The organism is Anabaena cylindrica UHCC 0172 (assembly GCF_034931625.1).
GTDB classification, from domain to species: domain Bacteria; phylum Cyanobacteriota; class Cyanobacteriia; order Cyanobacteriales; family Nostocaceae; genus Anabaena; species Anabaena cylindrica_A.
The window spans coordinates 1-56684 of sequence record NZ_JAYGGY010000016.1; the positions used below are offsets into that span (position 1 = coordinate 1).

Sequence of the window (56684 nt, forward strand, 5' to 3'; positions counted from 1 at the left end):
AAAATATTATTTTATATTCTTATAGCATAATTTAATTGTTTTTCGGAGATGTCTAATAAGCCTTCAACCTTCAAGGAATGACCGTGATAACCGAGGGTCAAAGGCAGATGGGGCATTCTATCCACCATGCCAAGGCTACTGTCAATAATTTTGTAGGCAAATCTTTGAGCGTCAAACATTCTTTTCTTGTTCCTTTGTAGCCAGAAGATTCATCAAAATATTGGCAGCCTCAGAGCAATTGTAGGGCGACCAGACTGGATACTCTTGATTTGCAACAAAGAAGTTTGCATCTTCTTCTTTGACTAGTTCTGTTGCCAGAAACTGCATGAGCCGAAGCTTGTCAATTTTTGGAAGTTCCTGGATTTGTGACATGAGTTCAGCTAATGGCATTTGAGAATCTCCTCGTCTGAGGGTTAGTGAAAAGATGGAGTCGCCCTCTCATTTTAACCTAGCAATCGCCAAAGGTATCGCAGTTAATCACAGTTAAAGAATCACAAGACAATGGATTTTGAGCGATTCCTACGGAGCGCTTCGCTATCGCATTTCCCCAATATTAGCGAACTGACAAGTCAGCGCTTACGCTATCGCAGTTAATCACAGTTAAAGAATCACAAGACAATGGATTTTGAGCGATTCCTACGGAGCGCTTCGCTATCGCACTAACCCAACATTAGCGAACTAACAAGTCACCGCTTGCGCTATCGCATTGCTGGTTAAAGCTTACCAATGAGCTTGTCATATTCTGCGTGAGTTCCGATCCAAAACCAAGAAATACCGCTTTCTACCTCAACTCCTAAAGCCCGATAGTCTAATCCTGCTCGAACTGACCAGTATTTTTTACCAATCTTCTTGAAGTGTAATGATGGATGAGATGGATCAGCTTTCAAAAGTTCGTAACACTGATCTGCTGTTTCCTGAACTTGAGGGGGCAAATCGTCATAGCATTTCCAAAATCTTCGCGTTGTGTAGTGCATCAGAGTTCTCGGCAATGTCCCGCTTTAAACTCAGCGATCGCTTCTTCTGCTAAAGCCTCCAGTTTGCCGTCTGCGATGTCTTGTTCTAGCTGCTCATCCCAATGTTGGTAGTCTACGTCTAATATCCATTGCCGAAGTCGCTGAAATTGTTCTGGTGGAAGCGTTAGAATAGCTGCTTCAATTTGTTCAATGGTTGACATATTGAATTATAGTTTTTTGACTTCCATCACATTATAGCTTTGTAGAAAGGATCAATTCTAATTTCTACCCTGCCACTGAATATAAAACACACTCTGCACACATCTTCGTATTGATTTATTTGGATATTGAGCGATTCCTAGGTCGCGCTATCTCTTCGAGACGCTACCGCGAACGCTATCGCATTAACTCAATATTAGCGAACTGACAAGTCAGCGCTTACGCTATCGCACTATCACAGTGAAGGAAGCACAAGACAATCGACCTAGTAATCGCCGATCTTGTTAGGCGATGCACCGTATCTGAATCAGCTATTATAAAATATAAACTTTGATTTTTAAGCCCATGCGAGTAATTAGTCGGAGGAGTTTACGAGAATTTTGGGAAAAACACTCAACAGCTAAAAATAGCTTATTATTATGGTATGACAGAATAACTAAATCTGACCTTGAGAACTTTGCTCAATTACGTCAACTATTTTCTTCTGCTGATTTAGTTGGTAACTTTGCCGTTTTTAATATTAGTGGTAATAATTATCGGTTAATTACTTACATTGACTATCAGGCACAAATCATTTTTATTCGTGATGTTTTAATCCACGCAGACTATGATAAGGAGAATTGGAAAAATGATGACTGGTTTAACAATCCCTAGCCCTTATTACCTCAGTTTAATTACAGAATTTGCACCTCGTCCTATTACAAATGATCTTGAATTAAGTATCACTCAACAAAGAATTAATACAATATTAGATCAAAAAAATCTTAGCCAAGATGATCGAGATTATATAAATGTATTAGGAATGTTAGTTTATGACTATGAAGAGAAAAATGAACAATTCCCTAAATTAACTGATGGAGAATTATTACAAACATTAATGGAAGACTATAATTTGGAAATACGAGATTTTTTAGGGATTTTTGAGCAAGAACAAACAATATTAGACATATTAGACGGCAAACGTCAACTCAATTCTCAAGAAACATTCAAATTGCGATCGCTGATATTATAAAGTAGAAATATTGCGAACTGCTTGCAGCATCGCTTCGCTATCGCCAAGCGCGACCTAGTAATAGCTTTTCTCAAAGATGAAAACGTAATAAGATCAACATTTTTTAGGAGTGCTGTTTCTGAATAATTTACCGGATGATTTAGCCATTGCCGAAATTCATCAAGCAATTGGTAATCTTGTCATTCGATTTCCATTACTTCATTGCCAAGAATGTGCCAAGACACTCAAACAGTGGCTAAAACAACGTAAAATTCCTGGTAAACTTTGGCGACTTTCGACCATATACGACAATGAAGACTTTATTTTGAGCGAACGCTTAGAAAAACAAGGTTGCTTTGAAACTATTACGGAAAATGGCGTTCATTATGGTGTTGAAGTTTTTGGCAAAATTTTCGACAATCTTTCCCGACAAGGACTATACCCAGATGACTAGATTCAAGATTTTACTTCTCTATCTAATGAGTTTAAAATAGAAGTAATAGAAGAATTTTGAAAATTTTTAATGGAGTTAAACTCAATGAGTGCATTATTTAATTTACTCGAAAAAATTAAAACCAAACCAGGCTTATATTTGGGAACAGCATCTATCAGTAATTTACGGATGTTTATCTTGGGATATCGCTTTTCTCGCTCTGAATTAGGTATTACTAATACTGAAACTGAAAGTGATTTTTATAAAAACTTTCAACCTTGGTTACAAAACCGCTTATCTATCCATACCGTTAACGCTTGGGATAAAATTATTTTACTAACCTGTATTGATGAAAAAGCTGCATTTGATTACTTTTTTCAATTACTAGATGAATTTATCCAAAGAGACAAAAGCCAGGATATTGAACCAATTCTCGCTGAACCATCCTCTAAAAATTCTCAAAAAGCTGCCTGAAGAATAACACTGAATCTTAGTGTGCTGGTTGTTTCTCTTGCAGTTAATCCCAGTTAAGGAAGCACAAGATAATTGATTTTGAGCGATCGCACCACAAGATCAGCGATCGCAATTAATCATAGTTAAGGAAGCGTAAGAGCGATCGCATTAACTCAATATTAGCGAACTGACAAGTCAGCGCTTACGCTATCGCAATTAATCACAGTTAAGGAAGCACAAGACAATGGATTTTGAGCGATCGCTTACCCATGAGATCGCAGTTAATCGCAGTTAAGGAAGCACAAGACAATGGATTTTAAGCGATAGCGTTCGCAAAGCGTCCCGGAGGGAACTAGCGCGACCTAGAAATCGCTTACTCATACAATCGCAGCTATACTAAAAACGGGTTAAAAGTGTCATTCTGTAGCTTGCTTCCCGTAGGGTACGAAGTGAAGAATCTCCGAGATACTAGAGCCTACGGCACGCTACGCGAACGCTGCACTACGTTACGTATGGCTACGCCACGCTACGCGAACAGTATGACATAAGTCCAAATTTCACCCGTTGGCAGTATAATCACAGTTAAGGAAACACAAAACAATAGCGACGTGCGATCTAGGAATCGTACTATAACTTATCAATCGTTACCAAACCACCTTCCGTAAACTGGATCACAAGCTCATGTTCATCCAGCAAAGCAGTTCCAACCAAAGGTCGCCGTCCTGTTGCTAACACGCGAGTTTCTCGCTCTTCGCCATTCCAAAGAATGATGGCTTTATGAACTGGTAGCATGACTCGACTATTGTCTGCCAAGTTGGCAGGCATATCATACTTGAATGGGAGATTCAGCAGTGCAACTGCCTCTGGTGGTAGACAAAGCTCATCTGTAAATCCTGTGTCTACTACAAACTCAATCGGGAAGTCAGCACGATTTGGAATCCGAAACGGTATAGTAATAATTGCGTGTCCATCAGCTACAATACCTGAAATCACTTAATGACACGCTCCATAACACTACCGCCAAAGGATGCAGCAACGTTGTACCCAATTTTCAATCCAACAAGTCGAGCATTTGGGTGCTTATCGCTCAAGTAGTCAGCAGCACGCAAGCCATTCTCATCAACCTGATAGTCGCCCGTCTCAATGTCAATGAGAACCATCTTGCCAATGTTTTCTTCAATTTCCACTTCTTGGCGAATTCTGCCCTCGTACAGTTGCTTTGCACGACGCGCAACTTCTTCACGGCTTAAAAGGATCGCTTGCATATTTTGAGTCCCGATCATTACGCTACTCTGTGAACTTCTTTATAATATCTTAGAAACTCAGTATTAGTAGCCTTTCAATTATAACTAAAGTTCCCCTTCTTGTTCTATTGGGTGCAACCAGATAGCGAACTTCGCTATCGCTTACCCATGAGATCGCAGTTAATCCCAGTTAAGGAAGCACAAGATAATGGATTTTGAGCGATCGCAGTTAAGGAAGTACAAGATAATGGAAATTGAGCGATCGCATTAACTCAATATTAGCGATCGCAGTTAACCACAGTTAAAGAAGCACAAGATAATAGATTTTGAGCGATTCCTACGGAGCGCTTCGCTATCGCATTAACTCAATATTAGCGATCGCAGTTAACCACAGTTAAAGAAGCACAAGATAATAGATTTTGAGCGATTCCTACGGAGCGCTTCGCTATCGCATTAACTCAATATTAGCGATCGCAGTTAATCCAGTTAAAGAAGTACAATACAATGGATTTTGAGCGATTCCTACGGAGCGCTTCGCTATCGCACTATCACAGTTAAAGAATCACAAGACATTCTCAAAGATGTTTAACGGACTCGTTAGACTTTACCTCACAGATGACTTATGATCAATGTATTATTGCCTGTATGGAAGTTTAAACTATGTCACTCACTGAGTTAATTCCTCTGGTCAACAATCTGAGTCAGTCAGACAAATTATCACTCTTCAAACTCCTAGCCACACAAATCCCAGACGCTGAACTACAAGTCATCTTTTCTGCATCAGAGTACCCGATTTGGTCGCCATATCACGCAACGGAAGCTGCAAACATTCTAATGCAGATGATTCAGGATAACAAAGAGACATCAACTCATGCCTAGTACAGTTGAGTTTCCCTTTTCTGACGATGAAGCATTACCCACAATTCCTGTCATTCTGAGTTATGCAGACTCTTCTGTTTCTGCAAATGCACTGTTGGATACTGGGTCTACTGTCAATGTCTTACCTTATGATATTGGGTTACAATTAGGTGCAATTTGGGATAATCAAACTGTCCGCTTACCATTGGCTGGAAATCTTGCAAAGGTTGAAGCACGGGGGTTATTTGTGCAAGTTCAAATTGGAAATATTGAACCCGTTCGTCTAGCATTTGCTTGGGTACAATCCTCTCATGTACCCTTAATTCTTGGGCAAACGAACTTTTTTCGAGAATTTGATGTCTGTTTTGAACGATCGCAATGCACGATCAAAATTGTCCGAATTGATTAACGATCGCAGTTAACCACAGTTAAGGAAGCACAAGACAATGGATTTTCAGCGATCGCATTTCCCCAATATTAGCGATCGCAATTAATCACAGTTAATGAAGCACGAGAAAATGGATTTTGAGTGATCGCAAAGCGCGACATAGAAATCGCTTTTCCCAAAGATGTTTAACAGTGAAATTATTGAGATTCCATTAACGCACCCTATAAGCTCGCCGATCACACTAGGGTTGTTATGTCGCTGTCGTCAACTAAAAACTAAGATGTTCAAGATGTTGATCAAGTGCAACAAAACGATTGCAAGCGTCCTTCAATTCTTGAGAAGCATGATTCCAAAAAAATAGTTCGACTTTGTAACCATCCTGGCGGAGAATTTGAATAGCTGGTACAAAATCACCATCACCTGCGACCAAAGTAATTACATCTTCATCACTATTCATTTTCTTGTAGGCATCACGCATCATTTCTGACACAATCCCTGTATCAACTTTCTTCTCTTTATTCGCAGCATTTCGATTAGGAGTAACGACTTCAAAACCAGCTTTTTCAGCAATTACCCATAATGTATCATTTTCAGGAGGACGAGAGCCAAACAAAACTGCTCTTTTTATCTTGCTAGGATCGCTACCTGCGGTAAAGCTATGAAGCTTACCAAAATCAAGGCGATATGAGTTATCAATAATGTTTCGGTTCATTGCCTCATAAATATTTTGCACTATTCCTTTACGAACAGCACTTACACGTTTTCCTTCAATAAAGGCATTAGAGTTATCTACGTATACAAAATTAGACATACTGATAAACTTTATTATTTAGTCAAATGAACACAAAGGTTCTTGATATCGTCAATATCTCGTATTATACAGAAAATTTCCGGATAAATACCATCTTTGATAGGTTTTTGTATGTTCATCAACAGTATGACCTAAATTGTTTGCTGCGGCTTTAATCGGTATTCCCTGAAGATGCGCTCTAATTGCACAAGCATGACGCAAACCGTATGGTTGAAACTCTACTTAAGAGCGATCGCAGTTAATCACAGTTAAGGAAGCACAAGAAAGATCGCTTTTCTCAAAGATGTTTAACGGTGAAGTTATAAGGTGCTTTACATTCCATTAACGCACTCTACAAAATCGGCGATCGCACTGACATATTGTCCTCTCTGAGAAGTTCCCTATTGATCAAGCTAGATGTTGTTGTCTTCTTCAGAAGCCTGTGATTCTTGACACTTCTTTATGTATTGCTGGTAAGCCTGTGAGCCGCCGTATGTCTCAAAGTATAGTCTAACTCGCTCCAAAGAAACATAGAGATTGCCCCTACATAAAGCACATGGAAGTTGTCTTGCTTGACGACTCCCTAACTCTTGGTACAGTTGCTCTTTTGGACTTTGCCCTGCGTCACACTCTGGGCAAGGAAATTGATTTTGGTTCATATGGACTTTAAGTGAGAAAATTAGCCTAACTAGTTATTATACAGGAATCTTCTATCCAACCGATAATTTCAACTTTTCTACCTCCAACCTTAACCTTTCATTCTCCATCCGTAGCGCCAATATTTCATTCTTCTGCAACTCAATTAATGACTTTTGACTAATTACCTCACCAAAGGCTTTTTTCCTGTTTTCAATTCCAAACCATCTTTGATAAGTCTTTGTATGTTCATCAACAGTATGACCTAAATTGTCTGCTGCGGCTTTAATCGGTATTCCTTGAAGATGCGCTCTAATTGCACAACCATGCCGCAAATCATAAGGTTGAAACTCAATTCCCACCTTTCTAAACCATCTGGATATATCTCTCCGCATCCAATTAATATTTTGTACAGATGCAATTTTTGCCACCTTTTGTTCTAAAATCTTTAATGGTTTGGGATTATGTAAATCAAATAATTCTATCCATTCAGGGACAAAAGGAATAACTTCTCGATATCCAGTTTTGGTATTTTTATTCACTTTCCAAGTATGATCTATATTTTGGGGAGACATCCACCAATTAATATCTGGTTGGACAAATAATTCCCTTGGTCTTAACCCATAAGTCGCCAACATTCCATATACCCAACGCCACATTTCCCAGGTGTCTATTTCATCACTAATATTTGTATTTTTGCGGTTGAGGGCGAATTTTTCAAAGAGGTCAAAAGCAGATATTATTTTTTCATCTTCAGGAATTTCTCGATAAGCAGGTGTGACATGATCTCGTTTGACATCGAGTTGAAATCCTAAATTAAAGGTTTTAATCAAAACAGAACTTACTGCTATTAATTCATTTTTTTTATTACCCTGAAATGAATTAATAACTTCCTCAAAATTTTCTTTTGTGGCTAAATGGGAGAGAGTCAAGTTTCTTTTAATTACAGATATATAGTTAGCAAAAGTATTTTGACTAGTTATAGTTTTCTGACGGGTTTGATAATATTTTTCATCAAATGTATCTAATAATTCCCCAATTGTTTTGATTTCTTGCTTCTCTCTCGATTTAATTCCTAAATACTTCTCATTCCACTCGAAAGTATGACGAGCAATTAATTTACCCAACTCATAACTTTCTTCAATTGCAGTTTTTAATCCTTCTAAATTTGCGGGTATTCCTAGAGATAAATCATACTGCTTTTTTGTTTTACCTAAACTGTAATCTCCTGGTTTTAAAGGTAAGGTAGCTCGTAATTGGAGAGAATTGCCAGTTTGTTTAATACTAACTCTTATTCTCTCCCTTTTTAAATTAGTATTAGCTTCGACTAACTTCTGTTCAAAAACTGCTTGATACTGTAATTCCGTTGCTTTTATTTTCGCCATTGTTCCCCTATAGCTGCCGTCTGTGGTGTTCTGCGGTTCAAAGTCTGCGAACATATCTGCGAACCAGTCGCTTGAGTCTGCATTTGCATATTCCTGTGTAGATGTGGAATATGTACCCTCGCAATTACCCTGATTTTGTCGGCTCATTCCCTAAATATTCCCTTATTTATAAACTGAAATGGTGAAAATAAAATGTTCTGACTGAGCAAAATTAGCTGAAAAATAAGTTACTCAGGAACATTTACAGCATATCACCTGTTGTCATAGCAGTTATATGGTGCCTGGTGGTGTGATGTGCGCCCCCACTTTAACGGATATTACCCGCGCTTGGGCAATTCTGGAATATTTCCGCACTAATTGGTTAGAACCAGTTTGGTTAGGATGTTCTTTAGAAAGATATGAAGAAATTCAATCTTATGAGGATTTTATTAAATGGTTGAATCAAGATGTTAAACATCGAGAATCTGACTTGGGTTTATATTGGCGCATGGGTTTAGATATCGGTTTAGATCGATTTGGTGCTGGTGTGGGTAAATATGTAACTTGGGGTTATATTCCCCATGAAGATAAATATAATTACCCCACCATTGAGGGACGTAACACCGCCGTAATTATGAAAAACGGTGTTTATGATAGTTTCACTGATACTCATTCGTTGATTAATGAATCTTTTATCCGTGAAAATACAACCCGTTCTTGGTATGATGAGGGAACGGAAGACGTTCATCCGAGCGATCGCACCACTGCACCAACAACCCACAACCAAAAAGATTTTAATGGTGCATATTCTTGGTCTAGCGCCGTCCTCCACCAAGATTTAGGACGTTTAGAAGCCGGACCCTTAGCCCGTCAACTAGTTGCAGGTGGTAAACATGGTGAATCTTGGCAACATTACGACCCCTTTATCCTTGATGTTTTCAAAAAAATGGGTGGTGCAAATGTTCACGTCCGCCAACTGGCACGAGTTCACGAATTAGTAAAATTATATCGTCAAGCCGAACGCTGTCTCCGGGAATTCAAGTTAAACGACCCTTGGTATATCAAACCCCAAGAAAAAGACGGTAAAGGTTGGGGTGCAACAGAAGCAGCTAGAGGTGCATTATGTCACTGGGTAGAAATCGAAAAAGGCAAAATTAAACAATACCAAGTTATCGCCCCTGGAACTTGGAATATCGGACCCCGTGACGGTGCAGGACAACGTGGACCCATTGAGGAAGCCTTAGTAGGAACTCCTATTAAAGACCCGACAGATCCTGTAGAAGTAGGTCACGTAGCCCGTTCTTTTGATTCTTGTTTGGTGTGTACTGTTCACGCCCATGATGCAAAAACTGGGGAAGAATTGGCACGTTTTAGAACAGCTTAATTTATGGTTTCACACCAACATTTGTAGAGTGGGCAATACCCACTTTACTTAATTTTGATACTGGCTGATTTGTTGGTGAATAGCCGCTTGAATTTTGGCTTCAAAATCAGGATCATCAACTTTAGCAATAATTGGACGTTCCACTTGATTACGTCTTTCTAAATATGCTGATAATGCTGCTTTATCATGTTTATTTTTAATAAACAATTGCTTTAATTCTTGGTCAGACATAGCAGCGTAGTTTATTTGATTCATTACATTACCTCGCCGTTAGAATTTATTTCAAACTCTAGTTCTTCATGATATCCAGCCAAAATATATAAATTTTGAGTTCGCTCATCAATGCAAATGAGGTGTATTGGTTGAAGCATCATGTAGGTTAATTGATAGCTAATTGTATATAAACTTCTCAATTGCGCGTTAGTAGGCATCCTTGCTTCCATCAATTTAACATATTTACTGAGATTAGCATTCAGTATATCAAGATGAAAAATAATCCTGTAAATCCTGATTCAGACAATTAAAAAGGGCATATTTATTCCGCATCTCTGCGTCCGAGTTCATAAATCCCAGCACCCATACAGGTAAGTATGCCGGTGCTGATTCCCCAGCTATTACCTAAACTGATTTCTATACCCCAGTTACATAAAGCACCAAAGACGAAAAAAGGCATAATGCTAAACAGTGAGGCATAAAAGGCATTTTGCGATTCTCTAGCTTTGCGTGTCTTTTCAAATTCCGTTTGACTAGTATAAAGAGAACGTTCGGCAAAGTTAAACCACCTGTTTAATTGCTCTGTCACCCATTCCCTAGTTGATGCCAAAGCCAGATATAGAGCCAAAGACCATAAACAAGCTCCTGCGATCGCAATTTTATCCAACTCAAAACGGAAAGGCAATATATCAAACATGGTGCGGTTCAATGCTGCAATAGTCTATTTTAGCTTTAATTAGCTGCTAAATTGACATATTGGGAAATTTTCTATCTCTAACCTGGCAGAATTTCGTCTGATTGGCCATATTGTAATAACTTAGGCATATACTCAAAAAGTAGTATTTCGTCAACTAAAAGAGAGTTTTTCTTTTGTCTGTTAATGGGGATTGACTAATGAGCAAAGTATTGGATTTAGGTTTATCGGGAAAGGCTCGTATTTGGAATAACGAAAGATTTTATTTTCCTGATTTACGACCTATTTTTCATCCTGTAATAGATGAAAGGATTGAAGTCATAGTTGAGAATGCAAAAATTATTTCATTCTCTAAGAGAAAAGTCATGATTGAGATATTAGCACCTCTAGGAGCTAGGTTTTTATATGGCTGCTTAGGTGCTATGTTTGAGCCAAATGATTCTGGTAAATTAGTTTTGAAAGTAGCTATTTCAACTGAATTGGAATGCGAAGTTAATTCCTCTCTCGCATCATCATTAGATATAGTTAGAGTTGGGATACCAGAAGAATATGCAAATAGTGTTTTTGATGGTTCAAAATTGAAGCTGCAAGAACCTGGAGTTAGCGAAATATTCGGCTCTGGTCAAATTTCTTTTCAATGGGGTACGTTTGGAGAAATCGGCTCTTCTAGAGCATTTTTTCACGATCTTGCATATACAGTTATTGAAGTTATGGTGCGAGATAAAGTAAGGGCTAACTATAATATCAATCCACCATTTAAGAAAGTTCTTGAACAGTCTTTTTAAACTCTTTATCTATTAAAAAAGTCAATAGTCTATACAATCGACATCTCCGGTAATTAAATGTGCGTGGCTTGAAATCCTTGTAAAGACGTTCCGGCGGAACGTCTCTACTTTTTCTATTTACTAACGAGATACAGCTAATTTTTGATCTGTCACCTGAACCTGTGTATATTCTTCTACAATCTGGCGGAATAAATCCCCATCAATTGTTTCCTGTTCCGCTAATAAATCAACTAAACGCTCTAACACTGGGCGGTTTTCTTGTAACAGTTCTTTCGCTTTGATATAGCCACTATTAACAATTTCCCGGACTTGGGTATCAATTTTAGCAGCAATTTCCTCAGAATATTCTGATTTATTCCCCCAGTCACGTCCCAAAAATACTTCCTGACTTGGACTTTCCAAGGACAATGGACCTAAATCAGACATCCCAAATCGTGTTACCATTTGTCGTGCCATACTTGTGACTTGTTGTAAGTCATTTCCTGCACCTGTTGTCACTTCAGCTTTACCAAAAACAATTTCCTCCGCAGCCCGACCGCCTAAAGCAGCTATAATCCGCGATAGGATTTGGGAACGGGAAATTAAACCTTGTTCTTCATTGGGTGTAAACCAAGTTAAACCTAACGCTTGTCCTCTGGGGATGAGAGTAACTTTTTGTACTGGGTCATGGTCTTTAATTAAAGTACCCACCAAAGCGTGTCCAACTTCATGGTAGGCAATTAAACGCTTGTTTTTGCTGTCTACTAAAGCGGCACCTTCCATTCCAGCCACAACTCTATCTACTGCATCATCTATTTCTGAGATAGTAATGGTTTCTTTGCGTCTTCTAGCGGTGAGAATTGCGGCTTCGTTGAGGAGGTTGGCTAAATCTGCACCTGTGAATCCAGGAGTGCGACGTGCGATCGCATCTAAGGATACACTCTTGTCTAATTTCTTGTTCTTAGAGTGGACTTGCAATATCTCCAAACGTCCTTTAATGTCTGGAGCATCAACAGTTATTTGTCTGTCAAAACGACCGGGACGTAATAGCGCAGAATCCAAGACATCAGGACGGTTGGTAGCAGCAATAATAATAATGCCTGTATTCCCTTCAAAACCATCCATTTCGGTTAATAGTTGGTTGAGAGTTTGTTCTCTCTCATCGTTACCACCACCGATACCTGCACCCCGTTGACGACCTACTGCGTCGATTTCATCAATAAAGATGATACAAGGTGCGTTATCTTTGGCTTTCTTGAATAAGTCACGGACACGGGAAGCACCCACACCCACAAACATTTCTACAAACTCAGAACCAGAGATACTAAAGAAAGGAACACCCGCTTCACCTGCGATCGCTTTTGCTAGTAAAGTCTTACCAGTACCAGGAGGTCCAATCAACAATACACCCTTGGGAATCCGAGCGCCAACAGCAGTAAATCTTTCTGGCTGTTTGAGGAAAGTAACCACTTCTTGTAGTTCTTCTTTTGCTTCTTCCACACCAGCCACTTCATCAAATTTTACCCCAGTTTTCGCTTCCATTTGAAAACGAGCGCGGGATTTACCGAAATTCATCGCTTGGTTAGAAGCATTAGAAGAACGACGCAGGAATAACAACATTAAAGCCACCAGTGGCAAAATCCACATCAGATTAATCAACAACCCTACAGCAGCCCTACTATTAGCAGAGGAAACCTCGCCAAAATCAACGTTTTTTTCTTTGAGTCTATTAATTAACTCAGAGTTTTGATCTAAAAGTCGCACTGGTATCGGTGGTGCATCTGGCTTTTGATCTGTCAGATAAACTCTAGCTATTTGCTCAGTTTCATCCAGTTCTACCTTTCTAACTTGCCCTTGCTCGGTTTTTTGCAGCAATTCTCCATAAGTTAAGGAATTACGCTCTGCTTTTTGTGCCAAAACGGGATTTATCCCCAAAATTCCTGGCATCATAATCATAGTAGCTGCTAAAGCCCCAGTCCAAATACTGCGCTTTATCGGTCGCTGTTTCCTCAATGTCTTTTTCCCAAAATTTGTCATAATATTTACCCTTTTATTCTTTGGCATAAGCTGATATCTAGTTTTATGCCTATTCTTCTAGCAGAAATTGCAATAACTGGAAATTACGGTTTTATTATCTAGTTTAACTTCCAAACAAAAACATTCCCAGATTTTTACTACTGATGTTATGTCAATACTGCAAACTTTCAATTTGCTTTGGGTAAAGGTTAAAGGTTTTTTCCTTCCCGCAAAACCCGACTATTGAATTTGCCCCCTATCCTGACATCAGATTCAATTATAGGTTTTTATCTGAAATATTATGCTGTATTCGTTTTGACTTTTAACTTCACGGCGGTACTAGGGATTAACATAAATTTCTCCCGGCAATTAAAATTTGACATATTACGCAATCAATCGCTACTATAATCATAGTCGTAATGACTCCGACTTTTAAGAATTCTGGTTTTAGTGGGTGAACTATGGTAAAAATTGTTGGTATTGGTGGTAGTTTAAGACCCGGATCTTATACCCAGTTAGGCTTACAAGTAGCAGCACAACGAGTAGCCGCTTTAGGTGCAGAAGTAGAAATTCTTGATTTAAAGCAAATGCACTTACCTTTTTGCACAGGTGCCAAAGAATATCCAGACTATCCAGACGTGCAGAAGCTACGCGATACCGTTTTTAATGCTGATGCTTTAATCTTGGCAACACCAGAATATCATGGCAGTGTTAGTGGCGTTATTAAAAATACTTTGGATTTAATGACTTTTGATCAGCTATCTGGTAAGGTAGCTGGTTTGATTAGTATCTTGGGTGGACAAGTAAACAGCAACGCTTTAAACGACCTCAGAATCATCCTCCGCTGGGTTCACTGTCAATCAATTATGGAGCAGATAGCTATTGGTCAAGCCTGGGGTGCATTTAGTCCAGAGGGTAAACTACTAGATGAAAAATTATCTCAACGATTTGATCAATTTGCTCAAAGTTTGGTTGATAATACTCGTAAATTGCGGGGAGTTAATTAAAAACGGAATCGATTAGACATCAACCGAATTTAAATATGCATTTTCTATAATCCTTGTAGAGATGTTCTATTGAATGTCTCTACGGTATTTATCTGGCGCAACTCTACACAAAACTGGTATAAATCGACCTGGAAAAACAAAATCCACCTACACATAAAAGTGTCAGGTGGAATTGCTCTTTTCTTAAAATGGAGCTTATGGGAGTCGAACCCATGTCCAAATTGGGTATTAACCCACCGCTCATTCACAGGTTTAGCCTTTCTGACCCTCAAGGCGGGAATCGTTCATTATCCCGAACGTAGGATGCTCTGATTTAATCTTAGCCTCCAAGCCAACCAGAGAACGCTTGTTGGAGCATCCGTTGGGGGTTAGGTCTTTAATCCTTAACGGAGTCAAATTAAAGACGCTCGAACCTAAAAGAGGTTTCTTAGGCAGCTACTAGAGCTTCCCGACGAGCAAATTTTACGATATTGTTCGCATTTACTTTTTTTTCGAGTCTTTGATTTCCGAGAGGAGACTCGCTCTCGACCTGAATCACAGAGTAGCGTTCGCCAACCTGTCGAAACCGTTAAAGCCCCATGTGCTTTAGACTTTTATTATAGTACAGAATTTTGCAAGTTGGCAAACAAAAATTATGACTAAACCAAAAATTCTCCAAGAAGAACGCGAATATACATTTCGTTCATATTTTGAGATGACCTATCCACCCGAAGAAATTTTAGCAGAATTAGGCTATAAATTAGTTAGATCAAGATTATCACTTCCTAAAACTGAAAAACATCTAGATCACTTACTAGAATTACAGAATCGCATTGAACGCACATTAACACGAGTAACTTTAACTAGTGAAACAGCGAGAAGAGAAACTTTAGTAGCACCCATTTTAATAGAAGTTGCTACATATTATTGTGATTGTCAGTTAAGAATAGAATACCCACTAATTGTTAGTAAATGGTTAAAAGGCAATCTAGATTATTTACTACGCGCAGAACATAATTTATTAGTTATAGAAGCAAAAAATGACGATTTAACTAGAGGATTTACTCAACTTGCTACAGAATTAATTGCTTTTTCTCAAATTGAAGAACAAAATTTTCACTATGGTGCTGTAACAACCGGTGATGTGTGGCGTTTTGGAATATTAGATGTTCAAACAAAGCAAATAACTGAAGATATTACTATTTATTCGCTACCTGATGATTTAGAAGGTTTAATTAGAGTTTTGGTGGGAATTATAGAAAATAATTCAGTCAAATCAAAATTAAATTAGGATTGAATATCAAAGAAAAAACCAGGAGGAATATAAATGACAAATCAATCTGTTGTCAATACCCAAAATCTTTATGATCAAGATTTTTACTTATGGACACAAACAATTGTGCAGCAGTTGAAAGAAAATAATTTGCATCAAATAGATATACCTAATCTGATTGAAGAAATTGAAAGTATGGGTAAAAGTGAAAAACGCGAGTTGAAAAGCCGCTTAATTGTGTTATTAATGCACTTATTAAAATGGCAATATCAACCATATAAACGCAGCGAAACTTAGCGGAGTACTATTACAGAACAGCGTTTTTAGTTTAGAAGAAACTCTGAATAATTATTTTTTAAATAATTGAATTGGATAAAAATAAAAATTTATTTTGAGTATGATTTTTTTGGCAATATTATAAAGAAATGTTTTGTTTTATGGTGAAATTGTCCCAGATAATGATACTAATCAGGTTCATGACCTTGCATAGCATATTCTATATACACTAATTCAAGTTCTGTAACCTATTCTTATAATTCTCAGACTCTTAAGTATTTAATTCATGAAATTAGCCGATATTCTCAAAGATTCAAATTACAAACTCTCTCAATTTACTGCTAAAGAAATTGCACAGCTAGAACAGTCAATTATCCTCAAGTCTACCAAAAGTGGCGAAACACCCTACACCGTTTGTTTAGTTCGCAAAAAGGAGATTAAACTTACACCAGAGGAAGCAATTCGACAACTATATCTGCGGGTGTTAACAGAACGTTTTTACTATCCCCTTAATCGGATTCAAGTAGAGTATGGGGTAAATTTTGGACGCGAGGTGAAACGGGCTGATATTGTCATAATGGACAAAGATTCGGTTAAATACAGTCTATATGCTGGTGGAGGTGAAAAAGCCGAAACTCAAAGACGGTAAAGAACAATTACGATCTTATTGTCACGCTACAGGTGCGCCTATTGCTATTTGGACTAATGGCGATCAAATTTCCTATTATCAGCGAAAAGATCCTAACTATTTTGAAGAAATTCCCGGTTTACCTAATGCTAGTCAAACTCTAGCTGATATTCTGCAAATTAAGTTTACTTTAGAAGATTTAGTTGCTAACGATAAATTAGTAAAACAGAATAAATCTCTCAAAGCCTTAATCGAAGAAATGGAAGATGAGGTACTAGCAAATGCTGGAGTAGATGTCTTTGAGGAACTATTTAAGCTAATTTTTACTAAACTGTATGATGAGTGGTATTCTGGTCAAGGAAATCGCCGTACAACTCGTTTACTGGAGTTTCGCAACACAGGACAAACGGAAGCCGCACTCAAAACTAAAATTCAAGATTTGTTTGATAAAGCTAAGAAAAAATGGGAAGGAGTATTTAGTGAAGATGCGAAAATTAGCCTTTCTCCTTCTCATTTGTCGGTTTGCGTGTCTTCCTTAGAAAATGTGAAGTTATTTAACTCTAATTTGGATGTTGTTGATGAAGCTTTTGAATATTTAATTAATAAAAGCAGCAAGGGAGAAAAAGGACAATTTTTCACACCTCGTTATGTGATTGATATGTGTGTCAAGATGCTTAATCCTCAAGAGGATGAATACATGATTGATACGGCTGCTGGTTCGTCCGGGTTTCCAGTGCATACAATTTTTCATGTGTGGCGGCAAATTTTGGAGGATGAAGGTTTATCAGCAAGTCATTTGTTTTCACTGGAAGAGAAGCCACCACGATGTAGAGAATATGTGCAAGAACAAGTATTTGCAATTGACTTTGATGAAAAAGCGGTAAGGGTAGCGCGGACATTGAATTTAATTGCTGGAGATGGTGAAACAAATGTTTTGCATTTGAACACTTTAGATTATGAAATGTGGGATGAGGTAACAGGACAGGAAGAATGGGATGATATTTATAATGCTGGATTCAAACGTTTAAAACGGCAACGACCAAAAGGTAGTAAGGACTATCGAGAATTTCAGTTTGATGTGTTGATGGCAAATCCACCTTTTGCTGGAGATATTAAAGAAACGCGCATTATTAATCATTATGATTTAGCTAAAAAGGCTAATGGTAAATGGGAAACTAAAGTCGGGCGGGATATTTTATTTATTGAACGCAATCTGGATTTTTTGAAGCCTGGGGGCAGAATGGCAATTGTTTTACCTCAAGGACGTTTTAATAATTCTTCTGATAAAAATATCCGTGATTTTATTGCGGAACGTTGCCGAATTTTGGCAGTAGTTGGGTTACATGGAAATACTTTTAAACCCCATACGGGAACTAAAACTTCGGTATTGTTGGTGCAAAAATGGAATGATGATCCAAAAGTAGGCGCGTTATGTCCTCGCCAGGATGATTACAATATCTTTTTTGCGACAATGCAAAAGTCAGGTAAGGATAATTCTGGTGAAAAAATGTATGTTAAAAAGTCTGATGGTTCGGGTGATTTTTTGTTAGATGATCACGGTCATTTGATTGTTGATCATGATTTATTTAATCATGAAGGAAAGACACAAGATGGTATTGCAGAGGGGTTTATTGAGTTTGCAAAAAAGGAGAATTTCAGTTTTTTTAAGTTAAGCCCATCTGTTGCACCGTTTGATGCTGTGAAGTATGAAAGGTTGATGGATGGGCTAGAAGCAGTTGAAATTAGTTTAAGTGAAATTGCAGTTGAAAATGAAGTTTTTAGATTTGATAATGATTTCTTTCAAAAAAGGTTTATTGAAATTAATCGAAAGTTTAAAAATAATAAATCTTTGAATGAGTTTGCCAAATTAATAATTTGCGGTCCTTTTGGCTCAACTATTTTGGATGAAACATATCAAGAGTTTGGAATTGCAGTAATTAGACCTTTCAATTTAATAAATTTAAAAGTAGAAGATAATAATTTAGTCCACATTTCAGAAAAAGATGTTTTTGCTAAAGGACTAAAAATTTTCAATGAAGGAACTTTGCTTTTTTCCAGAGTTGGTGATATAAAATGTGGTGTTCTTACTTATCCAAAAGTAACTATCAGTCCTAATATTATTGCAGTTGAAATAGATTTAGGTCAATATAGTCCTTATTTTCTTGCTGCTTTTTTTAACTCAAAGTTTGGATTGCTCCAAATTCTCAGAGAGGTTAAAACAGTCGCTCAACCAACTATATCAACTGGTACAGTAAGACGACTGAAACTACCAGAAATTAGTAGACTATTCCAAAATAATTGTGAAGATGTAATATTGCAAGCATTTAAAATGGAATTAGAAAGCAACCAAAAATACCAACAAGCTGAGTATTTACTGCTATCAGAACTCAACTTAAAAGACTGGCAACCCACCAAAGAAACTATTGCTATCAAGAGTTTTAAAGAGTCTTTTTTGTCTTCTAGTCGCCTTGATGCTGAGTATTATCAACCAAAATATGATCAACTGATTGAACGACTAAAGGAGAAAGTTGAATTAACTAGACTCGGTGATTTACTTAACCTTAATCAACGAGGAAAACAACCCATATATATTGAATCTGGAAATGACAATAAATTGGGTTTACCTGTTGTTAATTCTAAGCACGTTCGAGAAGGTGAAGTAATTCTGACAGATAATCGTTATGCTTATTTTCCAGAAATTGATAATCCACTCATAATTCACACTGATGATGTTTTAATCAATGGTACAGGTGTTGGTACAATTGGACGCTGTGCGCCTTATCTTTATCAACAACCAGCTTTACCAGATAATCATGTAACTATTCTCAGAACTGATTTACTTGACTCGGTTTATCTGTCTATTTACCTCAATAGTATTATTGGCAAGCTACAGGTTGAAAAATATTTTAAAGGTTCATCAGGGCAAATTGAATTATACCCTAATGAGATTAGTCAATTTTTAGTTTGGAATGCACCTGAATCAGTACAGAAAAAAATTAGAAATAAAGTTGAAGAGTCACATCAAAAACGTGAACAATCCAAACAACTGCTAGAAATTGCTAAAATAGGAGTAGAAAAAGCGATAGAAACCGATGAAGCAACAGCTACAGATTGGATAAATCAACAATTGGAAAATTTAGGAATTGATATCAAAAGCATCATCAGTTAATTTCCTGTTGTATAATATCTATATATATTTTCCCTGAACAATCTAACAGCTTACTATCACGGCAGATTTTGTCATAATATAAAGATAGGATTGCCATGACTAATTACGCTTTATCAACATTATGAGGAATAAATAATTATGTCTCAATCCGATTTAATCAATAAACCAGAATTAAGTAACACTATCGAAGAAAATCATCTCATAGAAATTTTACGAGAAATTCAAGCAACACCTAAAGAATACTGGCCGAATTTACTACAAATGATGCGAATATTTCGAGAAAGTGTTACTTTTAAACCTGAGATTTTTAACCATTCTCACCTAGAAATAGACGCACAACAACAAATTTTAAATCAACAGCATCAATTACTCAAAGAATTAACCAAAGAGTGGTTAGAAGAAGGAGAACAAGAAGAACAAACGGAAACTTGGGAATATTTGCGGCAAAAACAAGAAATTGATGATAATCCTTTTTAAGATTAAGCTGAATTTATATGAATAAATTGATTTTCCTCGATACAAATATTTTAGGAATGGTAACAAATCCTAAAAGTTCTAATTCTACTTGTCAGGAGTGTAAAGAATGGTTAGATGAATTACCCTTAAAAAGTTATCAAGTAATTTTACCAGAAATTGCTGATTATGAAGTAAGACGAGAACTGTTAAGAGCGGGAAAAACAAAAGGAATTAAACGTTTAGATCAACTCAAACAAGCGATTACTTACTTGCCTATTACTACTGCTACCATGCTTTTAGCAGCACAATTTTGGGCAGAAATTAGAAACACGGGAAAACCAACTGCTGATCCTAAATCTCTTGATGGTGATGTTATTTTAGCAGCACAAGCAAAAATAGAAGAATTAAATGGAAATCAAGTAATTGTTGCTACTACCAATGTTAAACATTTATCCTTATTTGTAGATGCTCGTGAATGGCAAATGATTAATTAAAAAGATTTCTCTCATTTCTGGAAAGTTTTGATTTAAAACAAAAATCCAAACAACTGCTAGAAATTGCTAAAATAGGAGTAGAAAAAGCGATAGAAACCGATGAAGCAACAGCTACAGATTGGATAAATCAACAATTGAAAATATTAGGAATTGATATCAACAATGGAGGAGAAATTAAAAATTAATGCTGATGTCATTTATAATAGAATTATAGCCTAGTAGTAGAGGTGAAACAATGACCATTGAACAAGCAGTTTTAGAAAACCTGCGAGAGTTACCAACCGATAAACAACAGGAAGTTTTAGATTTTATTCAATTTCTCAAACATAAACTGTCACAAATAAAAGAACAAGTACAGGAAAAACCGTTACAGAATAAGGGAGATAGCTTTTGGGAAGGAGTTTTAAGGTTTCGAGAAACAATTGAAAGAGAAGGAATTGAATTTACAGATGAAGATTTTGCAAATCTTAGAGATCGTAGTCCAGGACGCGAGATTGATTTATGACAGTTCGCTTTTTACTAGACTCTAATATTATCTCAGAACCGAGTCGGCCAATTCCCAATACTCAGGTTTTAGATCAATTAAATCGCTATCGTTCAGAAGTAGCAGTAGCAAGTCTTGTTGTTCATGAAATCCTTTATGGCTGTTGGCGTTTACCACTTTCTAAACGCAAGGATTCTTTATGGAAATACATTCAAGATTCTGTGTTAGATTTACCAGTGTTTGATTATGATCTCAATGCTGCAAAATGGCACGCACAGGAAAGAGCTAGATTATCAAAAATTGGTAAAACACCTGCTTTTATTGATGGACAAATTGCGAGTATTGCGTTCTGCAATGACTTGATTTTAGTAACAAATAATGTGGCAGATTTTCAGGATTTTGAGGATCTGGTAATTGAGAATTGGTTTATTATAAGTTAATTGAGTTGAGGTAAATTATGATATTATTAAATAATATTTGCATTCATGAATTGCTCCATAATTATTAAATTTGTTGTTAAAGATAGAGCATAAATTTAAATTTAATAATTATTAATAACTGATAATAATTGATGATTGGCTATGGTTCATTTAACAATTACCCATTACCAATCACCTATTACCACATTAAGTCAAGGCTTCTGCACCACCCACAACTTCCAGAAGTTCTTGGGTAATTGCGGCTTGACGAGCTTTGTTGTAAGACAATGACAAACTTTTGATCAATTCACCGGCGTTTTCGCTGGCGTTACTCATTGCTGTCATCCGTGCTGCTAATTCACTAGCTGCTGATTCTTGGAGCGATCGCAATAACTGATTACTCAGATACAATGGCAATAAAGAATCAAGAATTTGTACAGGGTCTTGCTCGAAAATCATATCACGAGGCAAGGCGCGGACTTGGCTAACCATTTTCTCCCGTTCTACTTGGAATTGACCACCACGGCTAGTTAAGCGGAAGATTTCGTCATCTGCTGCTTCTAAACCTTGGGTGTCAAGAGGGAGTAAGGTTTGTACCACGGGACGAGAGCTAACCAAGGATACAAATTTGGTATAAACTAGCTCAATCCGGTCTACTTTTTCTGAGAGAAACAAAGAAAGTAGTTCGTCAGCAATATTAGCAGCTTCTGCGGCGGTGGGAATTTGTTCTAAACCGCTGTAGTTGGCATCAATAGGCTGATCGCGGCGTTGGAAGTACTGAGTAGCTTTGCGTCCGACGGTGACAAATGTGTAGTCTACACCTTCTGCCTTCAGTTCCTTGGCGCGGTTTTCGGCTCTGCGGATAACGTTACTATTGTAACCACCGCATAAACCCCGGTCGCCAGTAATTACTAACAAACCGACTGATTTAACTTCGCGTTTTTTCAGTAGTGGTAAGTCTACATCTTCAAACCGCAAACGGGTTTGTAAGCCAAATAAGACTTGCGCCAAGCGGTCTGCAAAGGGACGGGTAGCAATTACCTGTTCTTGAGCGCGACGTACTCTTGCCGCAGCCACCAGCCGCATAGCTTCTGTGATTTTTTTGGTGTTTTTGACCGACTGAATGCGATCGCGTATTGCTTTGAGATTAGCCATAATTTATAGTCCTGAGTCCTGAGTTTTGAGTCCTGAGTTTTGAGTCCTGAGTTTTGAGTCCTGAGTTTTGAGTCAAAAACTTTCTTCAACTCAACACTCGCAATTTTTACGCTTCACTCAGCACTCAGCACTCAATACTCAGCACTTTTTTACGCTGCTGCTTGGAAGGTCTTCTTGAACTCGGTTAACGCTGCCTTCAAGGCTGTTTCTTCTTCGTCACCTAGTACTTTCTTACTTTGTACTGCTTGGAAATATGCAGTGTTCACTGTCTTCAAGTAATTGCGTAAATCTTTAGCAAAGACGGTTACTTTATTAACAGCAATGTCATCCAAATAACCATTAATACCAGCGTAAAGAATCGCTACTTGTTCAGCTACTGACAATGGGTCGTTTTGGGGCTGTTTGAGGAGTTCCCGTAAGCGGACACCACGTGCCAATTGGTCTTGAGTGGCTTTATCTAAGTCAGAAGCAAATTGTGCGAAAGCTTGCAAGTCATCAAACTGCGCCAATTCTAACTTAATCTTACCGGCAACCTTTTTCATTGCCTTGGTTTGTGCCGCAGAACCTACGCGGGATACTGAGATACCGGGGTTTACAGCGGGACGAATACCAGAGTTGAAAAAGTCAGAAGACAAGAAAATCTGTCCGTCGGTGATAGAAATCACGTTGGTAGGAATGTATGCAGATACGTCACCTGCTTGGGTTTCGATAATTGGTAAGGCGGTCATGCTACCTTTACCCAATTCATCGCTCAATTTAGCGGCACGTTCCAATAAGCGGGAGTGGATGTAGAATACGTCTCCGGGATATGCTTCCCGTCCTGGTGGACGACGTAGTAGCAAGGACATTTGGCGATAAGCCTGGGCTTGCTTGGAAAGGTCATCGTAAATTACTAAGGTTGCTTTGCCTTTGTACATAAAGTACTCAGCAATTGTTGCGCCTGTGTAGGGAGCTAGGTATTGTAAGGTGGCAGGGTCACTGGCGTTAGCGGCGACAACTACTGTGTAGTCCATTGCGCCTTTTTGTTGTAATGTTTGAACTACGTTAGCAACGGTGGAAGCTTTTTGACCGATAGCAACGTAAACGCAAACTACATCTTCACCTTTTTGGTTGATGATGGTGTCAATAGCGATCGCTGTTTTACCAGTTTGACGGTCGCCAATGATCAATTCCCGTTGACCACGGCCAATGGGAATCATGGAATCAATAGCGGTGATCCCGGTTTGCATTGGTTCGTGTACAGACTTACGGGCAATAATCCCAGGTGCTGGGGATTCAATCAAACGGGTTTCGGTGGTTTTTAAATCACCTTTACCATCAATGGGGCGACCCAAAGCATCGACAACGCGACCAACTAAGGCTTCACCTACAGGTACTTGAGCAATTCTACCAGTAGCAGTTACAGAGCTACCTTCTTGAATTTCTCGGCCTTCACCCATTAATACCGCACCAACGTTATCTTCTTCTAAGTTTTGGGCGATACCAATGGTGCCATCTTCAAATTCTAATAGTTCCCCAGCCATAGCTTTTTCCAAGCCATAGATGCGGGCAATACCGTCACCAACTTGGAGAACAGTACCAACGTTAGCAACTTTAACCTCTTGGTCGTATTGCTCGATTTGTTGTTGGATAATGTTACTGATTTCGTCTGGTCTAATGGAAATGCTCATTTGTCTGTGCTTTTAGTTTTCTTTCGAGACGGAAGAAGTTAATGGTGATTGGTAATTGGTAAAATCTTACCCAGTTCCCAGTCCCCAATTTAGTTACTGTTTAAACTTAGGGAAAGGCGACGTAGTTGACCGCGCAAACTAGCGTCTATTACCTGAGAACCCACTTTGATAATCACACCACCAATCAACTCGTTGTCTATCTTGGTTTCCAGTTCTACCTGGCGAGCATTGGTGATAGCGATTACTTTTTCTGTAATTGCTTGCTGTTGAGCTTCTGTCAAAGCTACCGCAGAAGTAATTTCTGCTAATACAGTTTGATTTAGCTGGCGCAACAGTACCAAATACTGCTGCAAAATTGCTTCCAAGCAAGAAATACGTCGTCTGTCAACTAACAGCAACAAAAAATTACGTAGGTAAGGGCTAACGCCTTCCCCAAGTACTTTTTTGAGCAGATTCTTCTTGTTTTCAGCCTGAGTAAAGGGGTTGCTCAAATAGCTCTCTAGCTCTTTGCTGCCTGCCAATAAGCCGAGGAAAGTACGCGCATCTGTACCAAAATCTTCTGTTAAGTTTTTGGATTGCGCTAGCGACAACAGTGCCTGGGCGTAGGGCTGGGCTATTTCGGCTGTTGCGGCATTACTTTTCATACATTTCCTCCCAATTGTGCGATGCTGCGTTCAATTAAAACTTGTTGAGCATCGTCAGCAATTCCGCTCTTGAGTTGGACTTCGACTTTTTCCAGTGCTTGAGCAACTACTTTTTGACGTAATTGAGCGATCGCTCTATCTAGTTCTGCACTCAAGTCAGCTGCCCCTGCTTCCTGCATACGGTCAATATCTATAGCAGCTTGTGCCAAGATAGCTTCTTTAGCAGCTTGGGCATTTTCTTGGGCTGATTTTTTAATTCTTTCAGCTTCGGCGGTAGCTCGCTCTAGGTTTTGCTGCGCCTCTTTGAATTTTTCGGCTGCATCCTTAGCTCTTTGCTCTGCACTCTTAATTGCTGTTTCAATATTGTCTCGACGAGTTTTGAGGATATTACCTACAACTTTCCGCCCGAAGACAAACAGCACAGTAATAATAATGGCCAGGTTAATCAGGTTAGCGTCTAAAATATTTGTGTTTAGACTAAACCCTCCTTCTGCCAATTCACCTCCGACGGCGCTAGATTCGGCCATCAACAGTAAAAAAGTCCCCATGATTTTCTATCCACAACTGCGCTGCCAAAAATTTTTGTCAGTTGTCAGTTGTCAGTTGTCTTGCTTAACGACTAATGACTAATGACTAATGACCAATAACTATTTTGTGAGTTAGCGCTGGTTAACTAAATCGGCTCCTAAAAGCTTTTCTAGCATTTGGCGACTGAGAGCATCAACTTGTGTTTCCAAGGAAGCTAAAGCTTGTTGTTTTTGCTGCTCAATTTCTCCAGCGGCTTGTTCTCTTTGTGCCTGGGCTTCCTGTTGCGCTGCGGCCATTTTCTGACCAGCGATTTTTTGAGCTTCGGCTTGAGCTTCAGCAACTATTGTTTGTGCTTGCCGTCTAGCTCCTGCTAGATCCTGCTCATATTGCTGTGCCAATTTTTCTGTTTTCGACAAACGTTCTTGGGCTTCTAATTGATTGCTCCGGATGTATTCATTCCGTCCATCAATCGCATTGCCCAAGGGCTTGTAAAGAGTTGCGTTCAATATTAGGGCTAAGATTAGAAACTGGATTGCCATCAAAGGCAGGGTAGCATCTAGATCAAACAAACCCCCTTCTTTGGCAACTTTTTCTACAGCCAATAAGGTGATCCAGTGTGTCATGTTTGCTTATTCCTATCTACTATTTTAGTGCTGAGTCCTGAGTACTGAGTACTAAGTCCTGAGTTACTAGTTTTGAGTTATCTTTGTTAAACTCCCAACTCTTAACTTGTTTTTACTCAGCACTCATTACTCAGTACTCATTACTGAATTATGCGAAGGGGTTAGCAAACAGTAGTACTAGAGCAACTACTAGACCATAGATGGTTAACGCTTCCATGAATGCCAAGCTCAACAGCAATGTGCCGCGAATTTTGCCTTCAGCTTCTGGCTGACGAGCAATACCTTCAACAGCTTGTCCTGCGGCGTTACCTTGACCAATACCAGGGCCGATTGCAGCCAAACCAACAGCAAGAGCAGCAGCTAAAACGGAAGCAGCAGAAACTAATGGATCCATGATATTTTTTCCTTTCTTTACTGAGTCGAATGGGTCTTGTAGTTGTCGTTTGTCAGTTTCGGGTTGACTGTTGACTGTTGACTGTTCACTGTTGACTATTTGCTGTCAACTGTCACTAGTTTTCTGTCTTCTGTCACCTGAACATGACTATTTTCTGAAGGACTTAATGATGTCCTTCATGCTCTTCACCACCATGATGATCTTCCATCGCTTCACCGATGTAAGCAGCAGCTAAGGTGGCAAAAATTAGTGCTTGAATGGCGCTGGTAAACAGTCCCAAGGCCATTACTGGTAAAGGTACGAACAAGGGTACTAGCAGCACTAGCACTCCTACCACCAGTTCATCAGCTAAAATGTTACCGAATAAACGGAAGCTTAGGGACAGGGGTTTGGTGAAATCTTCAATAATTTTGAATGGCAACATAAACGAAACTGGTTGCACGTAGTTGCCAAAATACCCTAAACCCTTTTTGCTGAACCCAGCATAAAAATACGCTAAGGATGTCAACAAAGCTAAGGCAACCGTTGTGTTGATGTCGCTTGTTGGTGCGGTTAGTTCACCTTCTGGCAGATGAATTAGCTTAAAAGGAACTAGCGCCCCTGACCAATTTGACACAAAAATGAACAAAAACAAAGTGCCGACAAATGGCACCCAAGGGCGATATTCTTTTTCGCCAATCTGGTTTTTCGCCAAATCTCGAATGAATTCCAGGGCATACTCCATCAGGTTCTGTAGCCCACTGGGAATTCTTTTGATGTTACTGCTTGCCAAGACGGAAACCAGTACTAGCACACCAATAACAAACCATGAAGTGAGAAACACCTGGCCATGTAGCTTTAAGTTACCTATTTGCCAGTACAGATGTTTTCCCACTTCCAATTCGGCAAGTGGAACAGAGTAGAAATTCAGAAAATTCAGCATTTTCTTTCCAATTCAATCATTTCTCCAATATTACCTGGAGAGGAGGAGCCTTGTTAAGGTTGCCGCAGTTTTGGTAATTCAGCGTGGTCTTGGAGTTTCCCCCAGGAGCTACTGCGAACCCAGAGGGTGATTTAGCGAGGTCTTGGGGGGTTTTCCCCAGGATCTGCTGCCAACCCAGAGGGTGAGTCAGAGATAAACGCCACCCTAACTACGTAGATGATGAGCGTGGCTTTGTAGGTGAGAAATCCCAAAAATATGGGCAGTATTTGCAGTTGATCCAACCGCGAGGCTAGTAGAATCATTCCTACTAATAAAGCTAACCGAGTTTTACTCAGTGATTGTTTCTCTCTGCCCAAACGCTCAACATCTTTTGCCAACATCCTCAAGTAAAGCACACCTGCACACGCTCCTAATAAATAATTAAGGGCGATGTTTAGTGAATAGGCAATCCATACAGAGATGAAAATAACCCCTGTCAGAACAAGTGTGATTACTAACAACTCCTGATAGAGTTGATAGAAGTCTTGCATGGAAGAGTCTACTGGTTCTGTGTTTTCAAAACCAGGTTGAGCATCTTGTTGGGTTGTCGGAGTCGGTGCAATTGATTCTTCTGACAAGCTCACAGGACTTGAAACCAGTAAAGCGGAATATGATGACTGCACATTCAGTCAGCTGAATCATATCACGATCCGGTAACAATACTTTAGGAAAAAACAATTAACTTCTTGGGATTGGTCATTGGCAACAGAATTACTTATGACTGATTTCTTTCATGAAGCGGGAGTTAGTAAGAGCAGTTGTTGTTTGATGAGATGTCTGACTCCGTTTAAGTCTAGCTCGATTTGGGCTAAAATGTCAGCTACTGTGGCATGACTATCACATTTTTGCATAAACTCAAACTCGGCTGATGACAAGTTAACAATTTGGTAATCGTAATTAAATAAACATTGATTAGGAAAACCATCTATGCAAGGGTTAAGTTCAGGAATAGCTGCTAATAATGTGTTATCTGCTGACCAGTCGGTTTTGGGAAGAGGGGGACGACTGAGAAAAAATTCGTAATGGGTGACTTCTGGGTTTAGTAATTCTATGAGACGATAACGTTCTCTTGCGCTCAATTCTGCTGCTCGTTCAATTAACTCTGGTGCTGTAGCTAATAGTCTTTCTAATTGCCAAAATCCAGGATTTGAGAAACCAACAAAGTCTAAACCGGAAGCGTCTATTAATTCAAATAATGTATCAATATTGTAATCAGTTTCCTGGGGATGTACATACATATCAGCGAAACATTCATCTCGCTGATTTTCCATTGCCCAACGTTCTTTTTCGCGTTTGACAATTCTATTATTTTCTGGTAGCGAAGCAAATATTTGTCTTCCAACTTGAACTCCATCGCGGTAGTCGCCTTTTTTGTTACCTTGGAGGAGTGCGATCGCTTTTTGCATGAGTTGAATTTCCCAGCGTCCCAATTCTCCATACACAAAAATGTGCATCAAACCACCAGGTGCGAGTTTTTTCGCTAAAGCTTGGATACCGCGAATCGGATCTGGTAAGTGATGTAATACACCCACACTATTAATTAAATCAAATTCTCCTGGTAACTGTTCCACATCATACAAACTCAGATGATGGAATTCTACACGGTCAGCACCAGAACTTTGACAGCGTTTTTTGGCAACTTCTAAAGTACCAGCACTTAAATCAATTCCCACTACCTGCGCGTGGGGGTTGAGATGTACTAAATATTCCGTTCCCACACCTGAACCACAACCAGCATCTAAAATGCGGATATCTTGCTTTTGTGGTTTTCTTCCCGTGCAGAAATTGTAAGCAGCTAACCAATTCCAACGCCAATTATAACCAGGAGGTGGTTCATCTAGTATCGGTTCTGGGGGGAATGGATAGGTATCGTAGAGTTTCGCAACAGCAGCACTTACGGTTTGGGAGTCGGACATGATCAGGATTAACGCAGTATTTCTGAGTTTAGCGGATTGGGGTAGTTAGAGCAAAGGTTATTACAGCAATTTTCAGGTCAATGAAAGTTATAGATTCATTTGAGCTATTTTACTTCTTGCACTTCTCCTAAGCGAGTAAAGCGGATTTCAATCCGTCGTCTGGTTACATCCTCTTTACGTGCTATTCCTGCAAATTGTCCAGTTGGTAATATTAACTGTGCCGCAGAATAGGCACGAAACGATAGTCCTTGCAGCCTACTTTCTTCTTTTTGTATATCACGCAACACCTTGACAACTGACAAAGCACGCATCAGTCCTAAATCAGCATTAGAACCTGCTTGTAGTTGACCTACTGATAAGCTACCACCAACTACCTTTTCTAAATTTACATCTAAATTACTTGCTAAATTACCATTAGGCTGTCCGTCAGTATGTCCAATTATTTCAACAACATTAATACCATATTGTTTAGTTCTATTTTCTATTTCCGGTACTATTTGTTTCAAAATGTAATTAGACATTTTTTGAGGTATTTCTGCACTACCAGAAGTAAACCTATAATCACCTTCATCTTTTATGATTATGATTGGTGGTGTATCTGTTGAACTTTTAGTAGTTTTATTTTGATTGTTAGTAATTTGTGATAAGACAATATTTAGAAATAAAAATAAAATTAATATCATGAACGCATTAGACATCAGATCAGTAAATGCCTGCCAAACGTTTAAATCTTCATTGTATTCAGCGTAGCGTGAACGACGAGCCATAATTTAAATACCTTTGAGAATATGAATCATCCCTAATCAATCTGAATCTACTCAGCTATTCTACTCCTTCTTTAAGCCTAGTGATAGAATTTTTTGTATCATAAAGATTTTTATTGCATTCCTGAAGATTAATAATGATTTTTTGAAACCCTTTTATATTTATATCTGTTTGTTTATCAACTCCTTTAATAATGGTATTACCCACAGCTTGATACTCCGAAATTAATTGATAATTATTATCTTGTAATAATTTAATTAAATCTGATTGAATCTTAGAAAATTCAAAACCAAACTGCTGGATATAACCTTCAATATTACCAACAAAATTTTGAATTTTTTGATTATTACCATCTATTTGATTAGATACACTGGCAATTGTGAAATTAACTTCTGCTGTATATGCTTTTACGTTTTCCATTAACTGGCTGATAACTGTTATTAATCCATCTAAATTGTTAACTTTATCCCCTATTCTTTTATCTAGATTATCCAGTTTGTTAACCGCTTTTTGGTAACTGTTAGCTCCTTGCTTGAGTTTGGGAATAATTTCACCAAGAATGTTTTGGTTAGATTGATGTAAGTCTAATACTTGAATTGAACTTTGATTAATAATTTTGATATCTTCTGCTAGATTAATTAAGGTATGACTACAATTCTGAACTTCGATTAAAACTGTTTGAATTAATTCCGTTGTTGCAGCTAAACTTGCAGCCGATTCTGAAAATCTTGCCTGTGTGCCAGCTAAATCTGCTGTAGCTGCTGATAATTGCTGAGGAAACTGACTTTGATTAAAAATATCAGCTGATTGTTTAAATATCTGAGATGTTGCATTTAATTCTGACATAGAATTTTCAAAATCATCAGCGGCACCAGATATAGTTCCAGCAGCTTCTGTAAATCTTTCATAAACTTGTCTAGCTAAATCTGTAGTTTCTTTATTTCCATCAGCAATTTGTTTTGCTACCTTTCCCATAGATTTCTCTACAGCTTCGCGCACTGTATCCCCAAATCGAGTTAAAAATTCATCCTGCTGAGATACCATTCTATTGACTATTTTATCAAGACGGTTATCACCCTGAACTTCAGGAAGATAAATATTATCTAGATAATCTTCTAAAGAACTAATTAATTGATATTTGGCAAAACTAGTATTCCATATACCATTGGATATTGTTAATATAGAACTTAAGCAAATTCCTATCAAACTCGTAGTAAAGGCAATACTCATTCCTTCTAGTGGTTTCTTTAATTCAGTTACTAAATTACTAACATCACTAGCATCAGTTTGATTAATTGTTTGACTAAGTGTACCTAAATTAATAGTGATACCTAAAAAAGTACCAAGTAACCCAAAAGCTAACAATAAATTTGGCAGAATCCGACATAAATAATCTATTTGTTCACAGGTAAATCCCTTGATTTTTTCCTGACTATAAACTTGATCAATTAATGCTCCTGTATTTACTTGGTCTAATTTTTTACTAGCTTGCTGAAATCGATCCTTCAATATTTGGACAATTTTTGGCTGTTCTCCCCTTACTCCTGTCTTGATTAATCTTTGGACTTTATTAGTCAACACAATCAGATAGCGGTAAAGAGATATGCGAAGAAAAATAGTAACTATAGATGGTATAAGAACAAGTACAAGAGTTATAACAATTAAGTAAGGTGGTAGGGGTGGCATAAAAATTACCTTTGGTAGGATAGTGCAGGAAGATGGTTAAAATTGGGTAGATGTGAACTACCCAGAAAAAGGCTATATTAGGTGAGATATTTCTCGACTATTTTTTGCATTTGTATCTCATAATATTCTTGAGGAATCAAGTTATTATCAAACAACTCTTTTAAACGTGCTAATTCTGAACGTAATTTATCTTGACTTTGATTATCGTGATTCTCTCTAGAAGAATTAGGAACTATTTCACCAACAATAGCTTTTTGAATTCCTGTATTGTCTCTCGGTAAAAGTGAATTTGTATTTCTAAATTTTGCTTCCATTTTCTTCCAAAAACGATTTATAACCCCCTCTCTAACTGTGGGTTGAGTATTATCTGGTGATACATATACTTTTTGTATATAAGGAAAATTGGAACTATCTTCGGGAATTTTTTTCAGCTTGTCTGGAAATTGACGCAGTTTAGGGAGATATTCATTTTCCCATAATTTTGAATTATTTTCCATTTCGGAAATTGCATCATCCAAAATTTGCTTTAATGTATCAGCCATATTGCGGTTATTTGCCAAATCTTCCAAAGCTTCCATCCAATTTGCACTCACAGCAGCAGTATAATAACTATCTTGAAAAGAGTCATAATGTTTAAACTCTAATTCCTGAGTATCCTGATTTTCTGCTAATAACTCTAATGCTAAACAAGGATAAAAAATATCCTCCAATTCTTCCATTCTTCTAGCATCTGGTGGAATAATATCAGGAAAAGAAGCCTGAAAATCATTATGCAAGAAAGATGTACCAGAATTTTGTTCTCGTAAATATGGGTTTCTCATTCTTTCTAAACTACTAATTAATCTCAATGGAAACCCAGCATACTCATTTACAAATAAAATTTCATCATCAGCTTGCATGGCTTTTAAAACATTGGCTGAAATTCCTAAATCTTGTGTTAACAATTTTTTAAAATCTTTTACTTCTGATTCATCTGTATCTTTATATCCTATTAATTTACTACTTTTACCACCCTCGTCGCGGAAATAAGGGTCACTTAAATTTAAACGCAAAAGTGGTTGAGCTTCCTGCATAATTTGTGTTAAACGAGTTGAACCAGCAGATGAAGAATATTTTTTCATGAAGCGTTTAATCACAGAATTAACAATATTGCTACCACGAAAAGCAAATATTTTCACAACTTTTGGATCAATTTCTTGTTTTAGTTGAGAGTGTGTAGTGCGTTCCATATCCAGAAAAAATGCCAAAGACAATCCTCTACCAGTTGCTTCTGTAAGTGCTGAACTTGCCAATACTAATTGAGGACGAAGATCATTTTCTGGTAACATTGTTTGATAGCAAAGTTCTATATCTTCAGTATCAAAAATTGCCTCACCACTCATTTCATCAAAATTCAACTGTTTTAATTCTCGTTCTTCTTTTTCATAAGCACTTTGTAAGTCTTCTACTAAACTGCTGAAAGCTGCAACTTGTTTTTCTTTTTCTTGAACGTGCTTCTGTAACTGATTAACAATTTTCAAAGTTTCTTGTAATACGGTTAAGTCAAAATTATGCTTGATAATTTTACAAACTTCCTGGACTACTTTTTTACATTCATCTTGAAATTGGTTATTTTTTAAATTAACAAAAGGAATACTTAGTTTATTTTCTAAGTCTTCAATTATCTGTTCAGAATTATTCCACTTTTTTTCTATATCTTCTAATCGCTTCATTCCGCCAAAATCAGTAATTGATTCTTGCAAATCTCGTTGATATTTGTGTAATTCATGTTGGAGAGAATCTAGCCAATTGCGGGCATTTTTAATAGAGAAATTAGCTTCTATTGGTGTGAGTAATTGAATCAGATAATCATCAATATTATTACTAAGTTCTTTGATGATTTTAGGAGCAGCTTGAATTAATTTTGTTAGCCAATAGCCGCGATTACTTTCGGTTTCTCCGGGTTGAATTGTGCGAAATTGCTTATAGAATTCTCCTGATAACTGTTGTCGAATATTATCCCGATCATCTTTATTTTTACATTCAGTAATTAAACGTGATAATTTATTCTGCCAAGTTTTGATACTATTACTAAATGTCTTATTAGATTCTTCTACAGATTCTGCCAGTTTATTAGTTAATCCATCTCGTTTTACTAAGTCATTATGCCAATTATGCTGAATCAAAAATTGCTCAAGTAAGTTTAAAGGATCTGGACTTTGACCTTTACCATTTAACCAGAATTTGACTAATTCTGAACTAACTTTTGTTAAAGCAATTTGGATAATAGTATCACGAGGAAAATAAATTGCTGACAGTCCAAATGTTAAGTATCTTTGGCTATTAGGACGCGGATGTTTATCCGACTGAATTATATGTTGAAGAAAATTATCTCGATTACCTTTAATTACTGAACTAAGTTCTCCAGAAAATTCTAGAGCTATTTTATGAGCAATCACATTACATAGCTTACCTTGGGTGAGTATTTCATATTCACTCCCTGTTTGATGAGATAGTAAATAAGCATAATCAAAGGGTGGACGTTTTTCTTTAATAATTGATAAATTTTCAATATCATAACAAGCTGCAAATTCTGTACCAGGATTACTATAATGATTTAATTCTTTTAATGCAGCATAAGTATTAGCACTCATATTAGGAGTATTTCCGTACAATTCTGGACTAATTACTAAATAGCCAAAAATGCGAGCGCCTTGTTCACCATAAAGATTTCTTAAGCTATAAGCAACATCTAAAAACATCCCGCTTCCTGTTCCACCGCAGAGAGAACCGACAACAAAAATACTTAATCCCGGTTCTATTTTTAAACCTGATTTCAACAATAAAGATTCATGTCCTCTTGTCCGTCTTTCTGCTGTTTCAATTGCGGTTTTGACTTGTTGATAGTTGTGAAAAAAAGCTAATCTACCAACAGGTCTAATACCTTTTGCACCTTCTTCAATTGCTTTAATATTCCGCAATAACTGAGGAGGAAACCATCTGCCAATATGATCATATGGTCCATAACTATTATATTCTGAACGCCGTTCTAGTCCTTCTACAAACATGGTGACATCTTTAGATGACATGGTAGCACTGACTTTCTCAGATTCTTTAAAACTGAGGTCAATACCATGATATGTACTTCCAGTCCTAATACCTGTGACTTGGGTTGCAGCTTTATCTGTATCAATGTGGACAAAACTGACAATTGGTAAATTATTTAAATCTCCATAACGGTCAACAATTAACCGTCGAATTCTCATTAAAACATCTCTGCCAGTCCCACCTAAACCAATACAGATTGTACGATTAATTCCTCTATATTGTGTTTCGTTTGCAGATGGTTGAATCATATTTTCCCCCTGAGTACTATTTTTTTATTTTGATAGAAATCTCGTTTTCACGCTGGCGTTTATCTGGACAATTTAAGGTAAAGTGAGAACTTGATATGAGAGTTCGGGATATAATCTTTTTGTTGTTAAGTTCAATTTTTGAGTTTTGTTTTGGAACTAAATAAAGTTTTTCTCCTTTACGCTCCAAATATGCTCTAATTTCTCCATCTCGAAGGTCAATAGAATGTATACAGCTAGGATCATCTTCACCAATTGCAATTTTTTTATTATTTGGTAATCTACATATTTGTTCTTCATCTTCTCCATTATCTTCTAACTTGATTTGCACGTCCCATTTCTTTTGCAATTTAGTAAATTTGAATATACTCCAAACTCCAGATGTAAATATTAATAATAAAATCAAGCTTGGTAGCCATAATTGTTTCAGCAAATAAGAATTAACTAAACAAGTTTCCTGACTTCCTGGTGCTGGAGTACAAAATTCTTGAACTGTAGCATTAATATCAATTACAGAAAGTTTATAATCTTTATTATCTTGGTTTTTAAGAATGATCGATCGCTCTTTTAAAGGTAAAATCTTAATCCAATTCTGTCTTTCTTTACTTTCCTGTGATTCTGCTATTCTGAAAGGACTATTAGCAGGAGTTTCTATCCAAATTTGAGAAGTAATTCCTGGTTGAGTAAATAAAGGTGCATCAGTAATCCAAACAACTGACTGTGGTTTAATAGGTTGACTTTTTGAAAGTCGATTTTGATTAATTTGTGCTATACCTTGATAAATAGTTAATTCTGCTTTTTGAATATCTGTACCATAGCGGTTAGGGTCATAACTAAAAGGAATTTTGGTTAATAATTTATCAATATTTTCTGTATTTTTTTCACTAAAATATACAGGTGTTCCTAATGGATTTTCCACCGATATAACTTCATCCAAAACTAAATTTTGAGCAAAAGGAACAATGTAAACAGAATCTCCTGGTTTCAGACTGTCTTCAACTATCTGACGTAAGCGAATACGGCCTTGATCATTTAAACCTACACTTTCGGTAATATCAATTGCTAAGACTACATCCCGTCTTCCATAACCCAAAATGGAGACTACATCTAAGCCAAACTTTTGCTTAGGAGTAAGCAGTTGCCCAGGGGTAATTCTTGTCAAAGTCACAAATCTTACGGTTTATTCTGTAAGTTTACCCGGCAATCGCTATTAATCACAACGCATTTCATCAAAAAAATATAAATATTGCTCTTAATGCTTTCTATTTAAGTCTGAATCGGGCTGTTGAGGCATTCCATATAAATAATAATCATTCCATTGTTTCGTCTCTAGAGCAAATATATTTAATCACGCATCAGATTATTTTTACGCGCTGACCAAGCAAAAGCATTAAAAAACATTAAAAATATAATACTTTTGCTACAAAATATGCTGCTCATTATGTAGAGTCATGATACAAAAAATCAACATTCCACAGATCGTCCAGAGTATGTACTTATTCCAACAGACCTGATTTAGATTACAGCTTTGACATACTTCTTAATAAACCAACAGTGTAAACGCAAAACGTTCTAATCTAAAAATTGACTTAGTTAATTTACTGGCAGTTTTGTAGGCAGTACTCTTAACGCATAAATACGCAAAAGCGTCAAGCCTCAAAGCAACCCAGACTTAACACAGAGACTTATTGATAGGAGTTTTAGAAACCAAATGAGTGTTAAGGCAAGTGGTGGAAGCTCTGTTGCGCGTCCGCAACTATATCAAACCTTACCAGTAGCTACCATTTCCCAAGCGGAACAACAAGACCGCTTTTTGGGAAAAGGGGAACTAAGTGAACTGGGAAGCTATTTTGCATCTGGTGCAAAGCGTTTAGAAATTGCCCAGATTCTCACAGAAAATTCTGAGATTATTGTATCTCGTGCTGCTAACCGGATTTTTGTCGGTGGTTCGCCAATGGCTTTTTTAGAAAAGCCCCAAGAGCGAGAAATGGCAATGGCTGGTGGTGGTAGTAGTAATGTCCAAGAGGGCATGATGCTAGGAACTGTCACCTACGTTGAAAGTCGTGGCGGGTTTCTAGAAAACTTGCGCTCAATTTTTAACACATCTGCTGGGGGTCCTGTACCAGCAGGCTTTAGACCAATCAACGTTGCTCGTTACGGCCCTAGCAACATGGGCAAGAGCTTACGGGATTTATCCTGGTTCTTGCGTTATGCTACCTATGCGATTGTTGCTGGCGACCCCAATATCATTTCTGTGAATACCAGAGGATTACGGGAAATTATTGAAAATGCTTGTTCTGGTGAAGCAACCTTAGTAGCTTTGCAGGAAATTAAGGCAGGTTCCCTATCTTACTTCCGCAAAGATTCTGTGGCGACAGAGATTGTGACTCAGTACATGGATGTGTTGTTGACAGAATTCCAGGCTCCAACACCTTCAACAAAAGTCCGTCAACGTCCTTCGGTTGACCAACAAGGTTTACAACTGCCGCAAATTTATTTTAATGCAGCAGAACGTCGTCCTAAATACGCGATGAAGCCCGGATTGTCTTCTAGCGAAAAGACAGAGGTGATCAAAGCAGCATACCGTCAAATTTTTGAGCGCGATATTACCCGTGCTTATAGCTTGTCGATATCTGATTTGGAATCTAAGGTCAAAAATGGCGACATCTCTATGAAGGAGTTTGTTCGTCGTTTAGCCAAATCTCCCCTTTACCAAAAACAGTTTTATCAGCCTTTTATTAACAGCCGGGTGATTGAATTGGCTTTCCGTCACATTTTAGGACGGGGACCCAGTAGCCGGGAAGAAGTACAAAAATACTTTTCAATTGTTTCTAAAGGCGGTCTACCAGCTTTAGTAAATGCTTTGGTAGATTCTAATGAATACAGCGATTACTTTGGTGAAGAAACAGTTCCCTATATCAGGGGTCTTGGTCAAGAAGCCCAAGAGTGTCGTAACTGGGGGCCACAGCAAGACCTGTTTAACTACAGTGCGCCTTTCCGTAAAGTACCTCAATTCATCACTACCTTTGCTGCTTACGAACAGCCGTTACCTGACCAACATCCCTACGGTTCTGGTAATGACCCCTTGGAAATTCAGTTTGGGGCGATTTTCCCGAAAGAAACTCGCAACCCCAGCAGCAGTCCTGCGCCTTTTGCTAAGGATACCCGCCGGATTCTGATTCACCAAGGGCCTGGTATTAATAACCAACTTAGCAATCCTAAAGCACGGGGTTTAGCTCCTAGTTCTTTGGGCGCTAAGGTGTTTAAATTAGACCAACTTCCTGGAACTATTGGCAAAAAAGCTGCTAAGGGTGCAAGTGTTAAGTTCTCAGAAAGTTCTACTCAAGCGGTAATTAAAGCTACTTATCTACAAGTTTTTGGTCGTGATGTTTACGAAGGTCAGCGCCTAAAACTTGCAGAAATTAAGCTGGAAAATGGTGATATTACTGTCCGCGAGTTTGTGCGGATGTTGGCTAAGTCGGATTTATTCCGCAAGATGTACTGGACTTCGCTTTATGTTTGTAAAGCAGTTGAGTATATTCATCGTCGTTTGTTGGGTCGTCCTACCTACGGTCGTCAAGAAAACAATAAGTATTTTGACATCTGCGCCAAGAAAGGTTTCTATGCCTTGGTTGATGCCATTCTTGATACTGTTGAATATAGTGAAGCTTTCGGTGAAGATACAGTTCCTTACGAACGCTATTTAACTCCTGCGGGTGTGTCTTTGCGTCAATTGCGCGTGGGTACAATTCGTGAGGATTTGGCGAATGTTGAGAAGGAAGTAACACCACGCTTTGTGGAATTGGGTGAAGTCACAGAAATGCGGACTGAGCCAGATATTGAGTTCCGCATGAACCAAGGTGTTAGCAAGCAACGTGAGCAAACGAAGGTCTTCAAGCTGACAGCGGTTAAGAATGACAAGGTTGCTGCTGAAACTGTGATTAGCGGTGCTTACCGTCAGATTTTTGAGCGTGATATTGCTCCTTACATTTCTAAGAATGAATTTACGGTTTTAGAAAGTAAGTTGGTAAACGGTGAAATTACCGTTAAGGAATTTATTCAAGGTTTGGGTTATTCTAACCTGTACCTGAAGGAGTTCTACACACCTTACCCCAACACGAAAGTAATTGAGTTGGGTACTAAGCATTTCTTGGGTCGCGCCCCTATTGACCAGGCAGAAATCCGTAAATATAACCAGATTTTAGCTACTCAAGGTATTCGTGCCTTTATTAGCTCTATGGTTGATAGTGCAGAGTACCGTCAGGTGTTTGGTGAGGATACTGTTCCTTACCGTCGCTTCCCAACTTTACCTGCGGCTAACTTCCCCAATACTGAGAAGCTTTACAACCAGCTAACCAAGCAAAATGATGATTTGGTTGTACCTAGCTTTGAAACTGTGAAGCCTCGGATTAAAACTGAGAATACACCGATGTTGGCGAATGCGATCGCAGATTTGGCGGCTCAATCTAAACAAATGGACAAGAGTAAACCCTTGTTTATTGAGTTGGGTCGTTCATTCAATGACGGTCGTGGTCAGTCTGTAGAAGTTGGTGTGGGTACAAGTCGCCGCAAACCAGCCCGCATTTACCGCGCTACCACTGGTACAAATTCCCCAGAAACCAATCAGGTCATTAATGCTATTTACTGCCAGGTTATGGACGTATTTAGCGGTCAAGTTCCTGATTATTTCCGTCGCAGTGAATTAGATAGCAAACTGCGTAACGGTGAAATTACCGTGCGTGAGTTTGTTCTCGAACTTGCTAGTTCAGAAATCTATCGCAAGCGGTTCTACACACCCTATCCCAACACCAAGGTGATTGAATTCCTATTCCGTCACCTATTGGGTCGCGCACCAGCAACTCAAGGCGAAATCCGTCAATACAACAAATTGCTGGCTGATAGCGGTTTAAGGGCTGCTGTAGAGGCAATGGTGAATAGTCCTGAGTATGCACGGTACTTTGGTGAAGATGTTGTACCTTACAACCGCTATCCATCTTTACCAGCAGGTAACTACCTGGGTAGTGTACAGGCAGAAACTGACTTGGTGAAACAATCCTGGTCTAGTCTGTCTCCTGCTGTTTTAACAGGCCGTCCTAGTAACAGGTAGGTAATTGGTAATAGGTGATGGGTAATAGGTAATGGGAAAAATTTAATTTCCACCTCTTGCCCTTTGCTTATTGCCTTTTACCTATTTTCAGATCCTCCGAAAAAGAGCAAATCTGAAAATTAATATTACAAAGTGTTAAGAGCAGTAATAAATGCTCAACATAATGCCGGACAATGTTTTGCGGAAGGTAACTTAGTTTTCCACCTTATTTAATTGCATTCAGTCAATCTGACTAGCAATTTATTAAAGATGCAAAGCTATGTATCGACCAACTGAAGTCATACCTGCTTTTAAGACACACGGTAAATACTCGCTAGAGGTGGAACCTGCCTGAAAGGTAGGTCAAGTCATCGGACTCCCCATCAAGTCAAGAATACCCGTCTCTTTGGAGCCTGGAACTGCCAACAGTTTAATAAATTTTGGTTTCATTAGTTTTGGAGGAATCCATTAATGAGTATCGTCACGAAGTCCATCGTGAATGCTGATGCAGAAGCTCGCTACCTCAGCCCCGGTGAATTAGATCGCATCAAGAGCTTTGTTGCTGGTGGTGCAAGCCGTCTTCGCATCGCTCAAGTATTGACCGAAAACCGCGAACGCATCGTTAAGCAAGCTGGCGACCAACTGTTCCAAAAACGTCCTGATGTTGTTTCCCCCGGTGGTAACGCTTACGGTCAAGAAATGACAGCTACTTGCCTGCGTGACCTTGACTACTACTTGCGTCTTGTTACCTACGGAATCGTTTCTGGTGATGTTACCCCCATCGAAGAAATCGGTATCGTTGGTGTACGTGAAATGTACAAATCTTTGGGTACTCCCATTGATGCTGTTGCTGGTGGCGTTGCCGCTATGAAGAACGTTGCTGCTACTTTGTTGTCTGCTGAAGACTCTAGTGAAGCTGGTTCTTACTTCGACTACGTTGTTGGTGCAATGCAGTAGGTTGAAGCTGTTTACCTGCTGAAACTGAAATATTGCAATTTAGACATAAGGAAATAACAACAATGCAAGACGCAATTACCTCTGTAATTAATTCTTCTGATGTTCAAGGTAAATACCTTGACACCGCTGCTCTAGAAAAGCTAAAAGGCTACTTCGCTACTGGTGAACTGCGCGTTCGTGCAGCTACAACCATCAGCGCTAATGCTGCTGCGATCGTTAAAGAAGCTGTAGCTAAGTCCTTGTTGTACTCTGATATCACCCGTCCCGGTGGTAATATGTACACCACCCGTCGTTACGCAGCTTGTATCCGTGACTTGGATTACTACTTGCGTTACTCCACCTACGCTATGTTGGCTGGCGATCCTTCCATTTTGGATGAGCGCGTATTGAATGGTTTGAAAGAAACCTACAATTCCTTGGGTGTACCCGTAGGCGCTACCGTTCAAGCTATCCAAGCAATGAAGGAAGTAACCGCTAGTTTGGTTGGTCCTGACGCTGGTAAAGAAATGGGCGTTTACTTCGACTATATCTCCTCTGGCTTGAGCTAGGAGTTAGGTTTGCACTTAATAATTTAGGTGCGGCTTTATTAAGGTCTGGAAATCAATTGTGAGTGCTAGAACGTTCTATTGCTTATTAATTGTGAGTATTAACTGTCTGGTATTGACGTTTGATTTCCAGCCTTGGAAAGAATAATTAAGATTTGCACTCCAAATTTTGAGATAAAAAGTTTCTGCAAACGATACAGGAGATTTGAAAAATATGGCACGTTTATTTAAAATTACCGCTTGTGTTCCTAGCCTAACTCGTACTCGCACCCAACGCGAATTACAAAATACTTACTTCACTAAGTTAGTTCCTTTTGAAAACTGGTTCCGCGAACAACAACGCATCATGAAAATGGGTGGCAAAATTGTTAAGGTAGAATTGGCAACTGGCAAGCAAGGTACTAATGCTGGTTTATCTTAATTCCTATAAATCAGATATTATTTTATTTCGATTTTGTCAGGGGTCAGTAATGACCTCTTTTTTTTGATTACATTTATTTTACCTGTCAAGGAAGCGATCGCTCTTAATTTTTCTGAATTTCAAATTAGGCGATCGCATGATGAATGTTACAATCACCTTATAGTTGAATCATTCCCAAATTAACATGATCAACCTAGAGCAACCACAATCTGACGTATTTAGTAACCTTAAAGTCACACTTCTGATAGAACCACTCACATCTGGACAAATTGCGGTATCTATTAAAGAATTTCCCGACTGTCGAGTACAAGCAGAAACAAGAGAATCTGCTATTGCTCAAATTCAAGCCACATTTTTAGAAAGATTAAAAAATATAGAAGCGATTTCATGGCAAGTACCACTTCAGATATCAGAACCAGCTTGGATGAAATTTGCCGGTATCTTTCAAGATGATATAGATTTTACAGCCATTACAGAATCAATTCGTGCAGAACGCACTACAGATGATGACTCAGAAATTGATTCTTCCTATTACCTATAGAAGTGGGAGATGGTTGATTTATATATTCTCGATACAGATTGTGTTTCACTAATTCTTTATAATCATCCCCAACTGATTGCTAACACAGCAAAACATCAGGTAGCGATAACAATTATAACTGTTCAAGAACTATTTAATGGTTGGGTTAACAGGATTAACGATCCTTCCCAAATAAATAATCTTCCTCAACTCTATTCAAAATTGTGGACTACTGTAAAATATCTCCAAACTATGGAAATATTGGACTTTACATCAGAAGCGGATCATTGTCTCAAACAATTATTAAAAGATAATCCACCCCTACGAAAAAATCGTCTCCAAAAAGATATGAGGATTGGGGCGATCGCTTTATCTATTGGTGCTACAGTTGTTACCCGTAATCAAAAAGATTTTACTCAAATTCCAGGACTCAAAATCGAAGATTGGACGCTGTAAAATATAATTTAACTTCCAATTTACATTTAATTAAAATAAATGGGTGTGATTCTGAGGGGTAATTAAGATGCAATTTGCAATGTATTAGCTTCAGGGATAGATTCACCTTCTGCTTCCCAAGCTTCTAGGTACATTTCGATTACTTCTTCCCCATTTTTAATTGCTTCTTCACGAGTTTTACCGTGAGTACAAGGCATGATGACAAGATGGCTAAATTCTGGAATCGTGACTAAGAAAAGCTGATCCTCATCTGACCATTGAACAATCATACTGTATTGACTCATAAATCCTAATCCTCCTTTAATTCTTCCAGTTCAGTTAATAACTTTGCTAATTGCTTTTCTAAGTAGAGTGGAACATCATCCCCATCTTTACCAGGAATAGTGAGTGTTTTTCTAATCAAAGGATGTCTCCATCTCTCATGACTCCCTTTCCCGCGTTTTGGTAGATACACAAACCCTTCTCGTGCTATCTCAGCTTTTAACTCCCGAATTTTTCTGGGCATTGATTTTTTCTACATTTCTATCTGAATAAATGCTAATTCTTCATTTTGTAACTCTTCTACTAATTCATTCAAACTCAGATCAATTGATTCTTTGCTAATCACTGTGTCATCAGTGCTTATGAACTGCCGTCCGACAAGAAACCTCTCCCCAATCAAACTAGGTTTCTCCCCCAGTATAGATAAAGAGCCAACCACCGCTAAACAACAACCAATAATATAATTTCCAATACAGACTGTTACAAAAAAAATACTTGCTGCCTTAGCACCATGCTGATACCCTTCTGGTTCAATTGGAAAGGAAAGAGTTACTGGTTTAGCTTTCCCATGCAGTGCTTGATAAAGTAATTGGAAATGAGTATATCCACTAGAAAAATGTTTGATCAATTCTTCAATATTGATCAGCACTTTATCTTCTGGAATGTCCATTTTTCTGCATATTTCTATAACTATTTCTGCAAGCTCATTAACTATACTCCAGTTCGATAATTGTCCATTAAAAATTCTTATATCGAATAACGATTGAGGCAAGTCTTTTGAACTGAGACTCACAATTTGGTGTGAAGTTGAAATTTCAGATTCTATTTCAACTATAAGAGGATTAGATGAGTTTTCAAGTAGCGTTAGAAATTGAAGAAAGGTTTTTACTTCTTTAAGAGAAGTACCTTCTGCACTAGGATAAACTGAAAATTTTATTCCTGTACCTGATTCAATAATAACTTCAAAAAACCTAGATTCTACTCTAATCTTTCTGCGTTCTTTTGGAATAAATTCACAAAAGGGAGTTATATACAATTTCGCATAAAAAGATATTCCCGGAGAGAATTTATACTCTTTAAATTTCAATTTTGCTTCTATTGGTTTAGTCTGAAGGGATAAAATTCCTTCATCGCTCTCTACATAGGCATCTTTCGACAAAATGCCAAATCTTTTTTGGAAAAGATTGAGGTTATATATATTAATTTCTTTGCGAATTCCTAAAGACAAATCTAAAATATCTCTAATAGGATCATCACTAGTTATAGTGCAAGTAAACTCATATCTACCATCTTCAAATCCCAGAGTTTTTAATAGCTGATTTTTATTCTCAATATACTTTTCCATACCCTCTGGAATATGTTTCTCAATTTCACGCTTCAAACTTTGTCCACTTATATCTGCCAATCGATCAGCATCACCATAAGTTATAGGAAGCTTGTGCTTGTTTAGCTGATCTCCCTTTCCTTCATTTTCTAGCTTTCTAATTCTCTTTAAAGTTTTTTCGATTATTTTTCTGTCAACATGAACTAAATAGATAGCTTGCGGTTCAGATTTTCCATCAAATTCAATAAAGCAATAAAAGGCTGGCATTTTTGCCTTAATAAGTCTATGTAAATTAGATAGAGTGATTGATTCTTTCCTCCTTTGCTCATTCGTTGATTTAACTTGAATTTTACACTCTAAAGGTTCTGGAAGCATATCTTGAGGAGAAAGATTATCCTGCTTCCACGGAAACTCTATAAAGAAATCCCATCCTGTTCTATCCATTTGAGATTGGGATTTATGGACTGTCAACCCTTTAACCTGAAGACACAATCCTTCAAATTTATTTTCTCCTAATGATCCTAAATTTGTATCCTGCATATTGTGAGGTTGCTAAAAAACAGCTTAACACTAATATATAAAGTACATTGTAGCTAGTTAGTTTTAATAATAGCAAATTGCTATTGTTAGCTATACCTGCGCCTATGATAGACTTAAGTGAGGTAAAATAAACTAGTAATTCTGTAAACTATGCTAACTACTAATATTGGTACGCTAGTAACCTGTTCTCCAGATGTGAGTAATGGCCGTCCCATGATTGCAGGGACTAAGACTTCTGTGAGTCGGCTGGTTGTTCTTTATAAACAAGGTGCAAATGCTGAAGAAATTGCCCGTCGGATAAGTCACCTTAACCTTGCCCAAGTTTATGCGGCTTTAGCTTACTACCACGCTAATCGTGATCAGATTGAGACTGAGTTAACTGAAGCAGAGGCTGAATACTGGAGTTTGGCAACTTTACACAGCCAGAAAGATAAAAATATAGATGAATAAGATCCGGCTATATATTGATGAGGATTCTATGGATGAAGACTTTGTTCAAGCTTTGCGTTCCCGCAATGTAGATGTATTAACGGTTGCAGATGTGGGAATGCTCTACAAATCTGATTCAGAACAGCTAACTTGGGTTAGGGAAAATAATCGAGTTATTTTCAGCTTCAATGCTAGAGATTTTTACCAGATTCATACTAATTTGCTGGAACAAGGTTTATCTCATGCAGGAATTATTTTAGCACCACAACAAAGATATGGAATTGGTGAATTAATGCGCGGGGTTTTGCGATTGATTAATACCAAATCAGCAGAAGATATGCATGGACAGGTAGAGTTTTTAAGCAACTGGGTTGATTAATTCAACCCGTTTTTATAATTTTGTCACATAGTTATTTTTAATAACTACAAATTGCCAAAACTGTTACTATAAACTCATGTATTGTGAGAGATCGCCTGGAACTGACTAGGACAACGCGCAATTATGCCCCCTTTTATAGTGGAAGATAATGGATTTGTCCTGCTAATTCTCCCTCTAAACAGCACTCTATCAGCAATAGAATATCTTCTATTACCTGTCCAGTTCGTGCATCTGTACCTACTTCAATAACTCCCGGCATTGCTTCACCTTCTGTAATCCGCTCATAGGCATAGCGTGTAATCGTAGCGACATCATGAGTGAGCAAAACTCGGTTTTCTTTGGCTGCCCATGCGAGGATAGTTGGGTCATCTTCACCTAAAAGACCAACATCTTGGACTCTAACAATATCAATATTAGGGTTACGTCGCAATAATCCCCTAATGATAGTATTATCAAAATTCTCGTCAGCAAACAGTTTTAACATACTTTCCGTTCTGCTTGACGTGCAAGTAATCTATTCCGCAACCCTTGTGAATCAAATCTGTCCTCATTTATGCTCCGAATTTCCTGCGCTTGTTGCTGTCTTTGCTGTAGGTAAACTTCAACCTCTTGTTGATGATTGAGGTAAAAGGTAATAGTAGCGTAGACATCAGCAAGTTGAAGTGATGGATAACGATAAACAATTTCTTCTGGTGTTGTTCCTTGGTTGAAAACTGCAACTATAGTATCTAGTGTTATACGAGTTTTACTAATAATAACTACGCCATCTTTAGTAGTTTCCAGTGGTGCAGGTTTAGTGATAATTGCTAACGTCATAATTAATCACAAGATAGTTATTTTTAATATTAGCAAATTTAAAAAACTGTTACTATAAACTCATATATTGTGAGCGATCGCTTATCTAGCCTATATCTCTAGGCAAAATACTCGTATATAATAGTTACATCCAAAATATTAACATCGGTAAATTTATTTTGCTAAAGTCTTGACAACAATCACCTCTTGCCAATAAATTTAACAACCTAACTTAACAACGACTATCTTTTTTCGTTAGTATTAATACTCCGCGCTGACTCATCTAACTGCTATGCTCAATCCCAATCTGGATGAAATCCAGTTGACTAAAGACGACTACGAACGCTACTCTCGCCACTTAATTTTGCCAGAAGTAGGGCTAGAGGGGCAAAAACGCCTCAAGGCGGCTAGTGTATTATGTATCGGTACGGGTGGACTAGGTTCACCACTGCTGTTATATCTGGCCGCAGCAGGTATTGGCCGCATTGGTATTGTTGATTTCGATATTGTTGATACTTCTAACCTACAACGCCAAGTAATTCACGGCACATCCTGGGTGGGTAAACCCAAAATCGAATCAGCAAAAAACCGTATTCATGAAATCAACCCCCATTGTCAAGTTGATTTATATGAGACTCGCTTGAGTTCAGAAAATGCCCTTGATATCATTAAGCCTTACGATATCGTAGTGGATGGAACTGATAACTTCCCCACCCGATATTTAGTTAACGACGCTTGCGTATTGTTGGATAAACCAAACGTTTACGGTTCTATTTTCCGCTTTGAAGGACAAGCGACCGTATTTAATTACGAAGGTGGCCCCAACTATCGAGACTTGTATCCAGAACCACCACCACCAGGAATGGTTCCCTCCTGTGCAGAAGGTGGTGTGTTGGGAATTTTACCTGGCATGATTGGTATTATTCAAGCTACGGAAACCGTCAAAATTATTCTTGGTAATGGTAACACTCTTAGTGGAAGATTAGTGCTTTACAATGCCTTGGATATGAAATTCCGGGAATTGAAACTGCGTCCTAACCCCATTCGTCCAGTAATTGAAAAACTCATAGATTACGAACAATTCTGTGGTATCCCCCAAGCTAAAGCAGAAGAAGCGAAACAGCAGATGGAAATTCAAGAAATGACTGTTCAGGAATTGAAGGTGTTACTAGATAGCGGTGCGAAAGATTTTGTTCTGCTAGATGTCCGCAATCCTCATGAGTATGAAATTGCCAAAATTCCCGGTTCGGTGTTAGTACCTTTACCCGATATTGAAAACGGCGAAGGTGTGGCTAAGGTGAAAGAAATTCTTAACGGACACCGCTTAATTGCTCATTGTAAAATGGGCGGACGTTCGGCTAAAGCCCTGGGTATTCTCAAAGAAGCAGGTATTGCGGGAACGAATGTTAAAGGTGGAATTAATGCTTGGAGTCAAGAAGTAGATTCTTCGGTTCCTCAGTATTAAATAACAGGGAACAGGGAACAGGGAACAGGGAACAGGGAAAGATAAAATACTGTCACCTGTCACCTTTTCTCTTCTATATCAAAATTATGAATACCTCGAAATCTCCACCAAGTGTTTTATGGGTACAAGTTTGGGCTTTAGCAGGTTTACAGGCAGCTATTACTTTAGCTTGGTTGGTATATAATGCCTATCTACCTAAACTTTTGATTCAGTTTGGGTTCCCTGCATCTTTAGCAGTAGGGATATTAGTTGTAGAAAATGCTTTAGCTGTGGTGATGGAACCACTGATGGGGGGACTCTCAGATCAAGCTAAATTCAAAATAGGAAGTCGTTTTCCTTTTATTTCTGTTGGTGTGATTTTAGCATCGGCTTTGTTTATTGCTATCCCATGTATTGTGACTTTTGTGCCACCAACTGAGGTGCTACGCGGTATTTTACCTTTGGCTGTGATAGCTTGGGCTTTAGCAATGACGGTTTTTCGTTCTCCTGCTATTTCTTTGTTGGGAAGATATGCAGTTCCATCTGAGTTACCTTTAGCTGTCAGTTTTGTAACTCTAGCGGGAGGCATAGTTGGGGCTTTTAGGGGAATTGCTAATGACTTTATTCTCAGTCTAAGTCCAATTTTTGCTTTTACGATCGCATCTTTTGTTCTCCTGGCTGCGGCGTTTGCGTTACGCTTTTTCAACCCTCCGGAAACTCCAGCAATTCCACAAAATGCCGAAATAGCAACCATACCGCTGCAAAAACTAGGCTTAATTCTGGGAACCGGTTTTAGTGTGGCTTGGGGTTCTCGCTTACTTATGGATGCTTTAGGTAAAGTTCTCAAATCCCAATTCCACACTAATGATATTAGTTTATTCATGTTGTGGATTGGATTAGCGATCGCACTGGTGGCTTTACCTGCTGGATTCTTCGCTACTAAAATTGGTAATATTCAAGCAATGCTCTATGGTATCGTGGAGACTGTTGTAGCAATGCTAGGATTAGTATATATGGGCGCACAGATTCCCATTATATTCCTTATAATATCTGGATTTAGTTTAATTGTCAATGGTGTAATTCCTTTTATTTTAGAACTAGTGCCGCAGCGTTGGGCTGGGTTAGGAATTGGGATATATTTTGGTGGGTTCTCTTTGGCGATGAGTATATTTGGGTTTATATTTGCCCCAGGGATTACGCCTGTAGTAGCTGCAATTACTGGTGCATTAGCATTCTTAGTAGCTGGTGTGTGTATCTTTTTAACGCAGCAAGAATAACGTTTTTTCACAATTGTAGAGTGCCAAGACCTAATCGGATAGCGATCGCGTTAGGATGTTCTCAGCCTTTTGGCATTAAAAGTACTATTCCCACATTTTTCGGTTAAGATAGTATATCTGTTCTACTTAAACTCCCACCGCAAGAATTCTTAAATTCTATATTTAGAGGCTCTAATGGCAACCAATACCAACACCGATACTTCTGGCAAGCAAAAAGCGCTAACTATGGTACTCAACCAAATTGAGCGCAGCTTTGGCAAAGGGGCAATCATGCGCCTGGGTGATGCTACCCGGATGCGTGTGGAAACTATTTCCACCGGGGCGCTGACTTTAGATTTAGCCTTAGGTGGTGGTTTACCCAAAGGAAGGGTAATTGAGATTTATGGGCCGGAAAGTTCTGGTAAAACTACAGTAGCACTCCATGCGATCGCAGAAGTGCAGAAAGAAGGCGGTATCGCTGCCTTTGTTGATGCCGAACACGCCCTAGACCCCACCTACGCCGCCGCATTAGGCGTAGATATTAATAATTTACTCGTTTCCCAACCTGACACAGGTGAAGCCGGTTTAGAAATTGTTGATCAACTTGTGCGTTCAGCCGCAGTTGATATTGTCGTGATTGACTCCGTAGCAGCATTAGTCCCCCGTGCCGAAATAGAAGGCGATATGGGCGATATCCACGTTGGTTTACAAGCTCGTTTAATGAGCCAAGCTTTACGAAAAATTACCGGCAATATTGGTAAATCAGGTTGCACAGTTATTTTTATCAACCAGTTACGGCAAAAAATTGGTGTTACTTACGGTAGCCCAGAAACCACAACTGGCGGTAACGCCCTGAAATTTTACGCCTCGGTACGTTTAGATATTCGCCGTATTCAAACCTTGAAAAAAGGTACAGATGAATTTGGTAATCGCGTTAAAGTTAAAGTTGCTAAAAACAAAGTAGCACCACCTTTTAGAATCGCCGAATTTGACATTATTTTTGGCAAGGGAGTTTCTACCTTAGGTTGCTTAGTTGACTTAGCAGAAGAAACCGGCATTCTATTACGCAAAGGTGCTTGGTACAGCTACAATGGCGACAACATTTCTCAAGGTCGAGACAACGCTATCAAGTATCTAGAAGAAAAGCAGGAATTTGCTGAGAAAATTAAAGAACTGGTGCTAGAAAAACTAGACAAAGGGGCTATAGTTTCTGCTAACTCTGCTGTGTCTAAATTACATGGAGATGAAGAAGAGGACGAGGAAGAAATCGAATTAGAAGAATAAAAACCTGAGAGGATGTTTTAAAAGTCTATGAAAGATAAAAGAAGTCTGAATAAATTCTACAACTCAGACTTCTTTAATTCTTTCGCTAAAATGCTACTGTTTCAAACTCAAAAGCTGCAACGAGACGCTCATCAATATAAACCTCTATTTTATGTTTACCAAGAGGATCTCCAGGAGCTATCTTCCAAAAATTTTCAATTACACCATTGCTAGAAGTTTGTGTACGTTTTGTGATAGCTGTTGTCCCATCTGCGGAGATAGAAAAATTATCATCTTCCTGTGTAGCCCATGTTTCTGGTGCTTTGGGTAAACGCAAAACTTCACGCCATTTTACTTTACCTCGGTAATTATTAAGTTTAATCTGCCAACCATAGGTATCACCTTTTTTTAGTGGTACTTTAGTTGTAGGAAAAAAATTAACCTTACCTTCAGCATCAACTATTCTGACCCCAAACTCAGATTTACTGATAGTAATTTCTTTACTATTAATTAACTGAGAAGTTTCTAGGGGCGCTTCTGCTAAAACACTATTACTTTTTTGTAAATTTGTAGCGAAGAAGCCAAATATCAACCAAAAAGAAGTTAATAAAAGTCTAACAGTCGAAATTTTCATCCGCATCTTTTGTCAAAGATTAGTTAGTACTTAATTCCATTACTTTTACCTCTATTCCGGGTTGAGATTTAAAAATCATCAACGTTACCCTTACCGGTTTCTATACTATAGAGCATTTAATTAAAATAGCAAAAATAGAACAGAACTTACGCAAAAACTACCTCAAATACTGTTATTGCGACGTAAGGAAGCAATCTCAAACCCCAATGTTTCGTTAAAATGCGTAAGTCCTACAAAAAATAGAATGCAAAATTATTGCATCCTATTTTCAATAGACATCTCCGAGATTGTAGTAGAGACTTTCCATGGAAAGTCTCTACACGGGTTTGAAGCACATTTAATTCTTGGATATGTCTAATGTGTATTGCTGAAATATATTCAGCTTTTTAGTCTTCGTCAAGTGCAGGGAAAATTTCTTCAAACCGCCACAAACTATTTTTATTTTCAATGAACCAAATCCGAGATTCGGTGGTTAACTTACTCCAAACAACTTCAGGAGGAAGGTGAGGAGACGCATACTGATATTCTTGACCAAGTTCTTTGAGATTATCCGCTACATCAACAGGAATACCAAAGTCTTCCCAGTCAATTTCTACATTTCTACCAGTAAGTCCCGCAGCAGGATCAAAAACCAATTGTGCAGTTCTGATTAAGTCTGCGAAGTGTTGCGCTTTGAGTCCGATGATATCCTGGATTTCGAGTGATTTGTTAGGCTCTGAAGGCATTATAACTGAAGTGATGAAGATAGATGGTTAATTGAATCTACCGCCAGAGATGATCCCGATAAATTTAGTTTAGCGCAGAAATTTAAGCTGGATTAGTCAGTTTCAATTAAAACTGTTACTGCTGCTACTGCTATCAACATTTCGTCATTTTTATCATTGAGGGCAGGAATTGCTAACCCTTCCACTACCATTCCCCCAGCTTCTACTGTGAGGGTTTTGCGACCAAAGGGAAGGACGGCTAATACCTCTGCTTCCCTTACTTGTTCAGGGTAAGGAACTGCGACCTTGACTTCTACAATCATATCATTGGGGTCTTTTAGACCTGCTACTTCCATAATACCGAGTAAGGCATTATGAGCGATCGCATTTCTAACCGCTCTCGCTGCTGCTACTGTCGGTTCCTGTCCATGCTGGTCTACACCCATACCCATTTCGATAATAAAGCGTTTCAGTGCCATAAACTAAGAAGTATTTACATCCAAATTAGTAAACTCTCGTCGGTTATCTTACCAAACCGTCAGTCAGTTTAGAGCCAACGACTGAAATGCTTACACAAAACCTGACGAGAGTATAATATATGATTCTATTTGTTATTTGAATAGTAAAGGTATTACCAAGAATCTTAATTAAGAGAGTGGTTTATCCTTAATGCTAGTGACACAAAAATTAATATGAGAGCGGATAGCCTTTTCATAAACTCCGGTCTGTGCTGTGCGTACTCCTATATGTTGATATATCAAGTTAATTTCGGGAAATTCGCACCAATACATCAAAAAAACGTCTTTAGATGGAGTAGTAATTTCATAATTATTCTCTTGTCTTTTCTTTTTGAGTTTACAATTGTTTAGTTTGAGTTTTTGTCTAAATAATTGTTCAAATTCTGGAATTAAACTTGCAGTAGTTTCCATAGTTTATACACGTTTAAATACGTGCTTAGATAAACACCATTTTGTGATATTGCTAAGTGTGACACTTTCGCTACCTATCATAAGATTAGTATATCAGCTATAGTCAATTTTACAATTTGGGCTTCTTTTTTCCTACTCAGAGTGCGCCAAGAAAATGCACGACAACAACACAATACCCGTTCAAATTCTGCTAATTTTTTGCTAAATCTCTGTTTTCCACGTTCTTTGATATACCATTCCGAGGATCAATTTTTTTGGGCAATTTCTTAAGAAATATTTAAGATTAACATTGTCAAATTTTCCCAAGCTGGGAAACTTCGTTGTAGTAATTGTTTAGCCTACATACTCCATGAGCATCAACCGTCGTCAATTTCTCACCACATTGGGATTAACTACCATAGCCACCCACATTGCCCCAGTTATCGCCGAAATCCAGACTTCACCAAACATTATCATCAAACCACCACATCTAAAAATAGGTGATACCGTAGGGTTAATAGCCCCCGCTGGTATTATCGAACCCAAAGATATCGACAACGCAGAACAAGCTTTAAGCAAATTAGGGCTGAAAGTAATAACAGGCGCACATATTTTAGATCGTCATGGCTATTTAGCCGGAAAAGATAGCGATCGCGCCCAAGACATTCATACCATGTTTATAGACAATTCTGTAAAAGCAATTATGGCCATGCGTGGCGGTTGGGGTTGTAATCGTCTTTTACCGTTACTTAATTACCCCCTCATTCGTAAAAATCCTAAAATAATTATAGGTTACAGCGATATTACTTCTTTATTATTAGCTATTAATGTTCGCAGTCGATTAATTACATTTCATGGCGCAGTGGCTACTTCCACATGGAATCAATTTACAGTTGATTACTTTAAAAATATTTTATTTGATGGAGAAAAATTAATCATGCAAAATACCCCCACCAATGAGGGGAAAATAGCAATAATTACCCAGGGAAAAGCTAGAGGCAAACTTATTGGTGGTAATTTGTCAATTGTAGCTGCAATGGTGGGTTCACCTTATTTACCATCATGGTATAAAAGTATTTTATTTCTGGAAGATATAGGTGAAGATATTTATCGGATAGACAGAATGCTGACACAATTAAAAAATGCTGGGATTCTGAATCAAATTTCTGGGTTTATTTTTGGACAATGCACAAATTGTCAACCAGGAGATGAACCAGCATTTACATTAATCCAAATATTAAAACATCATATTCAACCTTTAGGCATTCCCGCTTGGTATGGTTCCATGATTGGTCATATTAAAGACAAATTTACAGTACCTATAGGTTTAGAAGTAGAAATAGACGCTGATAATGGCACAATCATGATGTTAGAAACTGCCGTAAATTAACTCATAATACAACAGAGGAAATTGAATAATGCTAAAAATTTTTGCAGATAGAGGTGGGACATTTACAGATATTGTTGCTATTACCAATAATCAGACAATCATAGACAGACTCTCAAAATATACCGAACGTTTTTTAATTGTCCCTCTACCCAACCATCAATGGGTAATAGTCTATAAATTACTGTCAGAAAATCCTGAACAATATCAAGATGCAGTTATCCAAGGAATTCGGGATATTATCGGACTATCTGCTAATAAACCCATTCCTGATCAAACAATAGAAGTAGTTAAAATGGGGACAACAGTAGCTACCAATGCGCTATTAGAAAGGCATGGAGATAGGGTTGTATTAATTATCACTAAAGGCTTTAAAGATGCCCTGAGAATTGGCTACCAAAACCGCCCAAATATCTTTGCTAGAAATATCATTTTACCAACAATGCTTTATGAACAAGTAATTGAAGTAAATGAAAGATATGACGCACAAGGCAATGAACTAACCGCTGTCAATATTGAGCAAGTTAAAACAGATTTACAGGCAGTTTATAATACAGGAATTAGGAGTTGTGCCATTGTATTCATGCACAGCCATCGCTATCCCCATCATGAACAACAAATAGCCCAAATTGCCGAAGAAATCGGATTTACGCAAATTTCTGTATCTCATCAAGTTAGTCCATTAATGAAACTCGTAAGTCGAGGAGATACAACGGTTGTCGATGCCTATTTAACTCCTATTCTCCGTCGCTATGTTAATCAAGTGGCTAGTCACTTACCCAATGTCAAATTAATGTTTATGAAATCTGATGGAGGGTTAACAGATGCAGAAAAATTTCAAGGAAAAGATAGCATTTTAAGCGGACCGGCTGGTGGTATTGTCGGTGCAGTACAAACTAGTAAAAGAGCAGGTTTTGATTTAGTTATTACCTTTGATATGGGAGGAACAAGTACGGATGTTGCTCATTTTAAAGGAGAATATGAAAGACAATTAGATTCAGAAATTGCCGGGGCGCGAATGCAAGTTCCCGTCTTAGCAATTAACACCATTGCTGCTGGTGGTGGTTCAATTTTATTCTTTGATGGTTCTAGTTATCGTGTTGGTCCAGAATCTGCCGGTTCAAATCCAGGGCCTGCTTGTTATCGACATGGTGGACAATTAACAGTCACAGATGCTAACGTCATCTTAGGAAAAATTCAGCCTCAATATTTTCCCGCAGTTTTTGGTACTGAAGGTAAATTACCTCTAGATCGAGAAATTGTCATTCATAAATTTATGCAACTAGCAGAAAATATTACATCTGTCACAGGAAACTATCGAACTCCTGAACAAGTAGCATCTGGCTTTATTGCGATTGCTGTTGAAAATATGGCCAATGCTATTAAAAAAATTAGCCTACAACGTGGTTATGATGTGAGTCAATATGTGCTTTGTTGTTTTGGTGGTGCTGGAGGACAAGTTGCTTGTTTAATTGCTGATACTTTAGGGATAAAAAAGATATTTCTTCACCCTTTTGCTGGAGTTCTTTCTGCTTATGGAATGGGTTTAGCTGATGTCAGAGCAACCAGAGTTACAGGAATAGAACAACCTTTACATCAAATATTAATTCCTCAATTACAGCAATTAATGGCATCTTTGGAAACCCAATCCAGAAGTGAATTAACTCAGAAAAAAAATAATTTAGAAGAAGTAGTTAAAAAACTTAATTTAAAATATGAAGGAACTAACTCTATTTTAACCGTTGACTTTACCTCAGACGTGGCAGTAATGCAACGAAATTTTGAAATTGAACATAAATCACGTTATGGTTTCATTCAAACAGAAAAAACCTTAATTATAGAATCTGTTTCAGTAGAAGTAATTCAAAAAATGGATACTCCTGAAGAACCATTAATTATTCGTAAACGCCTTATAGATGAACCTCCTCAACCCATGAACATAGTCCAGATGTTTACTGATGAAAAATGGCATGATACACCAGTTTATCGCAGAGAAGACTTACAACCAGGAGATTGTATAAATGGTGCTGCAATCATTGTTGAAAAAATTAGCACAATTATAGTTGAAGCTAACTGGAAAGCAAAATTAACCGAACGTAATTATTTAATTTTAGAA

Annotated in this window: 62 protein-coding genes, 1 other RNA gene and 3 pseudogenes (1 of these 66 running past the window's edge); 30 read left to right on the top strand and 36 right to left on the bottom strand. The window is 38.1% G+C overall.

From position 1 onward, the window contains the following. Positions 1 to 171 precede the first annotated feature (171 nt). From VB713_RS06690 to VB713_RS06700, 3 genes are all read right to left on the bottom strand, one after another. The gene (locus VB713_RS06690; RefSeq protein ID WP_323310797.1) at positions 172 to 390 is read right to left on the bottom strand and encodes a hypothetical protein; all 219 of its coding nucleotides are present in this window, start codon (positions 388 to 390) and stop codon (positions 172 to 174) included. Positions 391 to 713: 323 nt separating this feature from the next. After that, positions 714 to 974, bottom strand: a complete 261-nt coding sequence (locus tag VB713_RS06695; protein ID WP_015213912.1) for a hypothetical protein — start codon at positions 972 to 974, stop codon at positions 714 to 716. After that, a complete protein-coding gene (locus tag VB713_RS06700) occupies positions 974 to 1174 on the bottom strand; it encodes a hypothetical protein (RefSeq protein WP_039204217.1) in 201 nt (66 codons plus the stop codon). The genes VB713_RS06695 and VB713_RS06700 overlap by 1 nt, the downstream gene beginning before the upstream one ends. A gap of 343 nt (positions 1175 to 1517) precedes the next feature. Between VB713_RS06700 and VB713_RS06705 the strand changes: the two genes are divergently transcribed. From VB713_RS06705 to VB713_RS06720, 4 genes are all read left to right on the top strand, one after another. Further along, the gene (locus tag VB713_RS06705; protein WP_323310798.1) at positions 1518 to 1826 is read left to right on the top strand and encodes a type II toxin-antitoxin system HigB family toxin; all 309 of its coding nucleotides are present in this window, start codon (positions 1518 to 1520) and stop codon (positions 1824 to 1826) included. Next, positions 1801 to 2184, top strand: a complete 384-nt coding sequence (locus VB713_RS06710) for a helix-turn-helix domain-containing protein (protein WP_168358338.1) — start codon at positions 1801 to 1803, stop codon at positions 2182 to 2184. Before VB713_RS06705 ends, VB713_RS06710 begins: the two co-directional genes overlap by 26 nt. Positions 2185 to 2293: 109 nt before the next feature. Next, positions 2294 to 2617 carry a papain fold toxin domain-containing protein gene (locus tag VB713_RS06715; protein ID WP_323310799.1) on the top strand — a complete coding sequence of 108 codons (324 nt, stop codon included), beginning with the start codon at positions 2294 to 2296 and terminating at the stop codon, positions 2615 to 2617. Positions 2618 to 2701: 84 nt separating this feature from the next. Continuing rightward, entirely contained in the window at positions 2702 to 3070 is a 369-nt protein-coding gene (locus VB713_RS06720) for a hypothetical protein (RefSeq protein WP_190604631.1), read from the top strand. Positions 3071 to 3676: 606 nt separating this feature from the next. Here VB713_RS06720 and VB713_RS06725 read toward each other — a convergent pair. Together VB713_RS06725 and VB713_RS06730 are read right to left on the bottom strand one after the other, a co-directional pair. Continuing rightward, positions 3677 to 4042: a clan AA aspartic protease gene (locus VB713_RS06725; protein ID WP_323310800.1), complete on the bottom strand. Its 366-nt coding sequence runs from the start codon at positions 4040 to 4042 to the stop codon at positions 3677 to 3679. After that, positions 4039 to 4314, bottom strand: a complete 276-nt coding sequence (locus VB713_RS06730) for a hypothetical protein (protein ID WP_323310801.1) — start codon at positions 4312 to 4314, stop codon at positions 4039 to 4041. The genes VB713_RS06725 and VB713_RS06730 overlap by 4 nt, the downstream gene beginning before the upstream one ends. A gap of 639 nt (positions 4315 to 4953) precedes the next feature. Between VB713_RS06730 and VB713_RS06735 the strand changes: the two genes are divergently transcribed. Together VB713_RS06735 and VB713_RS06740 are read left to right on the top strand one after the other, a co-directional pair. Continuing rightward, entirely contained in the window at positions 4954 to 5172 is a 219-nt protein-coding gene (locus tag VB713_RS06735; RefSeq protein ID WP_323310802.1) for a hypothetical protein, read from the top strand. Then, positions 5165 to 5560: an aspartyl protease family protein gene (locus VB713_RS06740; RefSeq protein WP_323310803.1), complete on the top strand. Its 396-nt coding sequence runs from the start codon at positions 5165 to 5167 to the stop codon at positions 5558 to 5560. The genes VB713_RS06735 and VB713_RS06740 overlap by 8 nt, the downstream gene beginning before the upstream one ends. 247 nt (positions 5561 to 5807) lie before the next feature. Here VB713_RS06740 and VB713_RS06745 read toward each other — a convergent pair whose 3' ends face one another. The 4 genes and pseudogenes from VB713_RS06745 to VB713_RS06760 form a co-directional block, all read right to left on the bottom strand. Further along, positions 5808 to 6350 (bottom strand): NYN domain-containing protein, encoded by a 543-nt coding sequence (locus VB713_RS06745; RefSeq protein WP_323310804.1) that lies wholly within the window; start codon positions 6348 to 6350, stop codon positions 5808 to 5810. Between the two features lie 87 nt (positions 6351 to 6437). Next, positions 6438 to 6572 (bottom strand): annotated as a pseudogene (locus VB713_RS06750) (site-specific integrase); the annotation flags it as partial. Between the two features lie 170 nt (positions 6573 to 6742). After that, entirely contained in the window at positions 6743 to 6988 is a 246-nt protein-coding gene (locus tag VB713_RS06755) for a hypothetical protein (RefSeq protein WP_323310805.1), read from the bottom strand. Positions 6989 to 7039: 51 nt separating this feature from the next. Then, complete coding sequence (locus VB713_RS06760) at positions 7040 to 8497, bottom strand: site-specific integrase (RefSeq protein WP_323310806.1); 1458 nt, start codon at positions 8495 to 8497, stop codon at positions 7040 to 7042. Positions 8498 to 8612: 115 nt separating this feature from the next. Between VB713_RS06760 and VB713_RS06765 the strand changes: the two are divergent. Then, positions 8613 to 9713: pseudogene (locus VB713_RS06765) on the top strand (nickel-dependent hydrogenase large subunit); the annotation flags it as partial. Positions 9714 to 9761: 48 nt separating this feature from the next. Here VB713_RS06765 and VB713_RS06770 read toward each other — a convergent pair. The 3 genes from VB713_RS06770 to VB713_RS06780 all read right to left on the bottom strand — a co-directional run bounded on the left by VB713_RS06770 (position 9762) and on the right by VB713_RS06780 (position 10623). After that, positions 9762 to 9968, bottom strand: coding sequence for a DUF6887 family protein (locus VB713_RS06770; protein WP_323310807.1), 207 nt, complete (start codon positions 9966 to 9968; stop codon positions 9762 to 9764). Further along, the gene (locus VB713_RS06775; protein ID WP_323310808.1) at positions 9968 to 10144 is read right to left on the bottom strand and encodes a DUF6888 family protein; all 177 of its coding nucleotides are present in this window, start codon (positions 10142 to 10144) and stop codon (positions 9968 to 9970) included. Before VB713_RS06775 ends, VB713_RS06770 begins: the two co-directional genes overlap by 1 nt. Positions 10145 to 10248: 104 nt before the next feature. Continuing rightward, on the bottom strand, positions 10249 to 10623 hold the full coding sequence (locus VB713_RS06780) for a hypothetical protein (RefSeq protein ID WP_323310809.1): 375 nt from the start codon (positions 10621 to 10623) through the stop codon (positions 10249 to 10251). A gap of 197 nt (positions 10624 to 10820) precedes the next feature. On the opposite strand from VB713_RS06780, the gene VB713_RS06785 reads away from it, so the two are divergent. Beyond that, the gene (locus VB713_RS06785; protein ID WP_323310810.1) at positions 10821 to 11405 is read left to right on the top strand and encodes a hypothetical protein; all 585 of its coding nucleotides are present in this window, start codon (positions 10821 to 10823) and stop codon (positions 11403 to 11405) included. Between the two features lie 120 nt (positions 11406 to 11525). Here the strand turns inward: VB713_RS06785 and ftsH are convergent, their stop codons facing one another. Next, positions 11526 to 13421 carry an ATP-dependent zinc metalloprotease FtsH gene (gene ftsH, locus VB713_RS06790; RefSeq protein WP_323310811.1) on the bottom strand — a complete coding sequence of 632 codons (1896 nt, stop codon included), beginning with the start codon at positions 13419 to 13421 and terminating at the stop codon, positions 11526 to 11528. A gap of 440 nt (positions 13422 to 13861) precedes the next feature. Between ftsH and VB713_RS06795 the strand changes: the two genes are divergently transcribed. After that, positions 13862 to 14407, top strand: a complete 546-nt coding sequence (locus VB713_RS06795; protein WP_323310812.1) for an NADPH-dependent FMN reductase — start codon at positions 13862 to 13864, stop codon at positions 14405 to 14407. 186 nt (positions 14408 to 14593) lie between these two features. On the opposite strand, the gene ssrA is transcribed toward VB713_RS06795, so the two are convergent. Beyond that, positions 14594 to 14985: a transfer-messenger RNA gene (gene ssrA / locus VB713_RS06800) on the bottom strand. A 56-nt stretch (positions 14986 to 15041) separates the two neighbouring features. Between ssrA and VB713_RS06805 the strand changes: the two genes are divergently transcribed. The 8 genes and pseudogenes from VB713_RS06805 to VB713_RS06840 all read left to right on the top strand — a co-directional run bounded on the left by VB713_RS06805 (position 15042) and on the right by VB713_RS06840 (position 21606). After that, entirely contained in the window at positions 15042 to 15677 is a 636-nt protein-coding gene (locus VB713_RS06805) for a hypothetical protein (RefSeq protein WP_323310813.1), read from the top strand. A gap of 36 nt (positions 15678 to 15713) precedes the next feature. After that, positions 15714 to 15953: pseudogene (locus VB713_RS06810) on the top strand (DUF29 domain-containing protein); the annotation flags it as partial. 268 nt (positions 15954 to 16221) lie between these two features. Continuing rightward, positions 16222 to 16584, top strand: coding sequence for a type I restriction enzyme HsdR N-terminal domain-containing protein (locus tag VB713_RS06815; RefSeq protein ID WP_323310815.1), 363 nt, complete (start codon positions 16222 to 16224; stop codon positions 16582 to 16584). Next, entirely contained in the window at positions 16556 to 19732 is a 3177-nt protein-coding gene (locus VB713_RS06820; RefSeq protein ID WP_323310816.1) for an N-6 DNA methylase, read from the top strand. The genes VB713_RS06815 and VB713_RS06820 overlap by 29 nt, the downstream gene beginning before the upstream one ends. Before the next feature lie 138 nt (positions 19733 to 19870). After that, the gene (locus tag VB713_RS06825; RefSeq protein WP_323310817.1) at positions 19871 to 20209 is read left to right on the top strand and encodes a hypothetical protein; all 339 of its coding nucleotides are present in this window, start codon (positions 19871 to 19873) and stop codon (positions 20207 to 20209) included. A 17-nt stretch (positions 20210 to 20226) separates the two neighbouring features. Then, positions 20227 to 20682 carry a type II toxin-antitoxin system VapC family toxin gene (locus tag VB713_RS06830; RefSeq protein ID WP_323310818.1) on the top strand — a complete coding sequence of 152 codons (456 nt, stop codon included), beginning with the start codon at positions 20227 to 20229 and terminating at the stop codon, positions 20680 to 20682. A 235-nt stretch (positions 20683 to 20917) separates the two neighbouring features. Continuing rightward, a complete protein-coding gene (locus tag VB713_RS06835) occupies positions 20918 to 21187 on the top strand; it encodes a DUF2281 domain-containing protein (protein ID WP_028084968.1) in 270 nt (89 codons plus the stop codon). Continuing rightward, positions 21184 to 21606 carry a type II toxin-antitoxin system VapC family toxin gene (locus tag VB713_RS06840; RefSeq protein WP_323310819.1) on the top strand — a complete coding sequence of 141 codons (423 nt, stop codon included), beginning with the start codon at positions 21184 to 21186 and terminating at the stop codon, positions 21604 to 21606. The genes VB713_RS06835 and VB713_RS06840 overlap by 4 nt, the downstream gene beginning before the upstream one ends. A 186-nt stretch (positions 21607 to 21792) precedes the next feature. On the opposite strand, the gene VB713_RS06845 is transcribed toward VB713_RS06840, so the two are convergent. The 13 genes from VB713_RS06845 to VB713_RS06905 form a co-directional block, all read right to left on the bottom strand. Beyond that, complete coding sequence (locus VB713_RS06845) at positions 21793 to 22740, bottom strand: F0F1 ATP synthase subunit gamma (RefSeq protein ID WP_323310820.1); 948 nt, start codon at positions 22738 to 22740, stop codon at positions 21793 to 21795. Positions 22741 to 22889: 149 nt separating this feature from the next. After that, a complete protein-coding gene (atpA, locus tag VB713_RS06850; protein WP_323310821.1) occupies positions 22890 to 24410 on the bottom strand; it encodes a F0F1 ATP synthase subunit alpha in 1521 nt (506 codons plus the stop codon). Between the two features lie 89 nt (positions 24411 to 24499). Continuing rightward, complete coding sequence (gene atpH, locus VB713_RS06855) at positions 24500 to 25054, bottom strand: ATP synthase F1 subunit delta (protein WP_323310822.1); 555 nt, start codon at positions 25052 to 25054, stop codon at positions 24500 to 24502. Continuing rightward, positions 25051 to 25602 (bottom strand): F0F1 ATP synthase subunit B, encoded by a 552-nt coding sequence (locus tag VB713_RS06860; RefSeq protein ID WP_323310823.1) that lies wholly within the window; start codon positions 25600 to 25602, stop codon positions 25051 to 25053. Before VB713_RS06860 ends, atpH begins: the two co-directional genes overlap by 4 nt. A gap of 111 nt (positions 25603 to 25713) precedes the next feature. Further along, complete coding sequence (locus VB713_RS06865; protein WP_323310824.1) at positions 25714 to 26205, bottom strand: F0F1 ATP synthase subunit B'; 492 nt, start codon at positions 26203 to 26205, stop codon at positions 25714 to 25716. 148 nt (positions 26206 to 26353) lie between these two features. Then, positions 26354 to 26599, bottom strand: coding sequence for an ATP synthase F0 subunit C (gene atpE, locus VB713_RS06870; protein ID WP_010994186.1), 246 nt, complete (start codon positions 26597 to 26599; stop codon positions 26354 to 26356). A 163-nt stretch (positions 26600 to 26762) separates the two neighbouring features. After that, entirely contained in the window at positions 26763 to 27521 is a 759-nt protein-coding gene (gene atpB, locus VB713_RS06875) for a F0F1 ATP synthase subunit A (protein WP_015213883.1), read from the bottom strand. Between the two features lie 131 nt (positions 27522 to 27652). Then, complete coding sequence (locus tag VB713_RS06880) at positions 27653 to 28144, bottom strand: ATP synthase subunit I (RefSeq protein ID WP_323310825.1); 492 nt, start codon at positions 28142 to 28144, stop codon at positions 27653 to 27655. Positions 28145 to 28291: 147 nt separating this feature from the next. Beyond that, positions 28292 to 29476 carry a class I SAM-dependent methyltransferase gene (locus VB713_RS06885; RefSeq protein WP_323310826.1) on the bottom strand — a complete coding sequence of 395 codons (1185 nt, stop codon included), beginning with the start codon at positions 29474 to 29476 and terminating at the stop codon, positions 28292 to 28294. 104 nt (positions 29477 to 29580) lie between these two features. After that, positions 29581 to 30243: a flagellar motor protein gene (locus tag VB713_RS06890; RefSeq protein ID WP_323310827.1), complete on the bottom strand. Its 663-nt coding sequence runs from the start codon at positions 30241 to 30243 to the stop codon at positions 29581 to 29583. Between the two features lie 55 nt (positions 30244 to 30298). After that, positions 30299 to 31606 (bottom strand): hypothetical protein, encoded by a 1308-nt coding sequence (locus tag VB713_RS06895; protein ID WP_323310828.1) that lies wholly within the window; start codon positions 31604 to 31606, stop codon positions 30299 to 30301. 398 nt (positions 31607 to 32004) lie between these two features. Then, positions 32005 to 35262 (bottom strand): tubulin-like doman-containing protein, encoded by a 3258-nt coding sequence (locus tag VB713_RS06900; RefSeq protein ID WP_323310829.1) that lies wholly within the window; start codon positions 35260 to 35262, stop codon positions 32005 to 32007. A gap of 16 nt (positions 35263 to 35278) precedes the next feature. After that, positions 35279 to 36427, bottom strand: a complete 1149-nt coding sequence (locus VB713_RS06905) for a vWA domain-containing protein (protein WP_323310830.1) — start codon at positions 36425 to 36427, stop codon at positions 35279 to 35281. A gap of 543 nt (positions 36428 to 36970) precedes the next feature. Here VB713_RS06905 and VB713_RS06910 point away from each other — a divergent pair. From VB713_RS06910 to VB713_RS06935, 6 genes are all read left to right on the top strand, one after another. Further along, positions 36971 to 40366 (top strand): phycobilisome rod-core linker polypeptide, encoded by a 3396-nt coding sequence (locus VB713_RS06910; protein WP_323310831.1) that lies wholly within the window; start codon positions 36971 to 36973, stop codon positions 40364 to 40366. 450 nt (positions 40367 to 40816) lie between these two features. Next, positions 40817 to 41302, top strand: a complete 486-nt coding sequence (gene apcA, locus VB713_RS06915) for an allophycocyanin subunit alpha (RefSeq protein WP_323310832.1) — start codon at positions 40817 to 40819, stop codon at positions 41300 to 41302. 62 nt (positions 41303 to 41364) lie between these two features. Then, positions 41365 to 41850, top strand: a complete 486-nt coding sequence (gene apcB, locus VB713_RS06920; RefSeq protein ID WP_015213876.1) for an allophycocyanin subunit beta — start codon at positions 41365 to 41367, stop codon at positions 41848 to 41850. A gap of 211 nt (positions 41851 to 42061) precedes the next feature. Further along, positions 42062 to 42268, top strand: coding sequence for a phycobilisome linker polypeptide (locus tag VB713_RS06925; protein ID WP_323310833.1), 207 nt, complete (start codon positions 42062 to 42064; stop codon positions 42266 to 42268). A gap of 184 nt (positions 42269 to 42452) precedes the next feature. Then, positions 42453 to 42809: a hypothetical protein gene (locus VB713_RS06930; RefSeq protein WP_323310834.1), complete on the top strand. Its 357-nt coding sequence runs from the start codon at positions 42453 to 42455 to the stop codon at positions 42807 to 42809. Positions 42810 to 42818: 9 nt separating this feature from the next. Then, the gene (locus VB713_RS06935; protein ID WP_323310835.1) at positions 42819 to 43244 is read left to right on the top strand and encodes a type II toxin-antitoxin system VapC family toxin; all 426 of its coding nucleotides are present in this window, start codon (positions 42819 to 42821) and stop codon (positions 43242 to 43244) included. A gap of 62 nt (positions 43245 to 43306) precedes the next feature. Here the strand turns inward: VB713_RS06935 and VB713_RS06940 are convergent, their stop codons facing one another. From VB713_RS06940 to VB713_RS06950, 3 genes are read right to left on the bottom strand one after another with little or no spacing between them, the layout of a single operon-like run. After that, a complete protein-coding gene (locus VB713_RS06940) occupies positions 43307 to 43528 on the bottom strand; it encodes a type II toxin-antitoxin system HicB family antitoxin (protein ID WP_323310836.1) in 222 nt (73 codons plus the stop codon). Positions 43529 to 43533: 5 nt separating this feature from the next. Beyond that, a complete protein-coding gene (locus tag VB713_RS06945; protein ID WP_323310837.1) occupies positions 43534 to 43749 on the bottom strand; it encodes a type II toxin-antitoxin system HicA family toxin in 216 nt (71 codons plus the stop codon). Between the two features lie 9 nt (positions 43750 to 43758). After that, positions 43759 to 45369, bottom strand: a complete 1611-nt coding sequence (locus VB713_RS06950; protein ID WP_323310838.1) for a hypothetical protein — start codon at positions 45367 to 45369, stop codon at positions 43759 to 43761. A gap of 150 nt (positions 45370 to 45519) precedes the next feature. Here VB713_RS06950 and VB713_RS06955 point away from each other — a divergent pair, with 150 nt between their 5' ends. Together VB713_RS06955 and VB713_RS06960 are read left to right on the top strand one after the other, a co-directional pair. Further along, positions 45520 to 45819, top strand: a complete 300-nt coding sequence (locus VB713_RS06955; protein ID WP_323310839.1) for a DUF433 domain-containing protein — start codon at positions 45520 to 45522, stop codon at positions 45817 to 45819. Continuing rightward, positions 45812 to 46177, top strand: coding sequence for a DUF5615 family PIN-like protein (locus VB713_RS06960; protein WP_323310840.1), 366 nt, complete (start codon positions 45812 to 45814; stop codon positions 46175 to 46177). The genes VB713_RS06955 and VB713_RS06960 overlap by 8 nt, the downstream gene beginning before the upstream one ends. A 133-nt stretch (positions 46178 to 46310) precedes the next feature. On the opposite strand, the gene VB713_RS06965 is transcribed toward VB713_RS06960, so the two are convergent. Beyond that, positions 46311 to 46661: a DUF5615 family PIN-like protein gene (locus VB713_RS06965; RefSeq protein WP_323310841.1), complete on the bottom strand. Its 351-nt coding sequence runs from the start codon at positions 46659 to 46661 to the stop codon at positions 46311 to 46313. Continuing rightward, positions 46655 to 46993, bottom strand: a complete 339-nt coding sequence (locus VB713_RS06970) for a DUF433 domain-containing protein (RefSeq protein WP_323310842.1) — start codon at positions 46991 to 46993, stop codon at positions 46655 to 46657. Before VB713_RS06970 ends, VB713_RS06965 begins: the two co-directional genes overlap by 7 nt. A 271-nt stretch (positions 46994 to 47264) precedes the next feature. Here VB713_RS06970 and moeB point away from each other — a divergent pair, with 271 nt between their 5' ends. From moeB to recA, 3 genes are all read left to right on the top strand, one after another. Further along, a complete protein-coding gene (gene moeB, locus VB713_RS06975; protein ID WP_323310843.1) occupies positions 47265 to 48437 on the top strand; it encodes a molybdopterin-synthase adenylyltransferase MoeB in 1173 nt (390 codons plus the stop codon). An 86-nt stretch (positions 48438 to 48523) separates the two neighbouring features. Next, entirely contained in the window at positions 48524 to 49693 is a 1170-nt protein-coding gene (locus tag VB713_RS06980; protein ID WP_323310844.1) for an MFS transporter, read from the top strand. Between the two features lie 174 nt (positions 49694 to 49867). Next, complete coding sequence (gene recA / locus VB713_RS06985; RefSeq protein WP_323310845.1) at positions 49868 to 50956, top strand: recombinase RecA; 1089 nt, start codon at positions 49868 to 49870, stop codon at positions 50954 to 50956. 85 nt (positions 50957 to 51041) lie between these two features. On the opposite strand, the gene VB713_RS06990 is transcribed toward recA, so the two are convergent. The 4 genes from VB713_RS06990 to VB713_RS07005 all read right to left on the bottom strand — a co-directional run bounded on the left by VB713_RS06990 (position 51042) and on the right by VB713_RS07005 (position 53202). Further along, on the bottom strand, positions 51042 to 51569 hold the full coding sequence (locus tag VB713_RS06990) for a hypothetical protein (RefSeq protein WP_323310846.1): 528 nt from the start codon (positions 51567 to 51569) through the stop codon (positions 51042 to 51044). Between the two features lie 386 nt (positions 51570 to 51955). Continuing rightward, a complete protein-coding gene (locus VB713_RS06995) occupies positions 51956 to 52294 on the bottom strand; it encodes a hypothetical protein (protein WP_323310847.1) in 339 nt (112 codons plus the stop codon). Between the two features lie 92 nt (positions 52295 to 52386). Continuing rightward, positions 52387 to 52752 (bottom strand): Lin0512 family protein, encoded by a 366-nt coding sequence (locus VB713_RS07000; RefSeq protein WP_323310848.1) that lies wholly within the window; start codon positions 52750 to 52752, stop codon positions 52387 to 52389. A gap of 168 nt (positions 52753 to 52920) precedes the next feature. Then, on the bottom strand, positions 52921 to 53202 hold the full coding sequence (locus VB713_RS07005; protein ID WP_015213865.1) for a hypothetical protein: 282 nt from the start codon (positions 53200 to 53202) through the stop codon (positions 52921 to 52923). 349 nt (positions 53203 to 53551) lie between these two features. On the opposite strand from VB713_RS07005, the gene VB713_RS07010 reads away from it, so the two are divergent. Further along, a complete protein-coding gene (locus VB713_RS07010) occupies positions 53552 to 54571 on the top strand; it encodes an LD-carboxypeptidase (RefSeq protein ID WP_323310849.1) in 1020 nt (339 codons plus the stop codon). A gap of 28 nt (positions 54572 to 54599) precedes the next feature. Continuing rightward, positions 54600 to 56684: the 5' portion of a hydantoinase/oxoprolinase family protein gene (locus VB713_RS07015; protein WP_323310850.1), read on the top strand. Its footprint extends 12 nt past the window's final position; only the first 2085 of its 2097 coding nucleotides appear in the window; it begins with the start codon at positions 54600 to 54602; its stop codon lies off the right edge, out of view.

Bases quoted from the DNA above. Each gene is read 5' to 3' on its own strand.
- VB713_RS06835 (WP_028084968.1), top strand. From the start codon at position 20,918: ATGACCATTGAACAAGCAGTTTTAGAAAACCTGCGAGAGTTACCAACC.
- VB713_RS06980 (WP_323310844.1), top strand. From the start codon at position 48,524: ATGAATACCTCGAAATCTCCACCAAGTGTTTTATGGGTACAAGTTTGG.
- VB713_RS06885 (WP_323310826.1), bottom strand. From the start codon at position 29,476: ATGTCCGACTCCCAAACCGTAAGTGCTGCTGTTGCGAAACTCTACGAT.
- VB713_RS06935 (WP_323310835.1), top strand. From the start codon at position 42,819: ATGGTTGATTTATATATTCTCGATACAGATTGTGTTTCACTAATTCTT.
- VB713_RS06740 (WP_323310803.1), top strand. From the start codon at position 5,165: ATGCCTAGTACAGTTGAGTTTCCCTTTTCTGACGATGAAGCATTACCC.
- VB713_RS06965 (WP_323310841.1), bottom strand. From the start codon at position 46,661: ATGTTAAAACTGTTTGCTGACGAGAATTTTGATAATACTATCATTAGG.
- VB713_RS06865 (WP_323310824.1), bottom strand. From the start codon at position 26,205: ATGACACACTGGATCACCTTATTGGCTGTAGAAAAAGTTGCCAAAGAA.
- VB713_RS06970 (WP_323310842.1), bottom strand. From the start codon at position 46,993: ATGACGTTAGCAATTATCACTAAACCTGCACCACTGGAAACTACTAAA.
- VB713_RS06955 (WP_323310839.1), top strand. From the start codon at position 45,520: ATGCTAACTACTAATATTGGTACGCTAGTAACCTGTTCTCCAGATGTG.
- VB713_RS07005 (WP_015213865.1), bottom strand. From the start codon at position 53,202: ATGGAAACTACTGCAAGTTTAATTCCAGAATTTGAACAATTATTTAGA.
- VB713_RS06890 (WP_323310827.1), bottom strand. From the start codon at position 30,243: ATGGCTCGTCGTTCACGCTACGCTGAATACAATGAAGATTTAAACGTT.
- VB713_RS06815 (WP_323310815.1), top strand. From the start codon at position 16,222: ATGAAATTAGCCGATATTCTCAAAGATTCAAATTACAAACTCTCTCAA.
- VB713_RS06695 (WP_015213912.1), bottom strand. From the start codon at position 974: ATGCACTACACAACGCGAAGATTTTGGAAATGCTATGACGATTTGCCC.
- VB713_RS06730 (WP_323310801.1), bottom strand. From the start codon at position 4,314: ATGCAAGCGATCCTTTTAAGCCGTGAAGAAGTTGCGCGTCGTGCAAAG.
- apcB (WP_015213876.1), top strand. From the start codon at position 41,365: ATGCAAGACGCAATTACCTCTGTAATTAATTCTTCTGATGTTCAAGGT.
- VB713_RS07000 (WP_323310848.1), bottom strand. From the start codon at position 52,752: ATGGCACTGAAACGCTTTATTATCGAAATGGGTATGGGTGTAGACCAG.
- VB713_RS06785 (WP_323310810.1), top strand. From the start codon at position 10,821: ATGAGCAAAGTATTGGATTTAGGTTTATCGGGAAAGGCTCGTATTTGG.
- VB713_RS06830 (WP_323310818.1), top strand. From the start codon at position 20,227: ATGAATAAATTGATTTTCCTCGATACAAATATTTTAGGAATGGTAACA.
- apcA (WP_323310832.1), top strand. From the start codon at position 40,817: ATGAGTATCGTCACGAAGTCCATCGTGAATGCTGATGCAGAAGCTCGC.
- VB713_RS06925 (WP_323310833.1), top strand. From the start codon at position 42,062: ATGGCACGTTTATTTAAAATTACCGCTTGTGTTCCTAGCCTAACTCGT.
- VB713_RS06805 (WP_323310813.1), top strand. From the start codon at position 15,042: ATGACTAAACCAAAAATTCTCCAAGAAGAACGCGAATATACATTTCGT.
- VB713_RS06770 (WP_323310807.1), bottom strand. From the start codon at position 9,968: ATGAATCAAATAAACTACGCTGCTATGTCTGACCAAGAATTAAAGCAA.
- VB713_RS06860 (WP_323310823.1), bottom strand. From the start codon at position 25,602: ATGGGGACTTTTTTACTGTTGATGGCCGAATCTAGCGCCGTCGGAGGT.
- VB713_RS06710 (WP_168358338.1), top strand. From the start codon at position 1,801: ATGATGACTGGTTTAACAATCCCTAGCCCTTATTACCTCAGTTTAATT.
- moeB (WP_323310843.1), top strand. From the start codon at position 47,265: ATGCTCAATCCCAATCTGGATGAAATCCAGTTGACTAAAGACGACTAC.
- VB713_RS06900 (WP_323310829.1), bottom strand. From the start codon at position 35,262: ATGATTCAACCATCTGCAAACGAAACACAATATAGAGGAATTAATCGT.
- VB713_RS06775 (WP_323310808.1), bottom strand. From the start codon at position 10,144: ATGCCTACTAACGCGCAATTGAGAAGTTTATATACAATTAGCTATCAA.
- VB713_RS06745 (WP_323310804.1), bottom strand. From the start codon at position 6,350: ATGTCTAATTTTGTATACGTAGATAACTCTAATGCCTTTATTGAAGGA.
- VB713_RS06690 (WP_323310797.1), bottom strand. From the start codon at position 390: ATGCCATTAGCTGAACTCATGTCACAAATCCAGGAACTTCCAAAAATT.
- VB713_RS06780 (WP_323310809.1), bottom strand. From the start codon at position 10,623: ATGTTTGATATATTGCCTTTCCGTTTTGAGTTGGATAAAATTGCGATC.
- VB713_RS06795 (WP_323310812.1), top strand. From the start codon at position 13,862: ATGGTAAAAATTGTTGGTATTGGTGGTAGTTTAAGACCCGGATCTTAT.
- VB713_RS06840 (WP_323310819.1), top strand. From the start codon at position 21,184: ATGACAGTTCGCTTTTTACTAGACTCTAATATTATCTCAGAACCGAGT.
- VB713_RS06760 (WP_323310806.1), bottom strand. From the start codon at position 8,497: ATGAGCCGACAAAATCAGGGTAATTGCGAGGGTACATATTCCACATCT.
- atpA (WP_323310821.1), bottom strand. From the start codon at position 24,410: ATGAGCATTTCCATTAGACCAGACGAAATCAGTAACATTATCCAACAA.
- VB713_RS06995 (WP_323310847.1), bottom strand. From the start codon at position 52,294: ATGCCTTCAGAGCCTAACAAATCACTCGAAATCCAGGATATCATCGGA.
- atpE (WP_010994186.1), bottom strand. From the start codon at position 26,599: ATGGATCCATTAGTTTCTGCTGCTTCCGTTTTAGCTGCTGCTCTTGCT.
- VB713_RS06930 (WP_323310834.1), top strand. From the start codon at position 42,453: ATGATCAACCTAGAGCAACCACAATCTGACGTATTTAGTAACCTTAAA.
- VB713_RS06700 (WP_039204217.1), bottom strand. From the start codon at position 1,174: ATGTCAACCATTGAACAAATTGAAGCAGCTATTCTAACGCTTCCACCA.
- ftsH (WP_323310811.1), bottom strand. From the start codon at position 13,421: ATGACAAATTTTGGGAAAAAGACATTGAGGAAACAGCGACCGATAAAG.
- VB713_RS06910 (WP_323310831.1), top strand. From the start codon at position 36,971: ATGAGTGTTAAGGCAAGTGGTGGAAGCTCTGTTGCGCGTCCGCAACTA.
- atpH (WP_323310822.1), bottom strand. From the start codon at position 25,054: ATGAAAAGTAATGCCGCAACAGCCGAAATAGCCCAGCCCTACGCCCAG.
- VB713_RS06755 (WP_323310805.1), bottom strand. From the start codon at position 6,988: ATGAACCAAAATCAATTTCCTTGCCCAGAGTGTGACGCAGGGCAAAGT.
- VB713_RS06705 (WP_323310798.1), top strand. From the start codon at position 1,518: ATGCGAGTAATTAGTCGGAGGAGTTTACGAGAATTTTGGGAAAAACAC.
- VB713_RS06960 (WP_323310840.1), top strand. From the start codon at position 45,812: ATGAATAAGATCCGGCTATATATTGATGAGGATTCTATGGATGAAGAC.
- VB713_RS06825 (WP_323310817.1), top strand. From the start codon at position 19,871: ATGTCTCAATCCGATTTAATCAATAAACCAGAATTAAGTAACACTATC.
- VB713_RS06990 (WP_323310846.1), bottom strand. From the start codon at position 51,569: ATGAAAATTTCGACTGTTAGACTTTTATTAACTTCTTTTTGGTTGATA.
- VB713_RS06735 (WP_323310802.1), top strand. From the start codon at position 4,954: ATGTCACTCACTGAGTTAATTCCTCTGGTCAACAATCTGAGTCAGTCA.
- VB713_RS06945 (WP_323310837.1), bottom strand. From the start codon at position 43,749: ATGCCCAGAAAAATTCGGGAGTTAAAAGCTGAGATAGCACGAGAAGGG.
- VB713_RS07010 (WP_323310849.1), top strand. From the start codon at position 53,552: ATGAGCATCAACCGTCGTCAATTTCTCACCACATTGGGATTAACTACC.
- VB713_RS06845 (WP_323310820.1), bottom strand. From the start codon at position 22,740: ATGGCTAATCTCAAAGCAATACGCGATCGCATTCAGTCGGTCAAAAAC.
- atpB (WP_015213883.1), bottom strand. From the start codon at position 27,521: ATGCTGAATTTTCTGAATTTCTACTCTGTTCCACTTGCCGAATTGGAA.
- VB713_RS06950 (WP_323310838.1), bottom strand. From the start codon at position 45,369: ATGCAGGATACAAATTTAGGATCATTAGGAGAAAATAAATTTGAAGGA.
- VB713_RS06940 (WP_323310836.1), bottom strand. From the start codon at position 43,528: ATGAGTCAATACAGTATGATTGTTCAATGGTCAGATGAGGATCAGCTT.
- VB713_RS06720 (WP_190604631.1), top strand. From the start codon at position 2,702: ATGAGTGCATTATTTAATTTACTCGAAAAAATTAAAACCAAACCAGGC.
- recA (WP_323310845.1), top strand. From the start codon at position 49,868: ATGGCAACCAATACCAACACCGATACTTCTGGCAAGCAAAAAGCGCTA.